This window comes from Aquimarina aquimarini, from assembly GCF_900299535.1.
In the GTDB taxonomy this organism is placed as follows: Bacteria; Bacteroidota; Bacteroidia; order Flavobacteriales; family Flavobacteriaceae; genus Aquimarina; species Aquimarina aquimarini.
Genome location: NZ_OMKE01000023.1, coordinates 1 through 57,671 on the forward strand (window position 1 = coordinate 1; position 57,671 = coordinate 57,671).

The following is a 57,671-nucleotide window of genomic DNA, read 5'->3' on the forward strand; positions in this document are numbered from 1 at the left end:
GAGAAGTTAAGCCTGATAGCGCCAATGGTACTACAATCGTGGGAGAGTAGGTCGCCGCCTTCCTTGAAACCCTTCATAGAAATATGAAGGGTTTTTTTTATGCCCTAATCTTATTATTAATCTATTTTGAAATGAGAAATCTTTACATTATTATATATAGATTTAATTAGAAGGCACCATAACAGCAACCATGAGAACAGAATACAGGAAATCCTGGTTCAAAAGGCCTACATTGATCAGATGTGTTACAACTTTGACCAGTATACCCTCCTCCAGGCCTACAGTTGTTAAAATATGTAGAACTGCTACCTTTAATTATAGATTGATCAGTTTTACTTAGTTGTCTGACACCTTTCAAAGCTAAAATTTTCTTATACATAATGATTAATTTAAGAGGTTACTATTTTTTTAAGATGATATGAAGTTATAAAATTTGAAGCATTTTTTGTGAGAAAGTAGAATTATTCAATTATAGGAGGTTTGATTTTTTTTCAATTTGTTGTGAAAACCTTCTTTTTTACCAGAACCTAAAAAGAAGATGTACTACATTCTAAGGAAGGAATGATTAAGTTATTATTTTTAACTTATGTGTACCTAGGGTCTTGTATATAGTCTTGTTTTTGTATTTTAATAACTTCTATACTTAAAAAATCAAACTCTTCTACAACTTTACCATAAATTCGATAGATACCTTTGGTTCTTAATCTGTACTTTTCTTGAACTTTGGGAAATAACACCGTATCAAAAATATTTCCAAATTGATCTAAAAATGTAGCAAAACTCATACGTTTACCTGTATGTGTTTTGGTATTTTTCATTGCAATAAGATATCCATAGATATCTATATGTTTGTTTTTATAGTTATTGAGTTGATTTGCACTAGTTGTATTTTTAGGGGGTGAACTTAATAATTGATAATACCCAAAAATAGGGAAACCAAAGGCTTCAATTTGTTCGAATATAGTTTCTAATTTGGCTATTTTTAGTTTGGGTAACTTGTGTTCAGTAGGTTTTGGATTGAATAGTAATGTTTGAATTTGAGTATTTGAAGTGGATTTATTTAATGTAAGATGTGTTTCCCATAATAATTCATGCTTATTTTTATTGGTAAATCTAAATGCATCAATCTTGATAAGAATACTAATTTGTTCTATACTGATTTGTACTCTGTTTATAAAATTATCTAATGATGTATAAGGGCCTTGATCGTATCGATTTGTTAAAATTATTTCTGATGTCTTACTGTCTAAATTTCTTAGCATCATTAGACCTATATAAATATGATTACCTCTCAATGTGTGTTCATACTTGCTGATGTTGATACAAGGAGGGTGTATGTTTGCTCCTAAGATGTGTGCTTCATGTAGATATACTTCGGGATGATAAAAACCTCCTCCATTATTTAAAGTAGCAACTAGGTATTCTAATGGGAAGTAGGCTTTGAGAAATAGGCTTTGATAGCTTTCTACAGCATAAGATGCGGAGTGCCCTTTTGGAAAGGCGTATCCAGCAAAACTAGCTATTTGATCCCATATTTCATAGATAAGAGGTTCTTGATAGCCTTCATTTCTACAATTACTGATAAATCTATTTTTTACTTCCTTAAATTCTTTTCGCGATCTGAATTTTCCGCTCATTCCACGACGTAATACGTCTGCTTCATCTAGAGTGAGTTTTGCAAAGAAATGAGCTACTTTGATCACATCTTCTTGATAGACCATGATACCATGAGTTTCATTCATTAAATTAAGCATAATTGGGTGCGAGTTTTTTCTTCGCTCTATATTGTGTTCTCGTAAAATATATTCACGCATCATTCCACTCTTGGCTACTCCTGGTCGAATAATTGAACTTGCTGCAACAAGCCCAAGGTAATTGTCTGTTTTTAGTTTGGCTAATAACATGCGCATTGCTGGGGATTCTACATAGAAACAGGCAAGACATTTAGCATCTCGTATTAAACCATTTATTTTTTTATCTTTTTTGAATTTTTTGATATCATGAATATCAAAAATGGGAGCATTTGGCTGATTGTATTCTATAATCTTGATAGCATCTTTTATTTTTGCTAATCCTCGTTGCCCTAGAATATCAAATTTATAGAGCCCTAAGTCTTCTGCAATAATCATATCATACTGTACAGTTGGAAACCCTTTTGGAGGGAGGTTTGTAGCAGAATAGTAATGCAAAGGATCCTCACTGATCAGTATTCCACTAGCATGAATGCTGAGATAATTTGGCATCCCTTTGATAAGGTTACTATATTGGATTACTAATTTTTGAATTTGATCAAGATTTGTATTGTTATATTTATCATCACTTAATTTATCAATTTCAAATTTTGGAAGGCCAAATACTTTTCCTAATTCTCTTACAGCTCCTTTATAGTGAAAAGTAATGTAGGTGCCTAGTAGTGCTACATTATCAAATTCTTGAAAAATAAATCGGGTTATATCTTGTCTGTCTTTCCATGAAAAATCAATATCAAAATCAGGAGGGCTGGTACGATGTGTGTTAATAAATCGTTCAAAATATAAATCTAATTCTATTGGGTCTACATCTGTAATACGAAGCAGGTAGGCTACAATACTATTTGCTCCACTACCACGCCCTACATAATAGTACCCTTTATTTTGGGCATAGGTTATAATCCTCCAATTGATTAAGAAATAGGAAACAAATTTCATTTTTTTGATCAATGCAAGTTCTTTTTTTAATCGATCTATGACCTTTTTTTCGGGATTAGGATATCGGTATGTAAGTCCTTGCTGACATAATTTTTCTAGGAGATCATTGTCTTTTTGTATGCTACTGGTGTATGTTTTTTGATTTAAAGGAGTATTGTTTTTTGAAAAATTAAAATCTATATGACATTTGTTTTGAACTGTAAGTGTATTTTTTATGATGATATCAAATTCAGAGAACAATGCTTTTATTTCTTGATTAGAAATCATTTGCTCAGAGAAGCAGGCTTGTTGACCATTGGGTAAACGACTTAATAATATATTATTGTCAATAGCTCTTAATAAGCGATGGGCATTAAAATCTTTTTTGTTTCTGAAAGTGACAGGTTGTAGTATTACGAGTTTGTGTATCTGTTTATATAGACCTGATAGATAAAGGTTGGTAATTTCTTTTTGAGATATGCCTATGAATTCATTGGCAGTAAAATGAGTTTTTTTTAATGCTATTATTTGTTTAGAAGGGTATATAATGTATGCATTTTTGAAGGATGGAGCTATTTCTGGAAAATCAATTTTTTGATGAGAATAGTGTGATAAAAAATCATTTAACTCTTTGTATCCTTCATTATTTTTGGCAAGCCCTACATATAAAGGTTGATGATTGTTTCTGAAATCGATACCTATAATTGGTTTGATATGATATTCTTTTGCTTTTCTAATAAAATTTAAACAGGCAGATGTGTTATTGATATCAGTTAGTGCAAGACAGTCGATATTATTTTTTTTTGCTAGTTCAAGAAGATCTATTTCAGAAAAAGTTCCATAGCGTAAACTATAGTATGAATGGCAGTTGAGATACATAATAGGGATTTTTATTTTTACTCCTGATTATTGTTTTCTGTGCGCTAACACAATTGGCGGTTTTCCATCGAATGGGTTTTGCATTCTGCCTATGGTGGATGCTCCTATAGCAGCAGCTCTGATAACACTACGATCACCGTATCGACCTCTTATGGTATCTAGTGCTTGGTATAGGTTAAGTTGCTTTTGATTATCATCAAATAGGTTAATTTGATAATTACCACTGACTAGGTGACTGTATCGTATACCTATTAATCTGATTAGTAATCGCTTTTGATATAGTTTTTCAAATAATTCTAGAATTTTAGGAATAAGAATATGATCTGCACTGGTATATGGTATTTTAATTTGTTTGGTATAGGTGTTAAAATCAGAGTATCGAATTTTTATGGCAATACATGCTGTTAGCTTATTTCCTCTACGCAATTGGTAGGAGAGATTTTCTGTCATTGCTATGAGTAGGTTTCTGAGCATATGTATGTTGGTCGTATCTTTATCAAATGTTCTTTCTGTAGATATTGATTTACGTTCAGAAAAAGCAATAACGGGAGTATTATCTATTCCGTTTGCTCTTTTCCATATGGTTACTCCATTTGCGCCTAGTACTTTTTTCATAAGATCAGGAGGCATATCTTGAACGGTTTTTATATAGCGAACCCCTAAGTTGCGCAAGGTTTGATAGGTTTTGTTGCCTACCATTGGTATTTTTTTAACTGATAAAGGAGCGAGAAATGGCTTCTCTGTGCCAAAATCTATTTTTAATTGATTATTAGGTTTGGCTTCATTGGTAGCTACTTTGGATACTACTTTGTTACTAGAGAGACCAAAGGAAATAGGAAGTCCAGTTTCGGTAATTATTTTTTGTCTCAATTCTAGTGAGTATTTATAAGTACCAAAGAATTTATCCATACCTGATAAGTCAGCATAGAATTCATCGATACTTGATTTTTCAAATACGGGGACATTCTCTTTGATTATTTCTGTAACTTGGTCAGAGTATTTACTGTATGTACTGGCATTTCCTTTTATAACAATAGCTTCAGGACAGAGTTCTTTGGCTATTTTCATAGACATACCAGAGTGGATACCATAGGATCGTGTCTCATAGCTACAGGCGGCTACAACACCTCTATCGCTGACTCCACCAACTAGCAGAGGTTTTTTTTGTAAGGTGCTATTAATCATGCGTTCTACGGATACGTAGAATGTATCTAGGTCAAGGTGTAGTATAGTTCTCAATATAAAATAATATGGAATTATTCCAAAATTAAGGAATAATTCCATTTAATTGTGTGTTGATGTGAATTTTTTATTCACAAAAGAGATAAAAAAAAACGACACCTTAGAAAAGGTGCCGTTTCCGAAAAAATTTTATTTTGGGGCTACAAAATAAAATTCAGTATTGATTAATTTTCTGCCATATTATAGGTGGCAAATTGTTGCATAGCGGTTTGGGTTAGTTCTTTTGCTCTATTTACATAGAAGTTTTTTGTATCATCGAGAGATTCGTTTTTCAACTCGTTTTCACTTCGTACGTAATCGGATTGTGCCTCGAATTTGGATTCTTCATTTAGTACAACACTTAATTCTTGTAGTGCGTTTTCTAATTTTTGAAGAGCTTGTTCTGCTTTTGATTTTATAAGGGATTGTTTTTCTAATTCAGCAGCTCGTTTTGCTTCAAATTCAGCTTTTATTTTATTTTGTTCAGCTATTCGTTGTTCTAGCTTTTGTTGTTCGATTTCTAATTGACGACGTTTTGCTTCTAATTCTTTTTGTTTATTTGCTACTTCTTGCGTTGCTTCAGCTAATGCATTATCCTCTTCGATAGATGCTTCTTCTGTATTAGAGTAGCTAGCGCCGTTAGCTTGGCAAGAGGTAAGTTGTTCTAGAAGTTTGGCTCCTAGTTCTTTAGCACGTTTGGCATAATATCTACTACGCTCATAAGTATCTTGTTCTAATGAGCTTTCCATGTCTACTCGAGCTTGGTATGCAGTTTCATTTGCTGGTTTGCAATCACATTTATCAGATAAATCTTCTACTTTAATGAAAGCGGTTATGGCTTTGTCTGCATATTCCTGAGTGTGGAAAACGTTATTCGCCCCATGTGCTTTCTTACTATGTGAGTATGCATAACTGGCAGCTGTTAAGGCATCTTCATATGCATCTTGTGCATTAGTTGTTGGGATAAGAAATAACAATACTATGGGGAGTGCAATTTTTTTCATTCTTTTGGGGCTTTTAAATCACACAACAATAATACAATATTTTATTAGTAAACTCCAAGAAAAAACGTCATTAATCGATAAAATGCGCATTTTATCTTAATTTTTACGGTAAAACCTTAATAAAGGTGATAAATGTCCTACTGTGTATGAGAAAATAGGGGTTTATATTCTGTGTGTGCTAATAGAAACGAAGGTATATATGTAATATTATGTTTTTCCGTAATTTTTAAAAAATAAATTAATGATTTGTAGTATTGCTTTGTAAGTTAATTACGTATCTTACGTCTAAATACCTTATGAAACAATTAGTTATATCTTCAATAAATCATAATCTTAATAATGCGATTGCTTTACTTAAGGCTATAGATACCAGTACATATCAAAACAATTCTGTAGGTCCGTATTATTCGAGTATAGGTTCTCATATACGTCATACGCTTGATTTCTTTGATTGTATTATTAGTGGATTAGACTCTAATAATATTGATCTTACTGCTCGTAAACGGGATGAATTATTAGCGACCAATAAGGAGGTTGCAATAGAATACATATACAAACTTCAAGAGACATTAGTTTCTTATATTGATGTAAACACGGGATACCTGATTCATGTCACAGATAATATGGGGAAAGGAAAGGTGACTGTTAATTATACTTTAGAGAGTATCCTTTTGCATGCAAATAGCCATGCGGTACATCATTATGCTACTATTGGTTATATTCTTGATCGTTTAGGGGTGCGTATAGAAATTCCAGAATTTGGATATAATCCTACAACTCCTATCAATAAAAGAGAGGGGATATAGTCAAGGTATAGTATAGGGTTACTTTTTTTTGCCAAACATTGATTCCATGATAGTTTTTAGACCTCTAAAAGCCATAAATATGGCAAAGGCAGCACCAATTATTCCTACTATTAATATTGGGATATATAATGGGTGGTCTTGGTTTTTGAAAGCAGAATGAATAATCACTGGACTGATAAACATGAAAATAAAAGCAATTGCCATACGTTGTACGCCTTTGCCTAATAATTCTTTGTCTGTTCTTTTAGGCTCCATAATTTTTTATTGCATTGCGTACACTTTTGTACTGTTTCAACAATTTTTCTGCTTGCTCATAGTTGATGGTCAATTCTTCCATGATCATTCGTACCCCTCTGTCAACTAATTTGTTATTGCTTAGTTGCATATCAACCATTTTATTGCCTTTTACATGACCTAATTGGATCATAGTGGCTGTAGAAATCATATTCAATACTAATTTCTGGGCTGTTCCTGCTTTCATACGAGAGCTTCCAGTTACAAACTCTGGGCCTACTGTAACTACAATAGGAAATTGTGCAGTGGTCGCCAAGGGACTTCCTTCATTGCATGTAATGCATCCAGTCGTTATATTATTTTTGTTACAATGTTGTAATGCATGAATAACGTATGGAGTGGTTCCTGATGCGGCAATACCAATTACAACATCATTTTTTGAAATATTATGCTCTTCAAGGTCTTTCCAGCCTTGTTCAATACTATCTTCTGCATATTCTACTGATTTTCTGATTGCGGGATCACCTCCAGCAATTAATCCTATAACAACATCATGAGGAACGCCAAAAGTAGGAGGGCATTCACTAGCATCTACAATACCTAATCGACCACTTGTTCCAGCACCTAAATAAAAAAGGCGACCTCCTTGCTTAAGTTTTTGTACTATTTGAGTAATCAAACTTTCGATTTGAGGTATTGATTTTTCTACAGCGTCAGGAACTGTTTTGTCTTCTTTGTTGATGTTGGTAAGCAATTCATTGATATTCATTTTTTCTAAATGATTATATGTTGAAGCTTGCTCAGTAGTTTTTATAAAAGTCATGTTTCAAAAATACTGATTTTTGATTTAGAGAAAGGCTTGCTTTTCTTTTTAATATTGAAATGCTAATTTTTTATTGTTATATCAAATTTATTAGCTTCAGAAAGGTTAAAATATCCTAATGCATAATTATCTGTATTGGTGGTATTAATGATATTACCTCTTAATTGTGCTGGGGGTGTTTGAAAAGGATTTCCTCCTTGTTGATCACTTTGCTCAATAAGTAAGCTTGTATATTTATAATACCGTTTATCGATTCCTAAAATCTTGATAGTTAGATCACGCCCGTTTACCATATCTTCATAAAAATAAGAGAAGTTAAATGGTTTTCCCTGATAGAAACGATCTTCACTTGCCAGGAATAAATTAAAGTCAAAGTCAAAAAGATAAAAATCATTTCGAGTTCCGTCGTCTGTAAAAAAGATTATAATTTCTGTTTCATTATCAAATAAGGTGTTTTCTCCTTGTTCTATGTTATCAATAGAAACTGTGGGAATAAGTTGTGTTGTTGCTTTATAAGTTTCGTTATTATACACTACTGTTAGTTCATAGGTAGTACCAAATTGAGGGATAGGGAATTCTTCTGCGGGAACATATAAACCACTGTCTGGTACTTGCTCAAAATTGATAATTGTATTGTTGTTTGTATTGGTAATATAAACTGTTGCACCCTGTACTTCTGGGATGTTTTGGTCAAAGAATGAAGCAGAAAGAGTAAGCCGTACTTTGGGATCAAATTCTATAGGAGTTTCATTGAGATATAGTTCAAAAGATGCATCGATGACTAGTTTTGGTTTTCCGTTTGGAACATCTACTTCTACAACGTCTTCACAGCTTACCAATACTAATATTCCAAGTATAAGAGTTATTAATTTTTTCATTTTTTTAGAATTTAAAATTATAGGTTACCGCAGGTATAATACCAAAAACTGAAGTCCTCACGGCTTCATTTGCATAAGTGTCTTTGTTTCTTGCAAAATTAATTGATGCTGCATTTTTGCGATTGTATAAGTTGTAAATACTGAACACCCATTCTCCTTTCCATTTTTTTGTTTTGTTTTTTCTAGGAGTAAGTGTAGCAGATATATCTACTCTGTGATAGGCGGGTAGTTGTTCGCTATTCCTTAGCCCATCAAATAGTGGGATTGATAGTCCCTGATATTCAAATTGACCTGTGGGGTAGTTGGTAGGTTGTCCTGTTTGAAACACAAAATTAGCTCCAAATTTCCATTTTTTATTGATCTCATAACTTCCATTAAAAGAGATGTCATGAGTTTTATCATAAGAGGTTCTATACCATTGTCCGTTATTAATTCCAGGCTCTTGATTTGTTCGACCTAGTGTTCTTTGCTCAGATCTTGATAGGGTATAAGCTAACCAACCTTTAAACTTGCCTTCGTTTTTTCTGACTAAAAATTCTAGACCATAAGCCCGTGCTTTTCCATTAAGAATATCTTGTTCGATGGCATTATTAGCGATCAAGTTTGCACTGTCAATGTAATCAATACGGTTTTTGATGTCTTTATAAAAAAATTCTGTTTCTATTGTGTACTTATCATCGTTTATGCTTTTGAAATATCCTACTGCGTATTGATTAAGCAATTGTGGTTTTATGTATTTACCGCTGGGGGTCCAGACATCTAGTGGAGTCGGGGAGTTGGTGTTGGAGAGTAAGTGAAGGTATTGTGACATTCTGTTATAACTTGCTTTTATAGAGGTGTTATTGTTAAAAGCGTAGGCAAGGGTAATTCTGGGTTCTAGATTGGTAAAAGTCTTGATGATATCACTTCTGCTATATTTTTTGATACCAATACGATCGTTTCCTTCATAGAATTGTAGTTCTTGATTATAAGAAAGAGGGTTGTCATTTTGATATATGTTTAATTCTTCTTGCCCAAATCTGATAAAATGACTTGCTCTAAGGCCGTATTGAAGTGTTAAATTGTTTGATATTTTATGCTGTGCATCTATATATACAGCGGATTCATTGGCGTATTTATCGATAAGTTTTTCTCTATTGATTCCAGATTTTTTGTTATTAGGTTTAATTTCACCAGGGTTAAACTTAAAATAAATGGAGTTGATTCCGTAATTGAGTTGAAAATTATCACTTATATAATGCTTGAAATCGTATTTGAGATTAAAGTTTCGTATACCAGAATCCCATTTGAATCCTACAAAATCTAATTCTAATCCGTAAAAATAATCAGAGTATATAAGGGATAGGTTAGAGAATAATTTATCAGAAAAAAGATGATTCCATCTAAGATTAAGTACAGTATTGCCATAGGTATTTGTGAAAATTTCATCTAGTGCAAATACATCTCTACCAAAATATCCAGATAGATAGAGGTTGTTGTTATCATTAATTTTATAATTGAGTTTGGTGTTTAGATCGTAGAAATATGCAATATTATCATTGTCAAAAAGAGGTAAAAATAAGTGCGCGTATGATGCTCTTCCTCCTACCAAAAATGCTCCTCGGTCTTTTGCAATAGGACCTTCTGCGAGTAGCCTACTAGCTACAGCTCCTAAACCTCCATTGATTTTAAATTTTTTACTGTTTCCTTCTTTTTGGTATATATCTAATACAGAAGATATGCGTCCACCGTATTTTGCAGGAATTCCTCCTTTGTAGAGTTTTATATCTTTTATAGCGTCGGGATTAAAAACAGAGAAAAAACCAAAAAGGTGTGATGAGTTAAAAATCATAGCTTCATCTAATAAAATTAGGTTTTGATCGGCTGCTCCCCCTCTTACATTAAATCCAGAGGCACCCTCACCACCACTAGTAACTCCTGGTAAAAGAATGATGGATTTGATAATATCAGCTTCTCCTAAAACAACAGGTATTTGTTTGATGGTACCTGCAGTAAGTTTATTAATACTCATTTGAGGGGTCTTGATATTTAGTTTTTCTGTTTTTTCTGTAAGAATTACTTCATCAAGCATTTCTGATGCTTCTGTAAGCTGAATGTTTAGTTTTTTGTCTGCATTCAAATCGATTTCTTGTATGTTGTCTTTGAAACCTAAATAGCTAATTTGTAATTTGTATTTTCCTTTGGGTAGGGTTATAGAGTAAAAACCATATTCATTGGTAACGACTCCTTTTGCTATTTCTGGAAATAAAACATTGACACCAATTAGTGTTTCATTACTGGATTTTTCTGAAATAATACCATTAAGTGTATATTTCTCTTGACTGTAGATAGAGAATGATGTTAATAAGAACAGTAATCCAAGGTAAGCGCATATATATTTTTTCAAAAGAAACTATTTTATTGATTAACCGAATCTGAGTTATGCATTAGAAAATCGATCACCGTTTGCTGCTATTTTTAATTCTGACAACAGTGCTCTAAAACATAATACAGATTGAATTGTATGTTTTGTAAAGGAAAAGATATGTTAGGAGTTCTACAATTATTATTTTGTTAATTCTGTGTGTGTTATTTTAAAGATATTTTTTAGAGTTTAATTTTCGAATATAGCAACTGCTCGAACAGGAGAACCTGTTCCTCCTTTAATTTTTAGAGGTAAGGCAATAAACCTGAACCTACCACGACCTATAAGTAAGTGTAGATTAATCATATTCTCGTAGTGTGTAAAACCGAGCTCTCCACAGATATGGTGCACCTTTTTATTTGATATTCCAGGAACTCCTGGAGACATGGTTTCAACTCCAAAAGCTGATATTTTCTTTTCCCCTAGCCACCTTGCTGACTCTGCTGTAATCCCTGGACCATTTGCCCAATCTTTTTTGCCAAATGTTTTTCTATAATGATTGGTGTATAAGAGTATGGTATCTCCTTTTTTGATGCTTACTTCTTCTTTTTTACAGGCATTTTCAATCTCATGAGGTTCGATTAGTTCTTTAAGCCCTTTGTGAGATAAATCTAGACAAATTCCTTCTGTATAGAACATTGATAAAGGCATGGTATCTATAGATTGTCCTTGATATTCACGTGCCATATGATTTATAGCATCTACATGGGTTCCTGTATGCTCTCCTAATTCTAGCTTATGAACTGCAGGAGTTTTTGTTTTAGGGTTCTTAATACCTTCCCATTCTTCATGTGAGTTGTGAATTGACATTTTTACTTGTGGGAGGTTTTTATAAACAGGCATTCCTTCATAAATCTCTTGGCTTAAGTCAATAATCTCGGTCATCGTGTTCATTTTTTAAATTAATGGTAATGTTCTGTATGAGATTTCTAAAAAAGTAAAAATACTTATTTTGTATTTGTAATATAGAGTTGAAGGCTGGTAATTTGTTTGGTATTTAATAATACAGAGAGAGGAAGAATCGTTTGTTATATGCTAGACATTTTGATGACATAGTGATGTCTGATAATTACATTTATGCTCTTTATACAAGAAGAAAGATAAGCAATGATCACCCAGATAATAGTAAGGTTTATGTGTTTGATTATGACCTAAACCCAATAAGAATATACAATTTAGATCGGTATATTCAATTTCTTGATGTGGATAAGGATACTATGATTTACGGATTGCATACAGAACAATTAGGGTGGGAAAGTGCTAAGCAAAAAGTGTTTATCTATAATTTAAAACATTGATAAATAACGCTGTTTTATGAGTCAATATTTATTTACTCACATTAATTATACTTAATGTTTTATAAATTCACCTGTACATTGTATTCATTAAGTATTTCCAGATGTTCTTCAATCTCGAATTCTGATTCTTTAAATCGATTACGTCTTGTAATACTTTCTTCTTTACGTATGATACTTCTTACAAAACGACGCACAGCAGTTTTATCTTCTATAATTAATCCAGGGATAGGGGTGCTTTTGCCTTTATTGTTTTTTGCTACCATTGTAAAATAGCTAGAATTGCAGTGTTTTACTTTTCCTGTTTGTATATTTTCTGATTCTACACGTACTCCTACTACCATAGATGTATTCCCTACATAATTTACAGATGCTTTGAGGGTTACTAATTCACCTACTTCTATTGGTTTTAAGAAGTCTACCTTGTCTACGCTTGCAGTAACACAATATGTTTCTGAATGTTTGGAAGCGCATGCGAATGCAATTTGATCCATAAGAGACAAAATATAACCACCATGTATTTTACCACTAAAATTAGAATGAGAAGGAAGCATCAATTCAGAAATGGTTACTCTGGCTTCTCTATTGGTTTTATATTTTTTCATAGCGCTTAATTTTACAAGGTTTACAAGGAGACTGCTTTTTAGTAGCGGTTATACGATTTACACATAAAAATTTCGTATATAGTTTGTTTCTTTTGCACTATATCTGTGTTATAAAATTCAACAATAGCTAAGGCTATTCTTTAATTTTACGCCTTAATCTAACACAAAATAATTCAAACTCTTTATACGAAATTCTTATCCATAACTCGTATTACTTATTCCTAAAATGGGGAGAAACTTCTTCGACAACATCGATTACAAAATATTTGGTATCTCCAAGCCATGAGATTTTGGCAAATCGTTCTTTGTATTTTAGTTTTACATATCTACCTTGAAACTTCTCTAATTTTTTTATAATATCCTCATTCTTATCTTCAACAGAAAAACTAAATATTTGTGCTCCAGAGATTCCTTGACTGATTTCACCTTCCCAGGTTTTTATAGCTACTCCTTTGTAGCTAAACTTTATTAATTCACCACTTCGAGTTCCTTCACTATACGAAGCGTAATATATAAATGCATACCATCCTGCAAAAAGCAGTGTAATGGATATTATGATTATAATAAGTATTTTTTTCATGATCAAAGAAATTATAGTATTGGCTCTTCTTTATTTGATAAATCAGTTTTGTTTTTTTACTGAAACAACTTTTCTAATTAATAAAATAAATCCAATTGTAAATATGATTCTGGCTATAATAGAAATAACATTAACACCCATTATAAGTTTAGCATAGGTTTCAACTCCCCATTGGCGACTTATATAAAAAGCTCCTATTAGAGATGCAATAGCGCATAATAACCCAAGTATAGAGCCAATAACTAATAAAACACCAGATGGCGATATTCCTTTTTTTGCAACATAGTATAAACAGCTAATTAGAATAAGAATTTGAGCAATAGGGCTTATTATACCAATAATTACCCCAGATAGTATTTCAACAAAATTCTGCTCCATTTTTTATGTCGTTGTATTATTTCCTTTTATTGCTTTTTTGATAAGTAAATAAAAACCTATTATAAAAAGTATAGATCCTATAAAAGCAATAAAGTTCACTCCTGAATTAATGATACTATATAGGTTGAATCCCCATGAGTCTACTAGCATAAAAAGGAATTGATGTATAATGGCTACAATAAATAATAATATATTACCTATAAGAATTAAGACTCCTTCTTTTGTAGAACCAACTTTACTTATATAATAGATGGCAAGAATTATAAATACAATAATTGGTATGATATAGAATATAATCCCTGTGATTCTAAGTAGGATTTCTGAAAAATCAGTATCGATCATGATTTATTTTTTTGATTAATTTTTATATGTTGTTTTATTCATTCTCTTCTGTAGCTCTTTTTATAACAGCTTCGGGAAGAGATTTTTTGGCTTTGGCCCCCATTTTTTTGAGTTTTTCTACGCTTGTAATAAGGTTTCCTCTACCATCTACTAACTTATTCATAGCTGCAGAATAGTCTTTTTTTGCATCATCAATTTTTTTACCAACTCCTGTAAGGTCTTTTACCAAACCTTCAAATTTATCATATAGTGCTCCTGCTTGTCTGGCTATCTCAATTGCATTACGTTGTTGTTTTTCATTATTCCACATAGTATCAATAGTGCGTAGTGTGGCAAGAAGGGTAGATGGTGTAACAATAACTATATTTTTCTCAAATGCTTGATTGTATAGTTTGTTATCTTGATTGATTGCAATAGCAAAAGCGGGTTCTATGGGTACAAACATAAGAATAAAATCAGGGGATTCTATGTCGTATAAATCCTGATAATTTTTTTCTGATAATTGGTCTACATGACGTTTTAAAGAAGTGATATGCTCTTTGAGATGCGTTTCTCTGCTGTCCTCGTTTTCTTCATTGGTATAGCGTTCGTATGCAGTAAGGGCTACTTTTGAGTCAATAATCATTTTTTTATTATCGGGTAGATAGATAACTACATCGGGCATCACTCGTTGCCCACTGTCTAATGTGAAACTTTGTTGTACAAAATATTCACGGTCTTTTTCTAATCCTGATTTTTCTAATACACGCTCAAGTACCAATTCACCCCAGTTTCCTTGCATTTTACTATCTCCTTTTAATGCTTTGGTAAGATTGGTAGCTTCTTTACTCATTTGCTCATTAAGGTCTTTAAGGCCAATTATTTGCTGGCGCAATGCCGCATGATAGTCGATGCTTTCTTTATGAGTTTGCTCTACTTTTTTCTCAAAGGTATTGATCTTTTCGTGTAGTGGATTTAAAATATTTTTAATATTTTCTTTATTCTGCTGAGTAAACTTATTAGATGTTGAATCTAATATTTTATGAGCTAGGTTCTCAAAATCTTTGGTGAATTTATCTTGAAGTTTTTCTACTTCTTCTTTTTGAGATGCATTTTTGAGCATTAGATTTTCATATTCTGCATTACGACGCGTAAGTTCTGTATTGAGAAAATCCTTTTCTCTACGAATCTCTTCACGCTCTTTTGATAATTCTGTATATCGATTTTCTGAAGCTTTTTTGAATTCATCAAATTGAGACTGAATCAGGTTTGATCGTTCATTGATAGCACTTTCGTCACTTTTTTTCTGTAATAGGGTTACATATTTACCAATAAAAAAACCAGCAATAATTGATATAATGATTCCTCCAACAGCAATGAAGATGGGTGTGTATTCTGACATGTAACCTATTGTTTATTTTGTTCAAATATAAAGAAGTGAATTCAACTTTTTTCCATTCGTTATAAAAATGCTCTTTTTCATTCAATTTTTGTTTTTTTCTAGCTTCGTAGCGTTGCTATAAAGTGTGAAAAGCACTTTAATAGCGCAAAAAAACTATTTTTTGTTAGAATCAAACAGTTAAACTGTTTCAAAGATACGCAATGAAACGGGACAAGAGGTTTTGCTATTAATTTAACCCCGTAATTCATCTAATTTTTTACCTAAGAGATAATTTATTTATATCAATACAAAAAAAAGAGGCTATCTTTTTATGGATAGCCTCTGAGTTTTTTTTAAAGAATTTATTCTTCTAAAAAATTATGGGTTTACTTCTGTTAATGTTGTTGTTTGTACTTTTACATCAAATGTAATTTCACCATTATTTCCATCACCTGGAACTAATGCTGTGATTTTTATCATTCCCTTATTACCATAGCTGTCTACAAAGTCAATTACATCACCAACTGCTAAGTTGTTTATTCTTTGGCTTGCAGGTTGTGTGATGAAATCTAAATCACTTTTTGTGGTTATTGCATCAAATTCAGCAATAGTTTTAGAAGATAAATCAAAATAAACTTTGTTTAATTCTTCAGTAGTTACACCTCCTATAGTTGGCACATCTATAATATTAGTTGGGTAGTTATTAGAAGAAGCTAAAGAAGCTTTTCCTGTTAGTCCATAGTAATACCCAAAATCCCACAAAGCACTATATTCTTCACCTTGATTGATTTTATATACCTTACCATCAAAAATAGACATAAAAGTAGAAGACGATCCATCTCCAAGAGGTGCTTCTAAAAGAGTCTGCGTATAAGACTTTACACCATTACCAACAGCACCATTTCCTGCTTTGATTGTAATCGTACCAAAGTCGTAATCTCCGATAGCATTTCTTTTTGATACATTTCTAAAATCACCTCTTCCTGTAGTTGCCCATAATACATAGGTTACAGTACCGTTTGCACTAGATGGAGTGTCAAAGTCAATATTGAATGTAAATTCTTTTTTATTATCACCTACTAAATCAATAGAACCATCCTTTTTTTCATCAACAGCTTGATTAGTGAATGCAAATGGCTCATTGGCAGTACCATCTACGTTTTTAGAAATGTAAAGTCTTTTCATTGACTTATCTGCAGTAAACGTCACATTTACTTTTACTGTAGAGTTCAGTTTATCTGTTGTAATCTGTATATCACGTTCTGCAGTATTATTAGCATTGGTGGTGTTTACTATAAGATCATAAGTGGTTTCTTCACTAGGACCTTCTATATCTGTATTGTCATCAGAGCTACAGCTAGTGATCAATGCTGATGAGGCTACTAAAAAGAAGATTGATTTGAGTTTTAACATTTTGTTCATAATAGATTTGATTTTTTGATTCTGCGCAAAAATATTGCTTTTTAAAATAAATTGTACGCATAAGTAACGCCAAAATTGTACAGTTATTCCGTAATATGCTTATTTATTCGATAAAAAGCATGGATAGGGAAGAAGGTAAGAAAGATAATGGGGTTAGGGATGCTTAATTTCTCACTTTGTAGGTACCAGATTTAGTGTCAAAATGGATTAGGTCTTCAGGGAAAAGGGAAGAAAATGCCCGACATTGTATTAGTTCTTTGGGTCTGCCAAATTCAAAACCATCGGGATTCATTACAATCATCTTATCACATAACTGTATGGCAAAATCAATCTCATGGGTTGAGAAAAGAATTGTTTTCTTGGTCTCAAAAGCTAAACGTTTTAATAGTTTCAAGATGTATGCTTTATGATATATATCTAAATGTGTTGTAGGTTCATCTAGGATGATAAATGGAGTGTCCTGCGCTATTGCTCTGGCAATAAGGACTTTTTGAAGTTGCCCGTCACTAAGTTCAAAACACCGTTTGGTAATAAGATCTGTAATATGAGTAACTTCTATTGCTTTTTGTGTTTTTTTAAGATCTTCTTCTGCCATTTTACCTACCCAGTTGGTGTAAGGTTGTCTACCCAGTGCTACTAATTCCTGAACAGTAAGATTTTTTGAGGCAATTTGTTCTGTAAGAACAATACTGAGTTGTGAGGCGAGTTCTGTAGACTTATAGGATTTTAATTCTCGGTCAGATAATAAAATTTTTCCGTGTAACTGTGGTTGTACTTTTGATAGTGTACGTAATAAGGTAGATTTTCCGATACCATTGGCTCCAACTAATCCAACTAATTCCCCTTCGCGTAACTTTAGATTGATATCAGTAGCAATGACATTAAGCTTTTTGTGTGTACGGTACCCTATAGAAAGGTTTTCTGTTTTGAGAACGATATTTATAGTTTCAGAATTAATAGATTCGTTTTTTATGTTTGGTTATAGTCGTATATCAAATAAGCTTAAATTACTTTAAAGATAAAAAATAGAATTTTAATCTGCTTTTTGATATTTTTTCTTTCTTATAAATAGGAATATCACTCCAAAAATCAATAGTATAAGTAATGGGATTAGAATATTGATAATTTGCCATAATGTTTTGTCGGTTACAACTTTTTCAACATTCAAAAATGGAATGTTTACTTCTTTACTTCTGATTTCTATAAGACCTGAATCATCTAGTAGGTAATTTACAGCATTTAATAAAAACTCTTTATTACCATATTTCAGATTCATAGTAGGGTCATATCCTAATTCTATTGGTCGTCCTTTTTGAGTCTGATTTTTGATAATATCTCCATCTGCAATAACAATCATTTTTGATGAGGTACTCTTATCTTTGTGAGATTCTATTTTATATGGTTTTATACGATCTTTATAGGTTGATTTAAAGTTTCCTTCTAGCAATACGGCTAGGTTTTGTGGTCCTTCTATATAACTTGCCATATTTGGCTTACGTCTAATGATATCTTCTAGTCGGATTTCTTTGGGTACTCCTTCTACTTTGGATTTGTCAGAACTGGTAAGCAGTATGGTTTTTTTTATGTCATTTTTGAGGGTATCTATTTGGTTTGAAAACTCAAATTTTACGGATTCAATATTTTTTACAATAGGATGATTTTCTGTACTTTTTGTTAGTGATCCGTAGTACCAAGGGTATGGGGTGAATTGAGTATCACTACCTTGGCCAGATGCTAATACTAATGGTGCAGAATATAAATCATTTACTAAAACAGGGTTGATTCTCACTCCGTATGAAAATAAAGCATCTCCAAGTCTTAAATCCTGCATAATTGCGACAGCAGAACCTTTAGGGTTCATTAGGCTATCAATCTCCATTGTTACAGATTCTAATAACCATAATGATTTTCCGCCATTCATAATATATTGATCGAGCACGTATTTTTCTTTTTCAGAAAAAGCTTGTGTAGGTTTGGCATTGATTACTAGGTCAAATTTTTGTAATTCTTGCAATGTTTTTTTAGGATTGCTCGCTACAGAATCTAGAGTAAATGCTCCTATAAAATAATAGTCTTGTAAGGTTTTGATGAAATCGGCAATATTGATATCTGGCATTTGCCCGTTACCTTTTAATACTGCTATTTTGTGTTTTTTAGGGTGTAAAAGCTTGGTTAACCCATCTGCAAAAGCATATTCTAATTGCTGTATTGAGCTGAGTACACGCTCTTCTGAGGTGGCTCCTATTGTATTTTTGATCAAAGGGATTTTGACACTCCTTTTTTGGTAACTTATGATTGCCCAGGGAACTACGGTTTCTATTTCTGTTTTTCCATTTTCTTGAACACTTACTTCCATTGGAGTAAGACCATATTTTTGTAACTCTGTAATAGTTTGTGGGCGTATTTCTTCTTCTTCTAATGGGTTTGTAAAAATGTACCGTATATTAGGGTTTATAGCATTGAATTCTTCTAGTAATTGTTTGGTTTCTGATTGTAAACGTCTGAATTCTGAAGGGAAATCTCCTTCTAGTAATACATCTACAAGCAAAGGAGCAGAGGCTTCAAACAGGAGGTTTTCTGTAGCTTCTGACAGTGTAAAACGGTGATCTTGGGTGAGGTCAAAACGTTTATAGAGAGAGTTTCCTAGAGATATTATTGCAATCGAGGTGATCAATGTGATACCAACAAATTTTAGTTTTTGTAGTAGTGTTCCTTTCTTTAAGGTGATAACTGTAAGGACGATAAAGAAAAAAATGATTCCTATAAAATAAAGAACATCTCTAGTATCAAGAATACCTTGACTCATTCGCTCATAATGCATTTGCATTCCTAATTGCTCAAAGGTATCATGAATACCTTGACTCATTCGTTCATAATGCATTTGCATTCCTAATTGCTCAAAGGTATTATTTAAGATTGCTAGTAACTCATAAGATGCTAATCCGCTAAAGCCAAAGAAAAAGCTAAAACATAAAAAAAGAGCTATTAAAAAAGCAACAATTTGGTTATTGGTTATTACAGAAGAAAATATTCCGATAGCAGTGTATGATGCACAAAGAAGTATGAGAGAGATATAAGAGCCTACAATGCTTCCTATGTCAAAATTTCCTACGGGGTTTCCTAATTGATAAATGGTATATATAGAAATAACACTGGGAATCAGAGAAATACAAATAAGAGATAGACTTCCTAGGTATTTACCTGTTGCCAAATGCCAGCTTTTGATAGGTTTGGTGAGTAATACTTCGAGTGTTCCTTGTTTTTTTTCTTCAGAAAAACTTCTCATGGTTATTGCAGGGATAAGAAATAATAATATCCATGGTGCTATTTTGAAAAAAGGAGAGAAATCAGCAAATCCACTATCTAGAATATTATATTGCCCTTTGAATACCCATAGAAAGAGTCCATTTAGAATTAAAAATATGGCAATCACCAAATATCCTACAGCAGAGGAGAAAAAGGTATTGATTTCTTTACGTATTAATGCAAACATAGGTTTCCTAATGTAATTTTGTTTAATATAATTTATAAACCACTTTATGACTATATGTCAAAATATTTTTGGTATTACTGACTTTATTTTATAGCTGAGGTATGGCAGTCGTTATTTTTTTTAAACTTGACTTAGACTCCATGCTTCTGGTTTCTGATTGAATTTATTTTTGGTATTTGCCCAAACACCTTTGAATAACGTAGAGTTTCTATAGTTATTGAGATGCTCTTCTGATTCCCAGTGGCTATAGGTAAAAAATTGAGTTGGTTGGTGTATATCTCTTACTAATTGTAGGTGACTACAACCATCAAAATTTCTAATTTTGTCTTTGTTTTGTTCAAAATTGTCTAAAAAAGCATCAATTTGATCGGGTAAAAAGCCCATTTTTACTATACGTATAATCATTTTTTTTGTTTACATGTTATTCAAAACTAACACTTACAGTATCTCTATAGTGTAACCCAAAGAGGCTTGAGGCTCCTCCTACAGTTTTGGGATTACTTTTATATATAGCTAATTCTAAATATCCCGAAGAATTAAAAACAGCTAACTTTTTACCATCTTCTTCTCGTTTACTTTTTTCGATATCAAAATTGATAGCATCACTATATCGTTGATATACATTTTCAAATACAGCGGTACGAGCGGTAATTTTAAATTTTCGTCCTTTTCCTATTTCTTCAAATAATTTACGAGTGATATTGGTAATCAAATTTCCATAATTATCTATATAGATAATACTACCTACAATTTGTTTATCTCCTAAATTCACAATTGGAGTGATCCCAGTAATAGTTTTGATGTCTGATATCGTTTTACCAATCACTTCAAGAGTTCCTCCTCTGGCAATGTGGCAAGCTACTGTTACAAAAACATCTAATACAGGAAAATTAGAAACAATTGCATCATGAATATTTATTTCTACTATTTTTTCTGGATTAAATTCTGATGTGATCAAACATATCAATCCATTGTTGGCACAAATAAAATAATGATCATCTAGTTTTACAGCAATATGTTTATTCTCAGGATTAAGTTCACTATCAATCCCTACGATATGAATACTTCCTTTTGGAAAACTTTTATAAGCGTTTTGTATAATATAGGCTGCTTCTGTAATATGAAAAGGTGATATTTCATGAGATATATCAACAATATTAGCTTCTGGTAACTCAGAATAAATAGCACCTTTGACCGCAGATACAAAATGATCTTTAGTTCCGAAATCCGTAGTTAAGGTGATAATTGACATGTACAAGAATTGTTAATATCTTTTGGTTGTAAGCGCTTAAAAATATGTAAATTTGTTATGAAGTTATTCAAAGTTTTTCTTGGGGTAACAAAACAAGGTAAAAATCATACGCTATTGTATTTTTTTAATGACTCTGTTGCAGAGTGATTTGATAAATATTTTGTTTGTTTTTAATACTTATTTTGTTTTCCCTATAAAAACATAAAAAAACTTTAGCAAACTTAGTCAATCCTAAAAAAAAATCATACTAAAATCCGTATAGCTTTTGAATGAACTTATTATTGAACTAACAGAAATCAATCCGAGAGAGTTTTTCGGACTTCAGAATAGCAATATTCAATTATTAAAAAAATACTTTCCTAAACTAAAAATTGTAGCCAGAGGTAGTAAATTAAAGGTGTATGGAGATGAAGATATGCTCGAAGAGTTTGATATGCGCCTCAATATGCTTTTAGAGCATTTTGGGAAGTATAACAAGTTGGACGAAAATGTGATAGAACGTATTCTTACCAGTGAGAGTAAAGCAGATTATGAAACTTCTGCTAATAGTGGAGAAACATTATTGCATGGAGTAGGTGGTAAGTTGATAAAAGCTCAAACGGCAAATCAACGCAAGCTGGTAGAGTCTTGTAATAAGAATGATATGGTTTTTGCTATTGGTCCTGCGGGAACAGGGAAAACATATACAGGAGTTGCATTGGCTGTAAAGGCGCTAAAAGAAAAACAGGTTAAACGGATTATTCTTACACGCCCTGCTGTAGAAGCAGGAGAAAACTTAGGTTTTTTACCTGGAGACCTCAAAGAAAAACTGGATCCTTATATGCAACCGCTCTATGATGCATTGCGGGATATGATTCCTAATGAAAAACTAGATAGTTTTATAGAAAAAGGGGTGATCCAGATTGCTCCAATGGCATTTATGAGAGGAAGAACCTTGGATAATGCCTTTGTGATATTAGATGAAGCACAAAATACTACGCATGCGCAGATGAAGATGTTTTTAACTCGTATGGGTAAGAATGCCAAGTTTATTATTACTGGTGATCCTGGACAGATAGATTTGCCAAGAAGAGTAACTTCGGGACTCAAAGAGGCTTTGTTGGTACTTAAAAATGTACAAGGAATTGGCATGATTTATCTTGATGATAAAGATGTAATTCGTCATAAATTGGTTAAAAAGGTAATTGCTGCCTATAAAGAAATAGAGCATAGAAACGAATAAAATGAGTTAAATAATAGTGTTTGATAGGTGGTAATAAACATACAAACATATATTTGACCATAGAATAACGCTTATAAATCACGTGACCCTAATATTCACAAATTAACAAATGAATACGATACTAAATACAAACTATAATTTTCCTAATCAAAAATCTGTTTACAAGGGAAAAGTAAGAGAGGTGTATAATATAAATGATGAACTATTGGTAATGATCGCTACAGATCGATTATCTGCATTTGATGTAGTGATGCCAAGAGGAATTCCTTTTAAAGGGCAAATTCTTAATCAGATTGCTACCAAAATGATGAAAGATACTGAGGATTTGGTGCCAAACTGGCTAATTGCTACTCCTGATCCCAATGTTGCTGTAGGTCATCTGTGTGAGCCTTTCAAAGTAGAGATGGTTATAAGAGGATATCTTTCTGGTCATGCTGCCAGAGAATATAAAGCTGGTAAACGAATCTTGTGTGGTGTGGTTATGCCAGACGGTATGAAAGAAAATGATAAGTTTCCTGAACCTATCATAACTCCTTCTACAAAAGCAGATAATGGAGCGCATGATGAGGATATCTCTAGAGAAGAAATATTGTCTGCCAATATTGTGTCTGAAGAAGATTATATCGTGCTAGAAGATTATACACGCAAATTGTTTCAAAGAGGAACAGAGATTGCAGAAAAAAGAGGGTTGATTCTAGTAGATACTAAATATGAGTTTGGAAAAACAAAAGAGGGTAAAATTGTGTTGATTGATGAAATACATACTCCTGATTCTTCTCGTTATTTTTATAAAGAAGGGTATGAAGAAAGGCAACAAAAAGGAGAATCACAAAAGCAATTGTCTAAGGAATTTGTAAGACAGTGGTTGATTAGTAATGGTTTTCAAGGAAAAGATGGACAACAAATCCCTGAGATGACAGATGAGTATATTCAATCTGTATCAGAACGCTATATCGAGTTGTATGAAAATATTGCGGGTACTGGCTTTGAGAAAGGAGCAATTACCAATATAGAAAGACGAATTGAGGATAATATCTTAGAATATTTGAAAGGATAATCTTGTCTATAGTTATATAGAATTAAAGCTGTTATTTGTAATGAATAACAGCTTTTTTTAATGTTTTTTGTCTCGTTATAATAATATCATTTCTCTATTAAAATGACTTTCTAAAATTGTTTCTTTTTTTGTCTAAATCAAAAATAATTTAACTCAGGATTGGTATAAGACAACTACATTCTATTTAAAATTAAGGTTAAGCGACTTTGTACTCTAATAATTGTATATTATCCTGTAAGCGCTCTTTTACAATATTCATCATACGTTTGTTTAAAGAAGATGAACTTTTGAGATAAGACATATACTCTTCTATGGTAAATTGCCCTATAATCATTCCTTTGAGACTGTTTCTGAATTTCATATCTTTCTGGATCGCATTTTCGATATAATCAAAACGTTTTTCTAGAGATAATTCATAAAATGTATTCTTTCTTTTTTGAATGTAATTTTTGAATACTTCAATTAATAATTCTCCTTGTAATTTTATAATAGGACGAATTGTTTTGTTCTGAAATTGTTCATCATCAGACATGTTTGCAGATACTCTTGCATTTAATAATTGTGGTCGTATTGCTAATAAATTTGTTTCCCTGTTTTCCATATTAACGAAAGTTTACTAAAAATAATTAATTTTTAGGTTTAAAAATAAATACTACTTCTATAGTTTTAAATGACTTATAAACAATAGAGAAGTTGCATATGAGGCTTAAGGAATAAGGTAAAGTAGTTTATAAAACTTATAAAAAATTGAAGGGTATAACCAAAACTTAGAATGTAAAAGTATTGGCTATACCTTTCGGGTTTTTAGGTACTATGATATTTTTGATCAATTACTTATTTATAAATTCTTCTTTGGTTATTATTTTGAGAGGAGTACCTGCTGTTTTTTCAAGATATTTATTGAGTTTAGTAATCTGTTTGTTTTCTATATTTTTATATGCTTCTTTAGCATTGTGTAACCTGGTTTCTAATACTTCTTTATTTTCTAATTGAGCAGATGAAGGCTTCTCGAATAAGTTTGTAACATCACTATAGACTTCTGATAGTTTTTCTCGTAACTGAGGTTCTGCCTCGGCAACATAGTTATCACCTGTTGTTACTACCAGTGTTTTTTTTAAGGCTACTAATTGATTAATTACTGATGAAGTAATTTTTTGAGAAGCAGGATCTTTTTTTGATACGTTTTTTGCACTTTGTATATTTTGGTCAATTTGATATACTAGATATGCTAACTCTTGCATGTCATCAAATAACTGTTGAGCGGCCTTTCTTTGAACAATTCTATCTTTTTCTGATACTAATGAAATTGGATCATTTTGTAAGGTGATAGTACTTTTATATTGATTTTTACCTTTTGTAAGAACAATATTGTAAGTGCCAGCAGCAACTCTTGGGGCTGTAAATCCACCAAAGGTAAGTGTTTTTCCAGCGGCTACTTTAGGTGCTTTTTTTCTGAAATTCCAGTTAACAATATTGATCCCTTTGGATTTGCCAGGAACAAGATCGACAACTTTATTACCGTTTTGATCTTGAATAGAAAGTGTCATTTTTCCAAAAGTATGTCTCTTCTTTAGGTAGTAAATGATTTTTGCATTGGTATTTGGGTTTTCTCCTTTGAATTGAAGTTCTGTGCTACCTCCACCAAAACCACTTTCTTCTTTGATGGTAAAAGGTGGGGTCTCAAAAAAGTGAATATCTTTGACAAGAACTTCTTGAGTTATTTTTCGCAAAGGAGAAATGTCATCGATAATTATGATACCTCTACCATGAGTCCCTAATACCAGATCATCGGTTTTCTTTTGTAAATCAATAAAGTGAACTGCGGTTGCAGGCATATTATTGGTAAAACGAGACCAGTGTTTACCACCATCAATGGTAATGAATAACCCAAACTCTGTACCTAGATATAGAATGTCTTGGTTTACATAGTCTTCTTGAATATTTCTAGCAAATCCAACAATGTCATTGGTAACAAGAGAGCTCCATGTTTTTCCGAAATCTGTGGTTTTGTATACGTATGGCTTCATATCTCCTGTGGTATGACCATCAAAAACAGCATAGGCAGTTTCTTTGTTATGTGTACTTGCTTCTATATGATATACCCAAGTGTTTTTTGGCAGTCCTTGTATATTGGCTACTGTATTGGTCCATGATTTTCCACCGTCTTGTGTTACTTGTACATTACCATCGTCTGTACCTACCCAAATTATATTTTGATCAATTGGCGATTCTGCAATAGTAAAAATGGTAGTATGTGTTTCTGCTCCTGATTTGTCTACAGAAAGCCCACCAGATTCCTTATCCTGTTTGGCAGGATCATTGGTGGTAAGGTCTGGTGATATTTTTTTCCAGTTATCCCCCATATCTTCGCTTATGTGCAGAAATTGACTTCCCATATAAAACCGATCAGGGTGATGATTGCTCACTGCCATAGGAGCGTTCCAGTTGAAGCGCAGTTCAGCTTCTCCTTTTATGGGTAATGGTTTTATATTTTTTGTGTAGTTTCTATCAATGTCATATCTCCATACATTTTGAGCACCCTGCATTTCTGAGTAGATAATCTTTTTGCTAGGATGTCTTAATACTCTAAAACCATCACCATATCCAACAGGTTTCCAATCTCTGGCCTCTATTCCACCTGGAGAAGATGAGGGACCCCACCAAGATCCATTGTCTTGTAGCCCTCCGTAGATGTTATATGGTTCTTCGTTATCTACACTGATATGATAAAACTGAGATATAGGTAGGTTATCTACCATATCCATAGTAGCTCCGCCATCCCAACTTCTATATACACCGCCGTCTGTACCAACATATATTCTATCAGAATTATTAATATCAAAAACGATATCATGAATATCAGCATGCATACTACCTAAATTCTTAAATGTCTTCCCACCATCTCGGGAGATAGATCCAAATAATCCACCTTTGATAAGGATATCTGGATTTTTGGGATCCACAACAATTCTAGAGAAATAAAAAGGTCTTACCACAAGCCCAAAATCTCCATTTAATAATTTCCAATTGGCTCCTGCATCATCAGAACGATATAACCCTTTATTTTCTTTACTTTCTATAACGGTGTATATTATTTGTGGATTTGAAGGGGAGATTGCCAATGCAAGTCTACCAAGATCCCCTTCTGGAAAACCATTGTGTATTTTGTTCCATGTTTTTCCTGCATCTGTTGATTTATATAATGCACTATTTGGTCCTCCAGAATTAAATCCCCATGGTGTTCTCCTAAACTCCCACATAGCAACATATACAATGTTTGGGTTTTTGGGATCTATAATCACTTCATTAGCCCCAGTTTTTTGATTAATGTAGAGTATTTTATTCCATGTTTTTCCTCCATCTATTGTTTTATATACTCCTCTGTCAGAACTATCACTCCATAGCGCACCTAGGACACCTATATAAATTTCATTAGAGTTTTTTGGATTGATTTGTATACTACTGATCCGTTCTGAATTCTCAAAACCCATTTTTTTCCAGTTAGCACCCCCATCAGTAGATTTGTATAATCCATCACCAATAGATACACTATTACGAGTCCATATCTCACCAGTTCCTACCCAAATTGTATTATCTGGATCGGTGGGATCTACTTTTACAACTCCTATCGATTGTGCGTGCTCATCAAATACCGAAGAAAAACTAGCACCTCCGTTTGAAGATTTCCAAACACCGCCTCCTGCGGTACCAGCGTATATTATTCTGTCATTGGTAGGGTGGTTTTCTAGATCTATGATACGTCCACTCATTAATGCGGGACCAATCTGTCGTGCTTTTAGGTTGCCAAATAATTCTTTTCCTTTTAGTACAATTTCTTGTGCTTGCAAGTTTATACAAAAGAGTATAGCCAAGCTTGCAATTATAAATTTATTGTTCATAATTACGGATTGTTTTAAATATTAAGAATAAAAAATCCCCAGTTTAATTTGGGGATGATGATTTGTGATTATTTTCCTTCAGGAAAAGCGAATAACGCTTGATCTACTTCTGGGTCGATATCAAACTCTTTAAAATCGATACTTTGTAGTTCACTGCTTTGAGAAAATGGAAAATATAGCCCTTCTACTTCTTGATAATCACTAATTGACATTTTTATTGTTTTACCTTTCATTGGTCCGTCTTGAACCGCTTCTTCTATAACAATCGGGACATAGTTTTCTGTATCAAAATAATAGTGAGAAATATTAGGCTCGGATTTACCATTGATCATTATTGGGTCTTTGGTAACCTTTATTTTGAAAGTATCTGCCCCATCTATAGTTTCATTACCTATAAGTTCTATTGAATATCCTTTTTCTTTATAATTAAGAAATGGAGAAGGCCAGTCTTTGATAAGGTTTTTCATTTTTTCGGTAGCTTCATTATCATTTTTTTCAGCTTCCATTGTCATTTGGTTTCTTGACCAAGAAGTCTCTCCATCATAAGCTGCCCAGATCATTTTATTCCCTTGTAATTCTATTGTGGTTGATTGGCGACCATCTGTCATCATTATTTGCTCAAAAGGAATTTCCATATTTTGCATTTTCATGACTCCAGTCATTTTTATGCCTTTTAGCTTTTCCCAATTTTCTTTTCCTCCAGTATTTTCAAAATAATTGTTAATAATTTCATCAGCAGTTTGTGCTTGAAAAGAAGTGGTAATAGCTAATATAATGGCTACAAGAATTGATTTTAAAGCATTCATTAGTTGTGAATTTTGTTGTTTATAAAATTAGTCAATAGATTTATTGTTTTGTTACACTTATCTTTGTTTTTTTTGTTAATTGATCATTAAAATAATAATATTAGTTTCATTTTTTTATTTAATTTTCGAGATGAAATCTTAAACATATAGATATATGCAGTTCGGAAAAGTAGCACATCCTCAGAATATTGATTTTACCTTGCCACAGGATCATAAGGATACTTTAGAGATTCTAAAAAAAAGAAATGCAGGTGAGTTGTCACTTTATGTAGGGTGTGCCAAATGGAACAGGCAAGATTTAAAAGGATTTTACCCTAGGGGAACAAAGGATGAGTTAGAGTATTATTCGAGACAGTTTAATGCCATTGAGATGAATGCTACTTTTTATAGAATTTTTCCAGAAGAACAATTCAAAAAATGGTATAGTAAAACTCCTAAGGGGTTTAAGTTCTTTCCTAAATTAGTACAGAATATTTCTCATCTAAAAAGATTAAATGATGATGTACAACCTTATGTTGATGAATATTTGTCTAGTGTAGTTCATTTAAAAGAGAAACTAGGTACTATCTTTTTACAGTTACATGGTAATTTTGGTCCTAAAAATTTTGATAGAGTTATCCAGTTTATAGAACGATGGCCAAAAGAGATACGTTTGGCGGTAGAGTTTAGGCATACTGATTGGTTTAATGATGTTGAGGTAGCGAATGAGTTATATGATCTTCTTGAAGAGAATAATATAGCTAATATTATAACTGATACTGCTGGTAGAAGAGATTTGTTGCATATGCGCTTGACTAATGATGAGGCTTTTATAAGGTATGTGGGGGCTAATCATGAGACAGATTATGCTAGACTAGATGATTGGGTGAAAAGGCTTTCTGTATGGAAAGATCAAGGAATTTCTAGAATACATTTTTTTGTTCATCAAAATATAGAAATAGAATCTCCTTTGTTATCTAATTATTTTATTAGAAAACTAAACGATCAGATAGGTAGCAAATTACATTTACCAAACCACTTGTCTAATGATTTGAAGTTGTTTTGAAGTTGATAAAGTAATAGTATTGCTTGTTTTTGTCAAGTCTTTTACGGTAATCCCCTCATTCTTAATTGTTAAAATGTAAAATAGATTTGCTTTTTAACGATGATATATGTACTTTGCCGATGAATTTAATATTATTTATGTAGGAAAATACGTCATTTTCTTTTGAAGTAGCTAATTTTGAATTCATAAATTGATTCTCTATAAATTATTAAAAAAAAATTATATGAATAGATTTCTACTATATCCTTTTTTATTGGTTTTTTTATTAGTTAGTACTATAGGAAACTCACAATCAGATCATTCAATCAATCATTCTCATGACGAACAGGATCATATATTATCATCATACGAAGGAACTTTTCTAGTTGATAGTCAGTCAATTGTTAAAGAGAAACCTCTTTTTTATGGTGCGATTTCCATTTTATCAGAAGATCATGTTTTGGAAAGTAATCATGTACATCAAATTACTTTGCTTGACATTATATCTTCTGAAGAAGAATCAGATTTTAATTGTTCGGGAGGTTTCTGTATGAATAATTTTCATTTTCATAAGAAAGGAGTGACCTTAACAAAACAGCTCTTTGATTACTTTATATGGGTTTCCTGTTAATGTTATGTCTTTTTAACTTTGAAAAAAGCACAAATAGATTCAATTTCTATCCGCACGATTTCAAAGTTAAAAAGACATAATTAATAATTAAACACGTTATTTTTTGATTAAGTTGAATTATGAATAGATATTCAGTTACTTTTGCAACTTAAATTAAATAAGGTATGACGTTTTTAGAGTTAGGAGTGTCTAAGGATCTTAATAAAGGCCTTAGTGAAATAGGAATAAAAACTCCAACTAAAATTCAGGAGCAAGCAATCCCAGTTTTGATGAGTCATCAAACCGATTTTATAGGAAAAGCTCAAACAGGAACTGGTAAGACTGCTGCTTTTGGGATTCCTATTTTATCTCAGATTGATACTTCTAAAAAACATGTTCAAGCCTTAATATTGGCTCCAACTCGCGAATTGGGGCAACAGATAGCAAAACAACTTTTTAAATTTACGAAGTATACAGACAAAGTATTTACAGAATCGGTGTATGGAGGAGAAAAGATAGAAATACAGCTTACCAGATTAAAAAGGCCAACCCATATCATCGTAGCAACTCCAGGAAGACTTATTGATTTGATAAACAGAAAAGCTGTTGATATATCAAAGATACGAACATTGGTTATGGATGAGGCTGATGAGATGTTGAGTATGGGATTTAAAAAAGATTTGACTACTATTTTATCTAAAACAAAAGGGAATAGAAATGTTTGGCTTTTTTCGGCAACAATGCCATCTTCATTAGATGATATAATAAATTCTTATGTGCGCAAAGATGCTGTTAAGATAAGTATAGATAAGAATGATGCCGTGAATAAAGGGATTTCTCATCAGTTTGTGGTAGGGGATGAATCAGCCAAATTAGATACACTTACTTATTTCCTAAAAACGCAAAAAGGAAGTAGAGGGATTATATTTACAAAAACCAAAATCGCTGCAAGAACACTTAGTAAGCAATTAAAATCAAAGGATTATGAGGTTGGTTTGCTAGAGGGAGAAATGACTCAGAAAGATAGAGATAAGGTGATGAGAGCTTTTAGGAAAAAAACATTACAGTTATTGGTGTCTACTGATGTCGCTGCAAGAGGAATTGATGTAGCTAACCTAGCTTTTGTAGTACATTATCAATTGCCAGATCAGATAGAGTATTATACGCATAGAAGTGGTAGAACAGCAAGAGCAGGAAAAACAGGTATATCACTAGCTTTAATTGTGAAACAAGAAGTTCAGGTAATAAGAGATTTAGAGAAGCAACTAGGGATACGGTTTGATCAGATCAGGTAATTAGATTAGTGGTAACTTGCTGATGAAGAAAAAGGTATTGTTATGTAGTTTGCTTTCTGTTAAAAGGAGCACCAATTTTGGATATTACTGATAATAATTTCTCAAAATTTACAGGTTTAGAAAAATATTTATCAAATCCTATATTTATAAAACGTTGTTCATCTCCAGGCATTGCATAGGCAGTTACTGCGTATACGGGAATATTTTTGAGAATTTCTAATTTTTTAAACCTTTGAAGTAATTCACAACCATCCATTTGGTTAAGTCCTAGATTGATGTCGACAAGAATTAGATCTAATTCTTCTTCTTTTACAACCTCAAGGGCTTCAGAGCCATTTTCTGCAATGATCACGTTAGAATCATTTCTGGATAACATCTTATCCATTACCATTGCATTTATTTTGTTATCTTCTACGTAAAGAACGTTCATAGGCATTGTGGAATTATTATATTAAACTGGGTACCTTCACCTATTTTACTTTTCACTTCTATTTTACCATCTAATATCTCGATATATCGTTTTGATAAGCTAAGTCCGATACCTGTACCTTCATATTTACGACTCAAACCAATACTTTCTTGCATAAAAGGGTCAAAAATTTTCTTGAGATTCATTTTATCTATTCCAATTCCAGTATCAGTAACGGAAATATAAACATTATTTTTGGAATTTTTAGAATTAACCTTAATAATTATACCTCCTTTGTTGGTATATTTTACGGCATTATGGATTATATTGTTTAATGCTGCTCTGAAAAGACCTTTGTCAATACATACCATGGGAGAGGTCTGGTCAAGTTCTAATTGATAAGAAAGTTCTTTTGCCTGAGCCATATGTTTGTATTCTCGAAACGAAGTTTCTATAGTGTAATTGATATCAAGTTTTTGTAGATTAATATTCTTTTTTATGGCTTCTATCTCACTAAAATTGGATAGATTATTGATGGTATCTAAAAGTCTGTTTTTACTTTCTTCTAGGTATTTAAGTAGTTTTTCTTTTTCCTGAGGGTTTTTTTCGTCCAATAATAACTTGCTTACCGTCATTATTCCATTAAGAGGAGTTCTTATTTCATGGCTAAAGTTTGATAATATGTTTGATTTTAGGCTATTGAGTTCTTGTTCTTTGATATGTGACTCTTTGATGGCTATTTCTGCTAATTTTTGCTCTGTTATATCGTGAAAACTAACAAGGATAGAATTTACTTTTTCTTCTTCTTGATCAAAAATAGGTGTGTATTTTGCTTCTAGCCATTGGGTATCGCCTTTATAGGTTATTCGCTCGATTTCTTTTTTTACAATATTCCCTTTTAGAGTTTCATTAAATTCATGTGCAAAAGAGTTTTTGAAATTAAGGGGTACAACATCAATTAGTTTACATACTTGTTGCGTTGGGTCTACATTAAATCCTTTTTTGATAATCTTTACAGATTTTTCGTCTGTCATTAGGATTTCTCCTTGGGTATTTAATAGTACAGTATAAGCAAAACCATTATTTACAATTGCTTGTAGTCTGTTTTTATTTTCTTCAATAGTTTTTTCGTTGAGCTTTTTTTGATGTACATCGATGAGGTTTCCAATAATTCTAGTGGTTTTCCCTTTTGCATTCTTTCTTTTAAAACCATAAACCTCATAGTTACGATAGCCACCGTTGAGATGTTTAATTCTATAATAATTGTAATAATGATTTCCTTTTTCGGTAAGGCTGTTGTCGTATCTTTCTAGTGCACTTTCTACATCATCAGGGTGGATCATTTGTATAAATTCTTTTCTAGATACAAAATCTTGATCCATTGGCAATCCTAGCATTCTCTTAAAATCGGTACTATAGAAAACTTCATCTTTATTAATATAGTGATCAAATAGCCCTGATTGTATGCCTTTTAAAGCTAAATGTTTGGTCTCTTCGCTGTGTTTTAGTTTTTCTATATAATTATATCTATCGGTAACATCTGCAATTGTTCCGTTTACATAGATAACTTCATTTTTGTAGATTACAGGCAGACCAATCACTTTGATCCATTTTTCGTTTCCTTTTTCTGTAATTATTTTTTCTGTGTATTCATATGGCTTTTTGTCTTTGAGCAAATTATCAAGATAGCTTTGTACTTTTTCTCTAGAATCCTTGAGAAAAAAATGAGAAGCTTTCTCTCTAGTTATAGGAATGTTATAATCTAATTCTTTGATAGCATAACATCCTTTTGACCAGTACATCTCATTACTTTTAGGATTAAAATACCAAGCTCCAATTTTGGTAAGTTTAGAGATGGTCAATAACGCTTTATGTTCTTTGTATTCTTCGGTAGTGTCAATTGCAGCTGCATAGATTAGGTCATCGTGCAATGTGAAATCAAATTTTAAAGAAAGAACCCCATTGTTTTCGGTAGGGAAACTTAATGAAGAATTTATAAAAGAACTTTTGTTAGAAAGATTGGTAACTAGATTATGAAATAGGGTTACATCTTGATCAATGATAAAATTAGTTATGTTTTTTCCTTTGATTTTACCTATATCAAAAGGAAATAATACTTGACACCTGTTATTAGAAGCAACTATTTTTCCATCTTTTTTTAAAATGAATAGAAATAGTAATGTTTTTTCAGATAATACTTCGAATTGTTCTAACGTAAAAGACATATATACTGGTTAATTCCACTTAAAGTTACAAAATGATTTGTAATTCTATGTGGGTTCCAAGTTGTAAAAGGGTAATTAAGAAAAAGAGGAAGTCTTATCTGACTCAAAATTAGTGCTTTTACTTACTAAGTGATATTTTAATACTCTGAAACTAGCTCAGAAACTAAAGATTGATTTCAAACGAATATTTCCTGGGCTTATCCTAAGATAGCTTATTGGATTTAGTAATAGTAATGATGCAATTGTAATGTTATTTTGAATGCAGCTCTATTATATTTTGTTTTTTGATATACCTTACGGTATATTTGTGGTATGGTACGATCAGAAAAAACAAGACAGTTTATCATAGAAAAGACGGCATCTATCTTTAACAAGAAGGGGTATATAGGTACTTATTTGTCTGATTTAACAAATGCAACTGGTCTTACTAAAGGAAGTATTTATGGAAATTTTAAAGATAAAAATGAAGTTGCATTAGAGGCTTTTAGGTTTAATTATAAATTACAAACGGAGAAGGTGTTATTTCTTATGAAAAAAGAGAAAAGTGCAGATAAAAAACTGCTAGCTTTTCTGGATCATTATAAAAATGAATATGTAGCTATTTTTAAAAACGGGGGGTGTGCAATATTGAATACAGCTGTAGATTCTGACGATGGAAATGAGTTATTGAAACAAGAAGTAATAGGTAAAATTGAGGATTGGGTTTATAGAGTTGTGACTATTCTAGAGGAAGGAATACAACAAAAGGAGCTTAAAAAAATAAACTCTTTAGAATATGCACATAGGATGATTGCTCAGATAGAAGGAAGTATATTATTGTCAAAAACATTGAACCAGTCAGATATCTTATTGAAGAACATCGAATTATTGAAGCAAGATATTGAATTATTAAAATTGAAATAAATTTTTTTTAAATACATATATACCTTACGGTATATGATAAAAACAAAATTATGAAAAGAGTTGTAATAACAGGCTTAGGGGCAATTACTCCTATTGGAAATGATGTAAAATTGTATTGGGAAAACTTATTGAGAGGTGTTTCTGGTGCAAATATGATCACTCGTTTTGATACAGATAAGTTTAAAACCAAATTTGCATGTGAACTAAAAGGGTATAGTGATGTTGATTATTTTGAAAGAAAAGAAGCACGTAAGTTAGATAGGTTTAATCAATATGGTCTTATAGCAGCTACCGAAGCGATAGGGGATGCGGCTTTGGATTTTTCAAAACTAAATACAGAGAGAATAGGGGTTATTTTTTCTAGCGGAATCGGCGGTTTTGAAACTTTTGAGAAAGAAGTGATTAATCATGTAGAAGGCGAGTTTGTTTCTAGGTTTAATCCTTTTTTTATAACCAAAATAATATCAAATGCTTTGTCGGGTATGATTTCTATCAGACATGGGCTGAGGGGAGTTAATTATTGCCCAGTTACAGCCTGTGCTTCATCCACGCAAAGTATTATACATGCTTTTAATTATATCAAATGGGGCAAGGCGGATATTATTATTACAGGAGGATCTGAAGCTCCTATAACAGCATCGTCTATAGGAGGGTTTAATGCAATGAGAGCGATGTCTGTAAATAATGAAAATTATAAAATGGCATCTAGACCTTTTGATACACATAGAGACGGATTTGTAGTGGGAGAAGGTGCTGGTTCGTTGATTGTAGAGAGTTTAGATTCTGCCTTGAAAAGAAACGTAAATATCTATGCAGAGATTGTTGGGACAGGAGAGAGTTCTGATGCTTATCATATAACAGGAACACATCCTGAAGGTGAAGGTGCTTTTCTGGCAATGAAAAATGCTATACATGAAGCTAATGTTTCTGTAGATAAAATTGATTATATAAATGCGCATGCTACTTCTACAGGGATAGGAGATCTGTCAGAAATTAATGCGATAAAGAAATTGTTTGCTTCAAATTTGAATAAAATCCAAGTGAGTGCAACAAAATCAATGACAGGACATTTGTTGGGGGGAACAGGTGCTATAGAGGCAATAGCTACTTGTTTGTCTATTATGAATGACCGTATACCTCCAACAATAAATACTAAAGAAGTTGATGCCAAGATACCAAAGGAATTGAATTTGTCACTAGGTGAAAAAACGGTCAAAACTATAAACTATGGAATTAGTAATAGTTTTGGATTTGGAGGCCATTGTGCGGCACTGTTATTAAAAAAATATATAGAGTAAAGATGTCTCTTATTGTATCTGAAATAGACATATCAGCCTTTAGAGGACTTACATATTTTTGGAATAGTGTAAATTGATTTTAAATTAAAATGCCTGCGGAAACATCAATACTACTAGGTAACTTCTAAGTATAGGTACTTTTTGTGTGCCTTTTTTATCTTAAAAAGAAAACCCCTTGAATATCAAGGGGTTTCAATAATAAGCGGAGAAAGAGGGATTCGAACCCCCGGAGGTGTGACCCTCGCTGGTTTTCAAGACCAGTGCATTCGACCACTCTGCCATTTCTCCAGTGTTTAGTCTCATCAGGTATTCCCTGAATGCGGGTGCAAATATAATATCTTTTTTAGATCTAAAAAGAATATTTTTATTTTTTTTTAAAGTTATTTTCTTTTGTGAAAATATTCGCACAATCATATACTAGGAATTAAGTATCTTGTGCCTTATTAATTAAATAATTACATGAAGAATAGTATAATTTTAGTCAGTTCATTTTTAGCATGTTGTTGCGGAACTTCGCATAATTCTAAAACTAATAATATAAAATCAGATGTTAATTCTGAGATCAAAACTGAATCTGCTACTACTTATGCAGAGAGTATTAGTCCAGAAGAGTTAAAAACGTACTTATATACTTTTGCTGGAGATGAGTTTGAAGGTAGAGATACGGGAGAGCCAGGTCAGAAAAAAGCGGCTGAATACCTAAAAGAGCAATACAAAAAAATGGGGATTCCTTCTCCATTAGGAGGGGATGATTATTATCAAGAAATACCAGAAAGTTATTTTAGAGGAGGAATCAAATCATCTGAAAATGTATTAGCGTTTATAGAGGGTACAGAAAAACCAGAGGAGATTGTAGTGCTTTCTGCACACTATGACCATGTAGGTATTGATCAAAAAGGAAATATATATAATGGGGCAGATGATGATGGATCAGGAACTGTAAGTTTATTAGAAATTGCTCAAGCTTTTATGAAAGCAAAGAAAGATGGAGTAGGGCCAAAAAGATCTATTCTGTTTTTACATGTCACTGGTGAAGAAAAAGGGTTATATGGCTCAAAATTCTATACAGAAAACCCTGTTTTTCCTTTAAAAAATACTGTGACAGACCTTAATATTGATATGATAGGTAGGATTGATGAGAAGCATGAAGGTGATGATGCTAGTAATTATGTATATCTTATCGGTAGTGATCGATTGAGTACAGAATTACACGAGATTAGCGAAAAAGTAAATAAGGAGTATACCAAGTTGAATTTGGATTATACATTTAATGCAAAGAATGATCCGAATCGTTTTTATTTTAGAAGTGATCACTATAATTTTGCAAAACATAATATTCCTATCATATTTTATTTTAATGGAGTTCATGAAGATTACCATAAACCAACAGATACACCTGATAAGATAGCATATGATCTTTTGGCTAAACGTGCCCAATTAGTGTTTTATACCGCATGGGAAGTAGCGAATAGAAAGGAGAGAATTGTTGTTGATAAAGCTGAATAATAATAAAATAGATTATTATTTAAAGATGAGATACAAAAAAAGCCCTTTTATTAAAAGGGCTTTTACAATGGGTGGAAGATCGGTTTCGAACCGACGACCTCCTGAACCACAATCAGGCGCTCTAACCAGCTGAGCTACAACCACCATTTGATTTCAGGGTGCAAAAATAAAGGATTTCTTCATATCTGCAAACTTTTTTTTGAATTAAATTAAATCAAAAATAGAATTCACTGCTACAGAGCGTTCTACAGTGAACCCTTCTGCATAAGAAACACCTATTATTCTGCCTAAATCGGCAGCTCTATATGTTATACTGTCCAAAAAATTTCTACTTGATATAGGAGTAGAAGGTTCCTCGCTGTCTATGTTATAAAACTGAGAAGTATATGCCATTACGCTTTCTACCTTTTTATCAATATGGTTACTTATGTCTACTACAAAGTCAGGTTCAATATTCATCCATTGAATATAATGATATACGTGTTCGGGTCTCCAAGGTTCTTGCGCAATTCCATTAAGACTAGTTTCAATTTTTTTTAACCCTGATAGAAAACAGGAATCACTAGTTAGTTTACTTCCTTTGCCATGATCAATATGACGATCTGTTATAGCATTACAAAGCACGATATCAGGCTTGTATTTTCTTAATATTTTTATTATTTCTAATTGATGGTGTTGATCGTTGGTAAAAAATCCGTCTTTAAACCCCAGATTTTCACGAACATCAACTCCTAAGATTTCAGCAGCTTTTTTTGCTTCTTGATCTCTAATTTCGGGAGTGCCTCTTGTTCCTAGTTCGCCTCTTGTAAGGTCAAGTATTCCTGCTTTTTTTCCAGCAGCAATCTCTTTAGATAGTGTGCCAGAACAACTTAATTCTACATCATCGGGATGTGCTCCTATTGCTAGAATGTCTAATTTCATCTAGTGTATATTTGTTGTTTTTTAATTGTATGATAAAGTATAGTTAATCATTTTTAGGTACGTGGGTAACCTAATGTATAATCTTAATGTTTAAACTCAAGTGTTTTTACTTTTTCTATAGCTTGCTGTATGTCATGTATAAGGTCTTCTTTTTCTTCGATACCTACACTTAGTCGTAATAATCCATCTTTTATTCCTTGTAAATTACGTTCTTTTTGAGAAAGTAGTGCATGAGAGGTAAGATGTGGTGATAAGATTGTACTTTCTACACCAGCAAGGCTCATAGAGCTTTTGATGAGTTGTAATTCTTTTTGAAATTGTTTGGCATCTAATCCTTCTTTGAGTTCAAAAGAAAGCATTCCGCCATATCCTTTCATTTGTTTTTTTGCAATCTCATGATCAGGATGAGATTTTAATCCAGGGTAGTATACAGCAGAAATATCAGGATGTTTTTTTAGCCATTTGGCAATTTTTAGAGCATTTTTATTCTGTTGTTTTACTCTGATACCTAAAGTTTTGATACTTCTTTCTAGCATCCATACGGTAAAATCGCTCAAACTACCTCCAAAATTTTTGGCGACTTGAAAAATCTGATCAATATTTTTTTCTGTAGCAATTACTGCTCCTGCCAGAATATCACTATGACCACCTAGGTACTTAGTAGCAGAATGTAGTATGATGTCTATTCCCAGTTCAATTGGGTTTTGATTTACAGGAGAAGCAAAAGTATTGTCGATGATAGTAGTGATACCATTTTCTTTGGCCAAACTTCCTATTTTTTTTATATCAGTGATAGTGAGTAAAGGGTTAGAAGGTGTTTCTAGATAGATAACTTTTGTATTTGGTTGTATTTTTTGTTTAAACCCTTCTAGATCTTGAGTATCAGTATAAGAATACTCTATTCCATGTTTTTTAAATTCTTCATTGACAAGGTTGGCAGTACCTCCGTATAGTGTGCGTTGTAGTATAATATGATCTCCTTGTTGTAGAAAAGCAAATAATGTAGTGCTTATTGCTGCCATGCCGCTTCCAAAAATTAAAGAAGATTCCCCTTTTTCAAGTTTTGCTATTTTTTTACATAATGCTTCTTGATTGGGGGTATTAAAATACCTTGGGTAACGTTTGGTTTCTACACCTTCAAAGGCATAAGAGGTAGACAGGTATATAGGAGATATTACTCCTTTGAATTGTTGATCCTGAATTTCACCCAGATGTGTGCAAATGGTATTAAAACCTATATTTTTTGTATTCATGATTTGATGCTAAATACTAATGTTATCGCATCTAAATTAAGGTATTCATAAGAAAATCAGATATGATTTAACAGATTATATGGTAGATAATATGTTTTTTATGAGCAATAAGTTCTGTAAAATTATAACATTTTGACTTTAGAGATGTTTCTCATTATAGTCTGAAAAAATTGTTGGGTATCATAAGGTTTGATAATAACATCATTCATGCCTACAGATAAGGCTTGACTTCTGATTTCTCCTTCTTCTACCGCAGTCAAAGCTATTATGGGGATAGTTGCATTAAAAGTACGTATAACTTTGGTGGCTTCTAGACCATTCATCTCTGGCATATTGATATCCATTAATACCAAGTCGAATTTTTCATCTTTTAACATTTCGATAGCGCTCATCCCATTACTGGCAATATTACAGGTGTATCCTTTTTTCTTTAGAATATTCTGAGTTACAATTTGGTTGATTCTATTATCATCAACAATAAGAACATAAAAATTACTTGTACCAATACTTAGGTTCTCTCCAGTGTTTAAAGAGTTTTCTTGTTCTCTAACAGCTTTTAAATAGAAAAGATCAAAATAGAACTCAGAACCTTTGTTTTCTGCACTATTAATGAAGATTTCACTATTATGTAAATGAATTAATTTTTTTACAATTGCTAATCCAAGTCCAGTTCCTTCATATTCTTGATTTTCATTTTTTACCTGTGCAAAATTATCAAAAATAGTTTGTTGCTTGTTTTCAGGTATTCCAATACCATCATCTTTTATAATAAAACGTAATAAATACCCTTGGTTTTCACAATCTATACATTTTACAGTAATCCAGATATTCCCATCTTTAGTAAACTTCAAAGCATTACCAATTAGATTTATAAGGATTTGAGATAATCTAACAGAATCACCGAGTAATGTAGTATCTATTCTTTTATCGATATCAATATGAACAGTATTGGCATTACTTTTTTGTTTTGCATGAAGTGAATTTACAATTCCTTCAATTAATGTTCTAATATCAAAAGATACTTTCTCTAGCTTAACTTCATTGGTTTCTATTTTGCTTAATTGTAATACATCGTTAATTAAAGCTAAAAGGTAATCTCCCGAGAATTTTAAAGATTCTAGGTACTCATTTGTTTTCTTTTTATCAGGATTTTCCATCAATAAAGAGGTAAGGCCTATCACACCATATAAAGGTGTTCTAAGTTCATGACTTACTGTAGAGATAAACTGAGATTTTAATGTAGATACTTGTTCAGCGGTTTCTTTAGCACCAATGAGTTCTTTGTTTTTATCAAGCAGGTCATTGTTAAGTCTTTTCTTTTGTATGTTATTTTTGTAAGAACTTATCAAAAAGGCAAGAGATATTAAGATTAGGATTATACCTAAGATAATACTGATTCTCCATTTTAAGACTTCTGATTCACTTTCTTTTTGTTCTGATTCAGCCTTTTTAGCTCTTTTTTCTAATAAATCAACCTCATATTTTATATTGGCACGTCTAAGTTCTTTTAACTTTTTGTGGTCATTAGCCATCAAAATGTTCTGAAACTGTTTCTTTTGATAAATATATGCGTTTTGAAAGTTGTCTTGCTTTCTATATAATTCTGATTTTGTTTCATAAGAAGAGGCTAATTCTTCGTAAAATTGAGAAATAAGCTCATCGTTATTTTCTTTATTCTTAGTTTCTCCGTTTGCATATGAAATAGCTTGATCTGTATATTCCTCTGCTTTTTGAAATCTTCTAACACTCAAAAAATATTTTCCTAAAAGACCATTGAGCTTTGTTTTGACAAGGTTAGATGAGTTTTTATGAATTAATTTTCTTGCAGGTGCCAAGTATTCATATGAACTATCAAAATCATGTCTAGAAATATAATACTCCCCAAGATTAAGTAGGGGTTGTATCATTCTTGAAGTATCTTTTAACTCTATTGCATATTCATAAGATTTCTTATAGTATTCTACCCCTTTTTTACGGGTGAGATTGTGTTTGGTAAATACGCGCGCTAAATTATTATATAGATCAGTTTCTAGGGTCTTGCTTTTAGAGCTTTTGGCATAAGTCAATGCTTTACGATAATTTTTTCGGGCTTTATTATCATCTTCACTGGTCTCATAATTCTTAGCTATAATATTATAGATATGACCTAAACTCTTGTCATCATTGTTGTACAGGGCATTTTGAAGAGCTGCGTTGGCAATTTCAATAGATTGCTCATATTTATATTCTTCCTGTAATTTTTCAGCTTTTTCTATATAGGATTGAATGCTATCTGAGACTTGAATAGACTGAGAATGCATGGATAGGGTGAAACTTATTATAAATAAGGTGGTTATATGTTGAATTTTGTTTTTCAACTCGCAATAATTCTTAATTTAATTACATTGACGAAAATACAAAAATAGATTTAACATAGTGTAATTCACCGTAAAAAAAGTGCTATTTATCCGTAATTCTTGTAGGTGAAACCTGTATTTTGTAGGAAAAACTAGAAATTTATAAGAATATAATCAATGATTGGAAAAAACTATTCAGATATAAAAAATTAAAATTATGTAGTAATTATTGTTGTATAAGTAGATGTATATTTGCGGTGTGAAAAATTAATCAATATATAAATTTTAAAAAAACAAAAAATATGGCATTTGTAGGTAAAAAATTTCCAAATCTTGATGTTGATGCAATGAATGATATGGGAGATACTTTTAAACTTAATGTTTTAGAAGAAGCTAAAAACAAAAAGAAAAAAGTATTACTTTTTTGGTACCCAAAGGATTTTACATTTGTTTGTCCAACAGAATTACATGCTTTTCAAGAAGCATTACAAGAATTTGAAAAAAGAGATACTATCGTAATTGGTGCTTCTTGTGATACTCCAGAAGTGCATTTTGCATGGTTAAATACTTCAAAGGATAATGGAGGTATAGAAGGAGTAACATACCCTATTTTGGCAGATTCTAATCGTAATTTATCTAGTACTTTAGGTATTTTGGATATCGCAAACGAAACATATAACGAAGAAACAGGAGTTGTAACTGTAGAAGGTGATAATGTAACATACCGTGCAACATACTTAATTGATGAAGAAGGTACTGTTTTTCATGAAGGTATAAACCATATGCCAGTAGGAAGAAATGTAGCTGAGTTTTTAAGACTGATAGATGCGTATGCACACGTACAAAAAAATGGAGAAGTTTGTCCAGCTAACTGGGAAGAAGGAAAAGATGCAATGAATGCTGATAGAAAAGGAGTAGCTTCTTATTTGGCAGCACATTAATTAATAACCTTATTGAAAACAATTCAACGTGTACTCGTTGAATTGTTTTCTCCATCATTTTAATCCAAAATAATATGTTACAAGAATTAGAAACAGACAGTTTGTCTCAATTAGTTCAGGATAATGATACAGTTATCGTACAATACTCAGCGACATGGTGTGGTAACTGTCGTATTATGAAACCAAAATTTAAGAAATTGGCTTCAGAAAATGACAATGTTACTTTTGTTATTGTTGATGCAGAAAAATATCCTGACTCTAGAAAATTAGCAACTGTAGATAATCTTCCTACGTTTGCAACTTTCAAAAAAGGAGCTTTTGTAAATCAAATTCAAACGAATAAATTTGATGTTCTTAAAGAATTAGTAGATGAAGTTACCAGTAATTAAGCACCTTACTAGTTTTATAGAAGAAAACGACGAAGATTTTGTGGTAGAAACTATAGAAACTCTAGAAGCACTCACAGAAGTACCTTCTTTAAAAGATGAAGAATTAGATGTCATTGGTGAATTGATCTCTAATATGTATGGAGCGTTAGAGGTTGATAAAATGATAAAAGAAGGAACTCCTAAAAAAGAAGCTCTTAATAGCTTTATGAAAAGAGTCCTTGGCTCAATTGACACTTGAAAAACATAAAAAAAACCTTCTAAGTTCTCTAGAAGGTTTTTTTAATTTTGCTACATCTTTAAGAATAAGGCAAGCATTTATTGCTTTTTTGATCAAAATAAAAAGCACAATACCTGTACTCAATCCAAACTTTATTAAGTTGATAGTAATGTATTATAAAGCATAAGCAGATTAAAAAAGGATAGCAGAGATCAATTTCTATTATGAATTGATAAAAAATAAAATCACTTCTTTAATTAAAATGCTCGATATTATGATATAATCTTATTAATTTTAGGGCACTAAAAAAACTCAAAATATTTATTATGGCTTCAATCACATTAAAAGGAAACGCAATTCATACGAGTGGGGATTTACCTAAAGTTGGGGAGAAAGCACCTGATTTTGAATTGGTAAACACGGATTTGTCAACTGCAAAATTATCTGATTATAAAGGAAACAGAGTAGTTCTAAATGTTTTTCCGTCTGTAGACACAGGGATTTGCGCTACCTCTGTTAGAGAATTTAACAAAGAAGCTAGTAATTTATCTAATACCAAGGTACTTTGTATTTCTCATGATTTGCCTTTTGCACAGGATCGTTTTTGTGGGGCAGAAGGATTAGAAAATGTAATTAACCATTCAGATTTTAGAACTGGAAAATTTGGTAAGGATTATGGATTAGACATTGTAGACGGACCATTACAAGGGCTTCATTCTAGAGCGGTGATTGTTCTTGATGAAAATGGTACAGTATTGTATACAGAACAAGTACCAGAGATTGTGCAAGAGCCAGATTATATAGCGGCATTAAAAACATTATCATAAGGTATCGATGAGTAAAGTTTCAAAATTTATTCTTGGCAGACTACGAGGATGTGGCTATGCTTTTAAAGGAGCTTTATTACTTATAAAAACAGAACCTAGTATACAAGTGCAATTAGGAATTGCTGTTGTTATGACTATACTGGGTTTCTATTTTAATATTACTTCAACAGAATGGATTTTACAAATATTTGCTATAGGGTTGGTAATGAGTATAGAAGGTGTTAATACTACAGTAGAAGCTATAGCAGATTTTATTCATCCTGATTTTCATAATAAAATTGGAATTATAAAAGATATTGCGGCTGGAGCTGTTTTTATAGCAGCAATTATAGCAGTAATAATAGGAGCAATAATTTATATACCATATTTCGTTTAGAAAATTTTTCAGGCATTTTTACGTTCCAATAGAGATATTCGTATTTTTGCGATAAGATACCCAAAAAATGGCCAAAAGAAAGGTAAGTACAAAACGGAAAACAACAAAAACAACAAAGACATCTAAAACCTCAGTAAAAGAAAAAGTTACACTATCTAGACAACAAAAAGTTGTTATTGGTAGTTTTCTGTTCTTTTTAGGGATAGGATTGTTTTTTGCTTTCGTTTCATTTTTTTTCAATTGGAAAATTGATCAAAGTGAGATTTCTCAATTTTATAACAGAACATCATCACCAAAAAACTGGTTAAGTAAATTTGGTGCTGCGGTAAGTCATTTCTTTATATTTAAAGGTTTTGGAATTTCTGCTTTAATAATTCCAGTGCTTACTTCTTTGACAGGAATATATTTATTCTTTGATCTCAATAAGAAAAAATTAGTAGGATTTTGGTTTTGGGGAACATTGGTAATGATTTGGATTGCTGTTGTTCTTGGTTTTGTAGAGAAAGGAGGAGGATTACTAGCAGGAGTTATTGGATATGAGATTAATGATTTCTTTAGAGACTATATTGGTTTTATAGGCACAGTTCTAGTATTAGCGTTTTTTGCAATAGTATATATTGTAGTACGTCTAAGATATACACCAGAGAAGATTTCTGATTCTTTGAAGAATACACAAAAATCTTTTATAAAAGATACTGATACAGTACGGCAAACCCAAAGTGTCGATACAAATACAAAGCCATCTACAGAAGATACTGATTCAAGTATCAAAGAAAGGATAGATGCTATTGTTGCAAAATCTAATGATGCACAAAAACGAGAAGAGGAGAAAAAGGCAATAAAGAGTACTACAAACGAGGTTCAATTAAAACCTACTGTTAATGAAGTGTATGGTGGTGCAAGTAATAAAGAGGGTGAAGTTACTGAGAAGTTAGTTATAAAATCTGAAGATAACCCTGAAGATATTGCTATGGAGGTTGAAACCACAGTAGAAGAAGAAGTGGTAGAAAATCTTAGTGCTAAATTGGTTGAAGATTTTGGAGAATTTGATCCTAAATTGGAGTTGGGTAATTATAAATTTCCTGCAATCAATCTTTTGAAAGATTATACTGTGCAAACAGGAGGAATAACGATAGATCAGGGTGAGCTTGAAGAAAACAAAAATCGTATTGTAGAGACACTCAAAAATTATAAAATAGAGATAGCCCAAATTAAGGCAACTGTAGGGCCAACAGTAACATTGTATGAGATTGTTCCCGAAGCTGGAATTAGAATATCTAAAATAAAAAACTTAGAAGACGATATCGCACTATCATTAGCGGCATTAGGGATTCGAATTATTGCTCCAATACCAGGTAAAGGAACAATTGGTATAGAAGTGCCTAATAAGAAATCCACAATTGTATCTATGCGATCTGCAATATCTTCTTCTAAGTTTCAGAATGCAGAAATGGAATTACCTTTATCTTTAGGTAAAACCATCTCAAACGAAACTTTTGTTGTTGATCTAGCCAAAATGCCTCACCTTCTTATGGCAGGGGCTACTGGGCAAGGTAAGTCTGTAGGACTTAATGCAATATTAACCTCTTTACTCTATAAAAAGCATCCAGCAGAAGTAAAATTTGTTTTGGTAGACCCTAAAAAGGTAGAACTTACACTCTTTAATAAAATAGAACGACATTATCTCGCAAAATTGCCAGATACAGATGAGGCAATTATAACAGATAATACCAAAGTAATCAATACACTGAACTCTCTTTGTATAGAGATGGATACTAGGTATGACCTGCTAAAGCAGGCTATGGTTAGAAATATCAAAGAGTATAATGTAAAGTTTAAAGCAAGAAAATTAAATCCAGAGAATGGACATAGATTTTTACCATATATAGTTCTGGTAGTAGATGAATTTGCAGACCTTATTATGACTGCAGGAAAAGAGGTAGAAACACCAATAGCTAGATTAGCACAATTGGCTCGTGCTATTGGAATACATCTTATTATAGCTACGCAAAGGCCTTCTGTAAATGTAATAACAGGTATGATTAAGGCTAATTTTCCTGCAAGAATAGCATTTAGAGTAACCTCTAAAATAGATTCTCGTACGATTTTAGATAGCGGAGGAGCAGATCAATTGATCGGTAGAGGAGATATGTTATTTACACAAGGAAATGATGTTGTAAGAATACAATGTGCTTTTGTAGATACTCCAGAAGTTGAGAGAATAACAGAATATATAGGTAGTCAAAAAGCATATCCCGATGCACATTTGTTACCTGAATATATAGGAGAAGAAAGTGGCACAAGTCTTGATATAGATAAAAAAGATAGAGATAAATTGTTTGCACAAGCAGCAGAAGTAATTGTAACGGCACAACAAGGATCGGCGTCTTTATTACAAAGAAAATTAAAATTAGGATATAATCGTGCAGGTAGGCTAATAGATCAATTAGAAGCCGCAGGCGTGGTAGGTCCATTTGAAGGGAGTAAAGCAAGGCAAGTTTTAGTGCCTGATCTTATAGCATTACAACAGTTGTTGGATAATGAATAACAGATTGTTGTAGGGATAAAATAATTAAAATTAGTAATTAAAGAAGAACTATATAAAATGACAAAAAAGATAATATTTCTATTATTTGTATTAGGTGTAACAACAATACAGGCACAGAATGCCAAAAGTCTTTTGGATGAAGTTTCAAGCAAAGTAAAAAACTATTCTAATATTGTAATTAGTTTTAAATATGCTATCAATAATCCAGCAGAGAATGTTTCTCAAGAAACTAGAGGAGATGTAACATTGCAAGGAAATAAGTATCTTCTTAATTTGATGGGAGCAAAGCAAATGTATGACGGAAAAAAATTACATGTAATTATCCCTGAAGATGAAGAAATTAATATTTCTTCTCAAAGTGAAGATGATGATGCCAGTGTGACACCTTCAAAAATGCTAACTTTTTATGAAGATGGATACACTTATAAAATGGATATTGTTCAAAATGTAAACGGAAGAAAAATCCAATATGTAAAATTGATACCTATCGATTCAAAAAGTGATTTAAAAGAAATATTACTTGGTATCGATAAACAAACCAAGCATATTTATAAAATGATTCAAAAACAAAATAATGGTACCAATGTGACTATAACAGTGAATAGTTTTAAAACCAATCAGCCGTTATCAAAAACATTATTTGTATTTGACGAATCAAAATATGGTAATTATTATATCAATAGGTTAGATTGATACTAACAGAAAAATATTAAAAAATAAAAGAACGGGTGTAAATGATTACACACGTTCTTTTATTTTTTAATAAATGTATACTTTTGGCTATTAGAAAAAAGAAAACGTGTGAAAATTCTTGATAGATACATTTTAACAACCTTTGTAAAGACTTTTTTTCCTCTCTTTATAATTATTATGTTTATCCTATTGTTACAAACAATATGGCTATTCATATCAGAATTAGCAGGGAAAGATTTAGATTTTTCGGTAATCTTAAAGTTTTTGACATTTGCTACACCAAGGTTGATTCCTATGGTATTGCCACTTACAATTTTACTAACTTCAATTATGATTTTTGGGAATTTTGCCGAAAATTATGAATTTGCAGCAATGAAATCCTCTGGGATATCTTTGCCAAGAGCCATGAGGACATTATCTGTTTTTATCTTTTTTGTGGGGATAGGAGCATTTATTTTCTCGAATACAGTTATTCCATCATCAGAAAAAAGGTTTATTAATCTTAGAAAAAATATCGTCAAGGTTAAACCAGCAATGGTTATTACGCCAAATCAATTTAATGATTTGGGAAATATAAACATTAAAGTTGCAGAAAAATATGGTGATAATGATGAATTGCTTAGAGATGTTATTATTCATAAAAAAGCAGCACGACCAGGTAATTTTACTGTAATAAAAGCAGTAGGAGGAGAGTTAAAAGGTAGTGTTAATTCTGATTTGGTAACCTTGATACTTAATGATGGAAATTATTATGATGAGATACATCAAAAATCTTCTCATAAGAAAAATAAACTTCCCTTTGCCAAAACACATTTTAAACAATATATACTTAATATAGATTTATCGTCTTTGGGTAATGTAGATATGGATGCTCAACAGTACAGTAAAGGATTTAATATGCTTAATGTAAGTGAGCTAAAAAATGAAATAGATTCAATATCAGGTAAAGTTAATAGAGATGTCAAAAATATAAATGCCGAAATCGATAGAAGAATTGGACATGACGGATTAAATAAAAATATAAAGATAGATACGTTGCAGACTGCTAGTTTAGATACACTTGATGTTAGAGACTATTTTGAAACACAAGACAAAATACGAATCTACCAGATAGCATCTTCAAATGTAGATGCAGTACTTAGAAAATTAGAAACTGCACAAAAGAATGTAACATTCAGACAACGAGCTCTTAATAAATATGAAATGTCATTACATAATAAATATGCTTTAGGAATTTCTTGTATTTTATTATTTTTTGTCGGAGCCCCTCTTGGAGCAATCATTCGTAAAGGAGGATTAGGACTACCTATGGTTATAGGAGTTGTATTATTTTTAACCTATCATTTTATCGGGATTTTTGCCAAAAATGGAGCAGAAGAAGGAGGAGTCCCTCCATTTGTTGGTTCTTGGCTTTCTACATGGATTATATTTCCATTAAGTATATTTTTGACATACAGAGCTGCAACAGACCAAGGGATCTTTAATATGGATATAATTATTCAGCCTATTAGAGATTTTTTCAATAAGAAAAAAGAACGAAAAGAGCAGAAGGAACTTCAGAGAATGATAGAATCAATAAGTAGGGTTAAATCTACCGATGCTACCTATCAATTGATGGCGGACTATGAGTATGAGAAACTCAAAGACGTTGTGATGAATTATAAATTAGAAGAGTATGATGAAGACTATAGAATAACTGCATTAAAAATCTTAGAAGAAAAAGGAATTACTATAGAAGAATTAAAAAAGAAAGGACATTTTCAAAATGAAGATTTTGATAGAGCTACTAGTTACTATAAAATGTTTAATGGATTCTCTATAGCCTCTTTTTTGTTTAGTATAACTAATACGGTTATTGTATCAAGTAATGTAGTTCCAGGTTTGATATGTATTTTGCTTTCTTTTGTAATGTTGTATGTAGCCATGAGTTATCATGGTCATTTTTATAGAGTACTTAAAAATAGAGCCAAGCCAACCAATGTTATTTTGGTTGTAATAGGAGTTCTCTTTTATGTAATTGGGTATTTCTATTTCAAAGGAACGATGCAACAAGACCTAAAAGCAACACGATAAAACCTTTTAGAAAGCCAAAAAAAAGAATTATATAAATTACCTTTGCCCAAAATAGCTTAATAAGACCCAAGAATTATGTCAAAAATTACCGAGACCAAAAATAAAATTCAGTTGAATACCATTCAAGAAGCCATTGAAGATATTCGGCAAGGAAAGGTGATTATTGTGGTAGATGATGAAGACCGCGAAAATGAAGGTGATTTTATTGCAGCCGCAGAAAAAGTGACTCCAGAAATGATCAATTTTATGGCAACTCATGGTCGAGGGCTTATTTGCGCACCACTTACCAAAGATCGTTGTGAAGAATTAAATCTTGATATGATGGTGCAGAATAATACGGTTCTTCATGAAACCCAATTTACAGTGTCTGTAGATTTGATCGGTCAAGGTTGTACGACAGGAATTTCTGTTCATGATCGTGCAAAAACTATAAATGCATTAACTCAAGAAGATACAAAGCCTCATGATTTAGGGAGACCAGGGCATATTTTCCCGCTTAAAGCAAAAAATGGAGGAGTATTAAGACGTACTGGGCATACAGAAGCAGCTGTTGATTTAGCTAGATTGGCTGGACTTAAACCTGCAGGGATTCTTGTAGAGATTTTGAATGAGGATGGTACAATGGCAAGATTGGCACAATTAGTAGAAGTGGCAAAAAAGTTTGATCTTAAGCTGATTTCTATTGAAGACCTAGTAGCATATCGTATGCAACATGACTCTTTGATAGAGAAAAAAGAAGATTTTGATATAGCAACACGTTTTGGTAATTACAGGTTAAGAGCCTATAAACAAACAACTAATAATCAAATTCATATCGCACTAACATTAGGTACCTGGAAAGAAAATGAACCAGTACTGACAAGAGTAAATACGACTTTGTTTAATAATGATATATTAGGAACATTAACCAATAATGCTGATAAACGCCTAGATGCTATGTTTAAGCGTATTAATACAGAAGGTAAAGGGGCTATCATTTTTATAAATCAAGAAAGTCAATCTCTTAATATATTAGGGCGATTAAGTGCCTTAAAAGAAATTCAGAACGGTAAAGAAGTACAAAAAGCACCCAAAATAGCTATGGATAGTAAAGATTTTGGTATTGGTGCACAAATCTTACATGATATTAATATTCATAAATTAAGACTCGTTTCTAACACAGTGCAACAAAAGCGCGTAGGTATGATCGGTTATGGTTTAGAGATAGTAGAATATGTAAAATACTAATACGTGGCTTAAAGGTTAAGATAAGTCTTTGATATCTTGTCTCTAGGTTGTTTTTTTATAGGCTTATAGAGGAATACAGTTACTATTGTAATTGTTTAGTAAGCAATGATAGAGAGAGTACGATTTAGCTATCAAATGTACTTATTTCATAATTTGGTTTATGATTCTTTTTTAAGATTGTATATTCCCCAAATTATTATAATTAATTCTAAGATTAAACCAATTGTATACTGGATAGAGATTCCGTCTAGAAAGGTGCTTATTATTCTTCCAAAGGATAGTCCTCCCATAAAAATAATATTGCTAATTGTAGCGTTTCTCCAATGTGTAGGTTTTATTATACCAATACTCCAGTATATTGAAAATCCAATATATAGCCCCATCATTGCTCTAAAAATATTTTTGAGTTCTAAATTGGTGACACTAAACTCAAAAAATAAAGGTAAAATTTTATTTGGATTAAGACCATAAACTAAAGCAACTATACATACAATAATTGTAGATAAGCCAAGGTGTAAATTCTTAATAACCGTATTCATTCCAGTTGTTTTTACCCAAAATCATTAGAGAAAATACTAATTTAATAAATGTTCTTGTCTTGATGAGGTAAAAGAAGCATTACTAGTACCTGTTTTTATTTTATGTTAGATAATAGTAATGCTTATGTTGTGTTGTAGAACAGTTTTTATATGTGGCAATCAGATCTTTTGATAATTATTTTTTAGAGGTTAACTCATTCCATATTTTTTTGATAGATCTTTCTATATCAAGATTAAGCTCTTCACTGGTGTTTGTCATAAAATAATACCCTCTATTTTTTATAGGATCAAAAGAACAAATTGTTATGATTCCATGGGCAGAACCTGTATGCCCTATTTCACCACCTTCGACACCCCAAAAAATCCCTGTCATAGATTCTTTTATTTGACTGTATTTTGATTGAAGAGTAAACATTTCTTTATAAGAGGCTACAGACAATAATTTCCCTTTACCATGATAACCTCTTAACATCTCTATTAGGTATTTACTGAAATCAGAAGTGTTGGTGATCAATCCACCGTCTGCTTTGGTGATCAATGAATATTTGGGAACCTCGATATCTTTTGTATAATATAATGTTGCATGATCTCTCATATTAGCATCATTGGCTCCCCAGCCAGTAGCATCCATATTCAATGGTTCAAAAATATATTTATGAGTATATTCTTCATAAGAAAAACCAGTAGCATTCTCTACAACAAAAGCGGCTAATGCAGCAGCAATATTACTGTATTTATATTTTTCTCCTGGAGCATTTTGTGTAAAATGATCTTGAGAATACCATTTGCCTGATGTCGATAGCACATTTTTTAAAAAAATAGATTCGTCCATTTTTACATTTGTACTTAATAACTCTACAATAGGTCTAAAATCTTCTGGAAAAAGAGAGAGATTTATTTGATTAGGAGTATCAAGGACATAGCTTTTGTAGTATATATCGCTATCAGTGATTCCTGATGTATGAGTAGCCAAATGGCGAACAGTAATTGGTTTGTCAGGGTGATGAGGGTGTATTATATCAAAAGGTAAATAAGTATTGATGTCTGTATCGAGATCAAGTTTACCTTGTTCTACCGCTTTCATTACCGATAGCGCGATAATAGTTTTTGATATAGATCCTATACTCTGAGTGGTGTATTTTGTATATTCTTTATCTTCCTTTACATCAGCATAACCAAAAGAATGCTGGTACAAATATTCTTTATCATCAACTATTGCAACAGAAAATCCAGCCAAATCTGAAGAGTCATATAATTCTTGTAACTCTATATGAGTCATCAAAAGATCATCATCTGTATCACAAGAGAATAATAAAAATGCTACTAATGAGAGTATGATTAAATTTTTCATTTGTTTTAATTTTGGTTTATAAAGATGTTACGATTGTTTTGAGTTCAAGCATAAGTGATTTTGTCAAATCACTATAAGTGTTTGATAATTATATAGGTATGAAGGTATAGGGTGTGAGTTGTATGTAGAGTACATCGCAAAGTATAAGTAATGTATCTAGCGTGCTAAATTTAGCTTGTATTTTGAGGTGTTATTTTTGATGAAAATCAAGTAATGATTTCCATTGAAAATTAATTGGAAACCATTCTTCACAAGTTATAGGGTCATTTGATTCTTTTTTAAGATATACTTTATTTCCTTTAGAAAATACATATACTACGTTGAGACTATTTTTTGGTTTATTCATCATTTGGTATGTTTTTTTTATAACGATTTCTTCCAAGGTTAAACACGCCCATTTTTATTCCTAGACCGATAGAGTACCCATTGATTCTGGTTGCTGTTGCTTGTGGATGCAAATTAAATTTGCTAGAGAATCTATATTTTACACCAGCTTCTAGTTGCACATATCTAGAGATATTAAACAAAACATTGATTCCTGGTTCTATGACAAAGATTTCATCCCAATCTCTTATGCTTAGTTCATCTTCATTGTCATCTATTTTCTTTAAGCCATCAATGTATCCAACAGCACCACCACCTATCAATACAGGAAAAGATAAATTTACTATAGAAGGAGTAAAAAAGATAGGTTCAAAATGGAGTCCTAAATAGCCACCAATGAGATCACCTTCTATTTTTTCATCAGTATTAAATTCAACACCTTCTAGTGAATTTTGATCAGAATAAAAATTTACACCAGCAATCCCAAATTCAAATTTTTGATTAGCAACATAAGCTAATTTTAAATTCAGTGCAATAGTACCTCTGTTATTAATTTCTCCAAAAGATCCATTAAAACCCAGATACACCCCGTGTAAAATGTTTTTTCGATCATTAAATTCTATATAATCTTTATTTTCTTGCGCGAGACTTATAGAAATAGAACCAATTAGAGTAAAAAGGAATATAATTTTCACGTGTTTCATTATACTATGTTTGTTGTTTTATAGACAAGTTGAATTTGTAATGGTTGCATTCAACTCTCTTTTTTTTCTGTTAAATTTATTGTAGTAGTAATTTTGAGAATCAAAGAATACATGGTATCATTCTTTTAAAACGATTACTCCTTTTTTTCCTGTAATCTGAAAATTCCCCATAGAAGAACTGCTACCATATTTTGCGCTGATTTCTCTAATTCTTCTTCTATCATCAATCACATTAGTTTTTATATTAGAAAATGATTTGGGGATACGTAATAACCCTTGCTCTAATGATGCTTCAAAATCCAATGTTGTTCCTGCTATATTTATACTAAGCTCAGATGAATTTTGATTGATTGTGATGTTGGCATTTGTTTTTTGAATTTTAGAAATCCATACATCAGCAACCTCCATCGTAAGGTTAATATTTTGATATACTGTACTTAGATTCATATTTGAAAACATAAGCTCTCCTTGAATATTTCCTGTTTTTTCAATAGCTATCTGATCTTTGCTAGAATGTATTTCTAATAACTCTACATGTTCAATTTTTATAACAGTTCCACTACTATTTATTTTAAGATCTTTGGATGTTTCAATATCAATTTCACCATTTTTGAATCTGATATTACCATAGGTTATTGATTTAGTTTTTAATTTCCCAAATTTCATTTCTATGTTAGCATTGTTAAGATCTTTGTTGACCCACATATCACCATGTTGTACATTAGCCTTTAGTTTTCCATTCCATTCACTTAAAATGACATCCCCAAATTTGTTTGTAATATTAATTTCTGCATTAAAGGGAAGACGAACAGAATAGTCGATTTGAATGTTACCTTTATCAAAATCAAATGGATTTGCTTTATCAAAAAATCTAGATAATAAGCTACTGTTTTTTTCCTCTATAACTGAAACAATTTTTATAAAATCTTCTGTTGTATTGATTACTGGTTTAATACGCTTGAGTAATTCTAAGGCTTCTTCTTTTTTCTTTTTTATGACCTGTATTTTGATGTCTATTTGAATATTTTTTTGATCCCATCCAGTGATCATAATATCCCCATATTTATTTTCAAGATGTAATTCTCCAGCATTGGTTAGAGGGTATGTTTTTTCTATTTTTTTTGATACTTTCTCCTGTGCTTGTAGACTATTTGTTACAAGTAGAGGTATTAGCGCCAATAAAAACAGATGTCTATAAAATGTAGCCTTCATTGTTATTCGATTTTTTAGAATCATTGATCTGTTTCAATAAATTTTCTATCAATTCAATTCTCTTTTTATAATTATTAACAATGGCTTCTAAAATGTACTCATTGTTTAAATTCTTTGTCATTTCCAGTTTTAAAATGTTATATTCTTCATCAAGCTCATCCATAAAGGATAAAAACTTTTCTTTATCTTGAGGTTGTAATTTGGGGTTATTCTTTACAAGTTGTACTTGAAATGATACTAGATCTTTATAATAAGTATCTATGTCTCTTAATTCTTGGTGAACAATATTATTTTGTGTGCCAGACCTAAATCCATTAATAATAAACGAATTAGTGAGTGAAAATACCCCTACAAGTATTAAGATACTTGCTGCTATTTTGAGTAGAGGAGATTTCCATAAACGGATGGTTTTAGGAGGTTCTAATTCAGACTCAATTGCTTGCCATATTTTTGACTTATCAGCCTTATGTTCATCAAATAGATGTTTGTTTTCTGTAATGTATTTTTCAAAATTATCCATCGTACTTATAACACATTTACAATTTCAATTAATTTTTTCTTTGCTCTATGGTATTGTGATTTAGATGTTGAAACCGTAATACCTAATATTTCAGCTATTTCTATATGGTCATACCCTTCAATCAGGTAAAGACTAATAATTTGTCGATACCCATCAGGCAATATTTTTATGGCATTTTTTACCTTATTAATATCATTAGATTTGACGGGCTCACTTACTTCCTCGCCAATATGATATTCATGTTGATCAAGAGGAGTGACGGGTATTTTTTTTAATTTTAAATAGTTTATACTTTTATTAATTACAATTCTTTTTAACCAAGAACCAAACGTACTTTCATACCTGAATGATGTTAAATTCTTGAACGCTTCTACAAAGCTATCTTGCACAATATCCTCTGCATCTTCTTTTATGCCAAGCATGCGCATACTTATATTGTACATGGCGTCTACATAGAGCTCATATAACCGGTATTGCGAATTCCTATCACCAGACTTGCTTTTTTCTACAAGGTCTTTGTGAGTATAAAGGATGTTGGTTTCCAATTAATACTTTATTGTAAGTTCCTTTAAATATACTTTTCTTTTAATTATAATCATTGACAGCTCAAAAATATAAAGGTTGCATGAGAAGGCGATAAAAATTGTATTTTTTTATTGGATAAAGAAATAATCGATTTGTAGAAGAGTTAGTTCTTTATAAACAGAGGGTTCTGCTTATGTTTTTATAATAATATCATTTACACTTTGAATTTACCGCAATAAAATTCTCTCAAGCTAATTTGATGATTGGAGTGCTGAGTGCCAGGAATTTTTAAATAAAATTTGATTTTTTCTAAAAAGAGTTGTGGTTTTATCCCAGGACCGATCATCGGTATCTTGAATTAGTTTTGTCTCTTTTGTAAGCTGAAAATCGTTGTGACTCTTTAGATATGCATACTCTAATTTAATGATACAACTTTCGTATGGATTTGTGTAGTATCCTGAATAATAAATAGCAAGTTCAAATCCTTTTTTGTTCAAGATAACATCGGTCAAGGGGTCGTTATCATTATGAATTATTAGACTTTTATTAAAAGAATGTAGGGTGTAGGAATCAGATGAGTTTCCTTGTAAAATTGCAAAAATAGAACGTTTTTTTAAAGAATAGTCTAGGTTACGAGCATACACAAAAGCATCAGGATATCCATCTGAGTTAAAGTCATGAACCTTGTAGTAGCCGAGTTGATATCCTTTGAATTCTTTGCTAACAAAAGATTGTATTTTTTGAGTAGTAGTGTTTTTTTTGATTAGCTTGCCATTGGAAAAGGTGTATGTTATTTCTA

The 57,671-nt window shown here is 31.8% G+C and carries 54 protein-coding genes and 2 tRNA genes (1 of these 56 running past the window's edge); 19 read left to right on the top strand and 37 right to left on the bottom strand.

The features are described 5' to 3' along the window. Positions 1 to 166: 166 nt before the first annotated feature. The 4 genes from DG508_RS21015 to DG508_RS11140 form a co-directional block, all read right to left on the bottom strand. The gene (locus tag DG508_RS21015) at positions 167 to 379 is read right to left on the bottom strand and encodes a hypothetical protein (protein WP_159090796.1); all 213 of its coding nucleotides are present in this window, start codon (positions 377 to 379) and stop codon (positions 167 to 169) included. 205 nt (positions 380 to 584) lie between these two features. After that, entirely contained in the window at positions 585 to 3,545 is a 2,961-nt protein-coding gene (locus tag DG508_RS11130) for a DNA polymerase III subunit alpha (RefSeq protein WP_108868212.1), read from the bottom strand. Positions 3,546 to 3,572: 27 nt separating this feature from the next. Next, the gene (dinB, locus tag DG508_RS11135; RefSeq protein ID WP_108868584.1) at positions 3,573 to 4,787 is read right to left on the bottom strand and encodes a DNA polymerase IV; all 1,215 of its coding nucleotides are present in this window, start codon (positions 4,785 to 4,787) and stop codon (positions 3,573 to 3,575) included. Between the two features lie 164 nt (positions 4,788 to 4,951). Continuing rightward, positions 4,952 to 5,770: a hypothetical protein gene (locus DG508_RS11140; protein WP_108868213.1), complete on the bottom strand. Its 819-nt coding sequence runs from the start codon at positions 5,768 to 5,770 to the stop codon at positions 4,952 to 4,954. A 296-nt stretch (positions 5,771 to 6,066) separates the two neighbouring features. Between DG508_RS11140 and DG508_RS11145 the strand changes: the two genes are divergently transcribed. Then, positions 6,067 to 6,576, top strand: a complete 510-nt coding sequence (locus DG508_RS11145; protein ID WP_108868214.1) for a DinB family protein — start codon at positions 6,067 to 6,069, stop codon at positions 6,574 to 6,576. Between the two features lie 18 nt (positions 6,577 to 6,594). On the opposite strand, the gene DG508_RS11150 is transcribed toward DG508_RS11145, so the two are convergent. The 5 genes from DG508_RS11150 to DG508_RS11170 form a co-directional block, all read right to left on the bottom strand. Beyond that, positions 6,595 to 6,831 carry a DUF6095 family protein gene (locus tag DG508_RS11150; protein WP_108868215.1) on the bottom strand — a complete coding sequence of 79 codons (237 nt, stop codon included), beginning with the start codon at positions 6,829 to 6,831 and terminating at the stop codon, positions 6,595 to 6,597. Further along, positions 6,821 to 7,633, bottom strand: a complete 813-nt coding sequence (murQ, locus tag DG508_RS11155) for an N-acetylmuramic acid 6-phosphate etherase (protein ID WP_108868216.1) — start codon at positions 7,631 to 7,633, stop codon at positions 6,821 to 6,823. Before murQ ends, DG508_RS11150 begins: the two co-directional genes overlap by 11 nt. 62 nt (positions 7,634 to 7,695) lie before the next feature. Then, positions 7,696 to 8,511 carry a DUF4249 domain-containing protein gene (locus DG508_RS11160; RefSeq protein WP_108868217.1) on the bottom strand — a complete coding sequence of 272 codons (816 nt, stop codon included), beginning with the start codon at positions 8,509 to 8,511 and terminating at the stop codon, positions 7,696 to 7,698. A 4-nt stretch (positions 8,512 to 8,515) separates the two neighbouring features. Beyond that, a complete protein-coding gene (locus tag DG508_RS11165) occupies positions 8,516 to 10,897 on the bottom strand; it encodes a TonB-dependent receptor (protein WP_108868218.1) in 2,382 nt (793 codons plus the stop codon). A 207-nt stretch (positions 10,898 to 11,104) separates the two neighbouring features. Further along, a complete protein-coding gene (locus DG508_RS11170) occupies positions 11,105 to 11,800 on the bottom strand; it encodes a cyclase family protein (RefSeq protein WP_108868219.1) in 696 nt (231 codons plus the stop codon). Between the two features lie 170 nt (positions 11,801 to 11,970). Here DG508_RS11170 and DG508_RS11175 point away from each other — a divergent pair, with 170 nt between their 5' ends. Then, a complete protein-coding gene (locus tag DG508_RS11175) occupies positions 11,971 to 12,213 on the top strand; it encodes a BF3164 family lipoprotein (protein WP_255412562.1) in 243 nt (80 codons plus the stop codon). Positions 12,214 to 12,272: 59 nt separating this feature from the next. Here DG508_RS11175 and DG508_RS11180 read toward each other — a convergent pair whose 3' ends face one another. From DG508_RS11180 to DG508_RS11225, 10 genes are all read right to left on the bottom strand, one after another. Further along, positions 12,273 to 12,815, bottom strand: coding sequence for an acyl-CoA thioesterase (locus tag DG508_RS11180; protein ID WP_108868221.1), 543 nt, complete (start codon positions 12,813 to 12,815; stop codon positions 12,273 to 12,275). A gap of 211 nt (positions 12,816 to 13,026) precedes the next feature. Further along, entirely contained in the window at positions 13,027 to 13,395 is a 369-nt protein-coding gene (locus DG508_RS11185) for a 6-phosphogluconate dehydrogenase (protein WP_108868222.1), read from the bottom strand. A gap of 42 nt (positions 13,396 to 13,437) precedes the next feature. Beyond that, positions 13,438 to 13,773 (bottom strand): hypothetical protein, encoded by a 336-nt coding sequence (locus DG508_RS11190; RefSeq protein ID WP_108868223.1) that lies wholly within the window; start codon positions 13,771 to 13,773, stop codon positions 13,438 to 13,440. A gap of 3 nt (positions 13,774 to 13,776) precedes the next feature. Beyond that, on the bottom strand, positions 13,777 to 14,115 hold the full coding sequence (locus DG508_RS11195) for a hypothetical protein (RefSeq protein WP_108868224.1): 339 nt from the start codon (positions 14,113 to 14,115) through the stop codon (positions 13,777 to 13,779). A gap of 34 nt (positions 14,116 to 14,149) precedes the next feature. Next, the gene (locus DG508_RS11200) at positions 14,150 to 15,496 is read right to left on the bottom strand and encodes a DNA recombination protein RmuC (RefSeq protein ID WP_108868225.1); all 1,347 of its coding nucleotides are present in this window, start codon (positions 15,494 to 15,496) and stop codon (positions 14,150 to 14,152) included. Positions 15,497 to 15,853: 357 nt separating this feature from the next. Continuing rightward, positions 15,854 to 16,897: a hypothetical protein gene (locus DG508_RS11205; protein ID WP_108868226.1), complete on the bottom strand. Its 1,044-nt coding sequence runs from the start codon at positions 16,895 to 16,897 to the stop codon at positions 15,854 to 15,856. A gap of 163 nt (positions 16,898 to 17,060) precedes the next feature. After that, the gene (locus tag DG508_RS11210) at positions 17,061 to 17,870 is read right to left on the bottom strand and encodes an ABC transporter ATP-binding protein (RefSeq protein WP_328515276.1); all 810 of its coding nucleotides are present in this window, start codon (positions 17,868 to 17,870) and stop codon (positions 17,061 to 17,063) included. 60 nt (positions 17,871 to 17,930) lie between these two features. Beyond that, positions 17,931 to 20,390, bottom strand: a complete 2,460-nt coding sequence (gldG, locus tag DG508_RS11215; RefSeq protein WP_108868227.1) for a gliding motility-associated ABC transporter substrate-binding protein GldG — start codon at positions 20,388 to 20,390, stop codon at positions 17,931 to 17,933. A 120-nt stretch (positions 20,391 to 20,510) separates the two neighbouring features. Further along, on the bottom strand, positions 20,511 to 20,795 hold the full coding sequence (locus DG508_RS11220; RefSeq protein ID WP_108868228.1) for a putative quinol monooxygenase: 285 nt from the start codon (positions 20,793 to 20,795) through the stop codon (positions 20,511 to 20,513). Between the two features lie 16 nt (positions 20,796 to 20,811). Continuing rightward, on the bottom strand, positions 20,812 to 21,642 hold the full coding sequence (locus DG508_RS11225; RefSeq protein WP_108868229.1) for an SAM hydrolase/SAM-dependent halogenase family protein: 831 nt from the start codon (positions 21,640 to 21,642) through the stop codon (positions 20,812 to 20,814). Positions 21,643 to 21,907: 265 nt separating this feature from the next. Between DG508_RS11225 and DG508_RS11230 the strand changes: the two genes are divergently transcribed. Both DG508_RS11230 and DG508_RS11235 read left to right on the top strand, forming a co-directional pair. Beyond that, positions 21,908 to 22,864 (top strand): PhoH family protein, encoded by a 957-nt coding sequence (locus tag DG508_RS11230; RefSeq protein ID WP_108868230.1) that lies wholly within the window; start codon positions 21,908 to 21,910, stop codon positions 22,862 to 22,864. Between the two features lie 109 nt (positions 22,865 to 22,973). Further along, positions 22,974 to 23,921: a phosphoribosylaminoimidazolesuccinocarboxamide synthase gene (locus tag DG508_RS11235; RefSeq protein ID WP_108868231.1), complete on the top strand. Its 948-nt coding sequence runs from the start codon at positions 22,974 to 22,976 to the stop codon at positions 23,919 to 23,921. Between the two features lie 196 nt (positions 23,922 to 24,117). On the opposite strand, the gene DG508_RS11240 is transcribed toward DG508_RS11235, so the two are convergent. The 3 genes from DG508_RS11240 to DG508_RS11250 form a co-directional block, all read right to left on the bottom strand. Continuing rightward, entirely contained in the window at positions 24,118 to 24,522 is a 405-nt protein-coding gene (locus DG508_RS11240) for a glyoxalase (RefSeq protein WP_103864870.1), read from the bottom strand. A gap of 229 nt (positions 24,523 to 24,751) precedes the next feature. Next, entirely contained in the window at positions 24,752 to 27,820 is a 3,069-nt protein-coding gene (locus DG508_RS11245; RefSeq protein ID WP_108868232.1) for a WD40/YVTN/BNR-like repeat-containing protein, read from the bottom strand. A gap of 68 nt (positions 27,821 to 27,888) precedes the next feature. Further along, complete coding sequence (locus DG508_RS11250) at positions 27,889 to 28,626, bottom strand: LolA-like protein (protein ID WP_108868233.1); 738 nt, start codon at positions 28,624 to 28,626, stop codon at positions 27,889 to 27,891. A gap of 154 nt (positions 28,627 to 28,780) precedes the next feature. Between DG508_RS11250 and DG508_RS11255 the strand changes: the two genes are divergently transcribed. The 3 genes from DG508_RS11255 to DG508_RS11265 all read left to right on the top strand — a co-directional run bounded on the left by DG508_RS11255 (position 28,781) and on the right by DG508_RS11265 (position 31,555). Beyond that, a complete protein-coding gene (locus DG508_RS11255) occupies positions 28,781 to 29,671 on the top strand; it encodes a DUF72 domain-containing protein (RefSeq protein ID WP_108868234.1) in 891 nt (296 codons plus the stop codon). A 223-nt stretch (positions 29,672 to 29,894) separates the two neighbouring features. Then, positions 29,895 to 30,281 carry a hypothetical protein gene (locus tag DG508_RS11260; RefSeq protein ID WP_108868235.1) on the top strand — a complete coding sequence of 129 codons (387 nt, stop codon included), beginning with the start codon at positions 29,895 to 29,897 and terminating at the stop codon, positions 30,279 to 30,281. Between the two features lie 164 nt (positions 30,282 to 30,445). Next, positions 30,446 to 31,555, top strand: coding sequence for a DEAD/DEAH box helicase (locus DG508_RS11265; RefSeq protein WP_108868236.1), 1,110 nt, complete (start codon positions 30,446 to 30,448; stop codon positions 31,553 to 31,555). Between the two features lie 40 nt (positions 31,556 to 31,595). Here the strand turns inward: DG508_RS11265 and DG508_RS11270 are convergent, their stop codons facing one another. Together DG508_RS11270 and DG508_RS11275 are read right to left on the bottom strand one after the other, a co-directional pair. After that, positions 31,596 to 31,985, bottom strand: coding sequence for a response regulator (locus DG508_RS11270; RefSeq protein ID WP_199912781.1), 390 nt, complete (start codon positions 31,983 to 31,985; stop codon positions 31,596 to 31,598). Further along, complete coding sequence (locus DG508_RS11275) at positions 31,982 to 34,189, bottom strand: PAS domain-containing protein (RefSeq protein WP_108868238.1); 2,208 nt, start codon at positions 34,187 to 34,189, stop codon at positions 31,982 to 31,984. Before DG508_RS11275 ends, DG508_RS11270 begins: the two co-directional genes overlap by 4 nt. A gap of 312 nt (positions 34,190 to 34,501) precedes the next feature. Here DG508_RS11275 and DG508_RS11280 point away from each other — a divergent pair, with 312 nt between their 5' ends. Both DG508_RS11280 and fabF read left to right on the top strand, forming a co-directional pair. Further along, positions 34,502 to 35,092 (top strand): TetR/AcrR family transcriptional regulator, encoded by a 591-nt coding sequence (locus DG508_RS11280; RefSeq protein WP_108868239.1) that lies wholly within the window; start codon positions 34,502 to 34,504, stop codon positions 35,090 to 35,092. Between the two features lie 50 nt (positions 35,093 to 35,142). Then, entirely contained in the window at positions 35,143 to 36,390 is a 1,248-nt protein-coding gene (gene fabF / locus DG508_RS11285) for a beta-ketoacyl-ACP synthase II (protein WP_199912782.1), read from the top strand. A 203-nt stretch (positions 36,391 to 36,593) separates the two neighbouring features. Here the strand turns inward: fabF and DG508_RS11290 are convergent. Beyond that, positions 36,594 to 36,678 (bottom strand) — tRNA-Ser (locus tag DG508_RS11290). Positions 36,679 to 36,849: 171 nt separating this feature from the next. Between DG508_RS11290 and DG508_RS11295 the strand changes: the two genes are divergently transcribed. Further along, the gene (locus DG508_RS11295) at positions 36,850 to 37,896 is read left to right on the top strand and encodes a M28 family metallopeptidase (RefSeq protein ID WP_108868241.1); all 1,047 of its coding nucleotides are present in this window, start codon (positions 36,850 to 36,852) and stop codon (positions 37,894 to 37,896) included. A gap of 69 nt (positions 37,897 to 37,965) precedes the next feature. On the opposite strand, the gene DG508_RS11300 is transcribed toward DG508_RS11295, so the two are convergent. The 4 genes from DG508_RS11300 to DG508_RS11315 all read right to left on the bottom strand — a co-directional run bounded on the left by DG508_RS11300 (position 37,966) and on the right by DG508_RS11315 (position 42,370). Continuing rightward, positions 37,966 to 38,041: transfer RNA gene (locus DG508_RS11300), tRNA-His, on the bottom strand. A gap of 59 nt (positions 38,042 to 38,100) precedes the next feature. Further along, positions 38,101 to 38,817: a bacillithiol biosynthesis deacetylase BshB1 gene (gene bshB1, locus DG508_RS11305; RefSeq protein WP_108868242.1), complete on the bottom strand. Its 717-nt coding sequence runs from the start codon at positions 38,815 to 38,817 to the stop codon at positions 38,101 to 38,103. Between the two features lie 83 nt (positions 38,818 to 38,900). Beyond that, complete coding sequence (locus DG508_RS11310; RefSeq protein ID WP_108868243.1) at positions 38,901 to 40,070, bottom strand: trans-sulfuration enzyme family protein; 1,170 nt, start codon at positions 40,068 to 40,070, stop codon at positions 38,901 to 38,903. 122 nt (positions 40,071 to 40,192) lie between these two features. Next, positions 40,193 to 42,370, bottom strand: a complete 2,178-nt coding sequence (locus tag DG508_RS11315; RefSeq protein ID WP_108868244.1) for a tetratricopeptide repeat-containing hybrid sensor histidine kinase/response regulator — start codon at positions 42,368 to 42,370, stop codon at positions 40,193 to 40,195. Positions 42,371 to 42,708: 338 nt separating this feature from the next. On the opposite strand from DG508_RS11315, the gene DG508_RS11320 reads away from it, so the two are divergent. The 9 genes from DG508_RS11320 to ribB all read left to right on the top strand — a co-directional run bounded on the left by DG508_RS11320 (position 42,709) and on the right by ribB (position 51,697). Further along, a complete protein-coding gene (locus DG508_RS11320; protein WP_108868245.1) occupies positions 42,709 to 43,347 on the top strand; it encodes a peroxiredoxin in 639 nt (212 codons plus the stop codon). A 74-nt stretch (positions 43,348 to 43,421) separates the two neighbouring features. Then, a complete protein-coding gene (locus DG508_RS11325) occupies positions 43,422 to 43,736 on the top strand; it encodes a thioredoxin family protein (RefSeq protein WP_103864885.1) in 315 nt (104 codons plus the stop codon). Next, entirely contained in the window at positions 43,717 to 43,974 is a 258-nt protein-coding gene (locus DG508_RS11330) for a DUF6952 family protein (RefSeq protein ID WP_108868246.1), read from the top strand. Before DG508_RS11325 ends, DG508_RS11330 begins: the two co-directional genes overlap by 20 nt. A 305-nt stretch (positions 43,975 to 44,279) precedes the next feature. Next, positions 44,280 to 44,780, top strand: a complete 501-nt coding sequence (gene tpx / locus DG508_RS11335) for a thiol peroxidase (protein ID WP_108868247.1) — start codon at positions 44,280 to 44,282, stop codon at positions 44,778 to 44,780. 7 nt (positions 44,781 to 44,787) lie between these two features. After that, entirely contained in the window at positions 44,788 to 45,156 is a 369-nt protein-coding gene (locus DG508_RS11340; RefSeq protein WP_103864888.1) for a diacylglycerol kinase family protein, read from the top strand. 67 nt (positions 45,157 to 45,223) lie between these two features. Next, on the top strand, positions 45,224 to 47,704 hold the full coding sequence (locus DG508_RS11345; RefSeq protein WP_108868248.1) for an FtsK/SpoIIIE family DNA translocase: 2,481 nt from the start codon (positions 45,224 to 45,226) through the stop codon (positions 47,702 to 47,704). A 57-nt stretch (positions 47,705 to 47,761) separates the two neighbouring features. After that, on the top strand, positions 47,762 to 48,397 hold the full coding sequence (gene lolA1, locus DG508_RS11350; RefSeq protein WP_108868249.1) for an outer membrane lipoprotein periplasmic chaperone LolA1: 636 nt from the start codon (positions 47,762 to 47,764) through the stop codon (positions 48,395 to 48,397). Positions 48,398 to 48,505: 108 nt separating this feature from the next. Continuing rightward, positions 48,506 to 50,470: an LptF/LptG family permease gene (locus DG508_RS11355; RefSeq protein WP_108868250.1), complete on the top strand. Its 1,965-nt coding sequence runs from the start codon at positions 48,506 to 48,508 to the stop codon at positions 50,468 to 50,470. Between the two features lie 75 nt (positions 50,471 to 50,545). Continuing rightward, on the top strand, positions 50,546 to 51,697 hold the full coding sequence (gene ribB / locus DG508_RS11360; protein WP_108868251.1) for a 3,4-dihydroxy-2-butanone-4-phosphate synthase: 1,152 nt from the start codon (positions 50,546 to 50,548) through the stop codon (positions 51,695 to 51,697). A gap of 158 nt (positions 51,698 to 51,855) precedes the next feature. On the opposite strand, the gene DG508_RS11365 is transcribed toward ribB, so the two are convergent. From DG508_RS11365 to DG508_RS11395, 8 genes are all read right to left on the bottom strand, one after another. Next, positions 51,856 to 52,236, bottom strand: a complete 381-nt coding sequence (locus DG508_RS11365; RefSeq protein ID WP_108868252.1) for a DUF4345 domain-containing protein — start codon at positions 52,234 to 52,236, stop codon at positions 51,856 to 51,858. 175 nt (positions 52,237 to 52,411) lie between these two features. Then, positions 52,412 to 53,587, bottom strand: coding sequence for a serine hydrolase domain-containing protein (locus tag DG508_RS11370; protein WP_108868253.1), 1,176 nt, complete (start codon positions 53,585 to 53,587; stop codon positions 52,412 to 52,414). Positions 53,588 to 53,777: 190 nt separating this feature from the next. After that, entirely contained in the window at positions 53,778 to 53,936 is a 159-nt protein-coding gene (locus tag DG508_RS21020; protein ID WP_159090797.1) for a hypothetical protein, read from the bottom strand. Then, the gene (locus tag DG508_RS11375; RefSeq protein ID WP_108868254.1) at positions 53,926 to 54,615 is read right to left on the bottom strand and encodes a hypothetical protein; all 690 of its coding nucleotides are present in this window, start codon (positions 54,613 to 54,615) and stop codon (positions 53,926 to 53,928) included. The genes DG508_RS21020 and DG508_RS11375 overlap by 11 nt, the downstream gene beginning before the upstream one ends. A 117-nt stretch (positions 54,616 to 54,732) precedes the next feature. Beyond that, positions 54,733 to 55,827: a hypothetical protein gene (locus tag DG508_RS11380; RefSeq protein WP_159090798.1), complete on the bottom strand. Its 1,095-nt coding sequence runs from the start codon at positions 55,825 to 55,827 to the stop codon at positions 54,733 to 54,735. Continuing rightward, positions 55,808 to 56,347, bottom strand: coding sequence for a hypothetical protein (locus tag DG508_RS11385; RefSeq protein WP_108868256.1), 540 nt, complete (start codon positions 56,345 to 56,347; stop codon positions 55,808 to 55,810). Before DG508_RS11385 ends, DG508_RS11380 begins: the two co-directional genes overlap by 20 nt. 5 nt (positions 56,348 to 56,352) lie before the next feature. After that, on the bottom strand, positions 56,353 to 56,892 hold the full coding sequence (locus DG508_RS11390; protein WP_108868257.1) for an RNA polymerase sigma factor: 540 nt from the start codon (positions 56,890 to 56,892) through the stop codon (positions 56,353 to 56,355). 231 nt (positions 56,893 to 57,123) lie between these two features. Continuing rightward, a protein-coding gene (locus DG508_RS11395; protein ID WP_108868258.1) for an SH3 domain-containing protein crosses the window boundary here: on the bottom strand, positions 57,124 to 57,671 show its final stretch. 1,222 nt of this gene lie beyond the right edge of the window; 548 of the gene's 1,770 nt are visible here — the last part of the coding sequence; the start codon falls outside the window, past its right edge — the gene reads right to left on this strand; its stop codon occupies positions 57,124 to 57,126.

What these genes read in the sequence shown, in the direction of transcription:
- DG508_RS11370 (WP_108868253.1), bottom strand. Translation starts at nt 53,587, where the DNA reads ATGAAAAATTTAATCATACTCTCATTAGTAGCATTTTTATTATTCTCT.
- DG508_RS11240 (WP_103864870.1), bottom strand. Translation starts at nt 24,522, where the DNA reads ATGGAAAACAGGGAAACAAATTTATTAGCAATACGACCACAATTATTA.
- DG508_RS11295 (WP_108868241.1), top strand. Translation starts at nt 36,850, where the DNA reads ATGAAGAATAGTATAATTTTAGTCAGTTCATTTTTAGCATGTTGTTGC.
- gldG (WP_108868227.1), bottom strand. Translation starts at nt 20,390, where the DNA reads ATGTTTGCATTAATACGTAAAGAAATCAATACCTTTTTCTCCTCTGCT.
- DG508_RS11315 (WP_108868244.1), bottom strand. Translation starts at nt 42,370, where the DNA reads ATGCATTCTCAGTCTATTCAAGTCTCAGATAGCATTCAATCCTATATA.
- DG508_RS21020 (WP_159090797.1), bottom strand. Translation starts at nt 53,936, where the DNA reads ATGATGAATAAACCAAAAAATAGTCTCAACGTAGTATATGTATTTTCT.
- DG508_RS11185 (WP_108868222.1), bottom strand. Translation starts at nt 13,395, where the DNA reads ATGAAAAAAATACTTATTATAATCATAATATCCATTACACTGCTTTTT.
- DG508_RS11270 (WP_199912781.1), bottom strand. Translation starts at nt 31,985, where the DNA reads ATGAACGTTCTTTACGTAGAAGATAACAAAATAAATGCAATGGTAATG.
- DG508_RS11195 (WP_108868224.1), bottom strand. Translation starts at nt 14,115, where the DNA reads ATGATCGATACTGATTTTTCAGAAATCCTACTTAGAATCACAGGGATT.
- DG508_RS21015 (WP_159090796.1), bottom strand. Translation starts at nt 379, where the DNA reads ATGTATAAGAAAATTTTAGCTTTGAAAGGTGTCAGACAACTAAGTAAA.
- DG508_RS11180 (WP_108868221.1), bottom strand. Translation starts at nt 12,815, where the DNA reads ATGAAAAAATATAAAACCAATAGAGAAGCCAGAGTAACCATTTCTGAA.
- DG508_RS11140 (WP_108868213.1), bottom strand. Translation starts at nt 5,770, where the DNA reads ATGAAAAAAATTGCACTCCCCATAGTATTGTTATTTCTTATCCCAACA.
- DG508_RS11245 (WP_108868232.1), bottom strand. Translation starts at nt 27,820, where the DNA reads ATGAACAATAAATTTATAATTGCAAGCTTGGCTATACTCTTTTGTATA.
- DG508_RS11255 (WP_108868234.1), top strand. Translation starts at nt 28,781, where the DNA reads ATGCAGTTCGGAAAAGTAGCACATCCTCAGAATATTGATTTTACCTTG.
- DG508_RS11380 (WP_159090798.1), bottom strand. Translation starts at nt 55,827, where the DNA reads ATGAAGGCTACATTTTATAGACATCTGTTTTTATTGGCGCTAATACCT.
- fabF (WP_199912782.1), top strand. Translation starts at nt 35,143, where the DNA reads ATGAAAAGAGTTGTAATAACAGGCTTAGGGGCAATTACTCCTATTGGA.
- DG508_RS11325 (WP_103864885.1), top strand. Translation starts at nt 43,422, where the DNA reads ATGTTACAAGAATTAGAAACAGACAGTTTGTCTCAATTAGTTCAGGAT.
- tpx (WP_108868247.1), top strand. Translation starts at nt 44,280, where the DNA reads ATGGCTTCAATCACATTAAAAGGAAACGCAATTCATACGAGTGGGGAT.
- DG508_RS11385 (WP_108868256.1), bottom strand. Translation starts at nt 56,347, where the DNA reads ATGGATAATTTTGAAAAATACATTACAGAAAACAAACATCTATTTGAT.
- DG508_RS11340 (WP_103864888.1), top strand. Translation starts at nt 44,788, where the DNA reads ATGAGTAAAGTTTCAAAATTTATTCTTGGCAGACTACGAGGATGTGGC.
- DG508_RS11145 (WP_108868214.1), top strand. Translation starts at nt 6,067, where the DNA reads ATGAAACAATTAGTTATATCTTCAATAAATCATAATCTTAATAATGCG.
- DG508_RS11330 (WP_108868246.1), top strand. Translation starts at nt 43,717, where the DNA reads ATGAAGTTACCAGTAATTAAGCACCTTACTAGTTTTATAGAAGAAAAC.
- DG508_RS11200 (WP_108868225.1), bottom strand. Translation starts at nt 15,496, where the DNA reads ATGTCAGAATACACACCCATCTTCATTGCTGTTGGAGGAATCATTATA.
- DG508_RS11205 (WP_108868226.1), bottom strand. Translation starts at nt 16,897, where the DNA reads ATGAACAAAATGTTAAAACTCAAATCAATCTTCTTTTTAGTAGCCTCA.
- DG508_RS11345 (WP_108868248.1), top strand. Translation starts at nt 45,224, where the DNA reads ATGGCCAAAAGAAAGGTAAGTACAAAACGGAAAACAACAAAAACAACA.
- DG508_RS11170 (WP_108868219.1), bottom strand. Translation starts at nt 11,800, where the DNA reads ATGACCGAGATTATTGACTTAAGCCAAGAGATTTATGAAGGAATGCCT.
- DG508_RS11220 (WP_108868228.1), bottom strand. Translation starts at nt 20,795, where the DNA reads ATGATTATACGTATAGTAAAAATGGGCTTTTTACCCGATCAAATTGAT.
- DG508_RS11375 (WP_108868254.1), bottom strand. Translation starts at nt 54,615, where the DNA reads ATGAAACACGTGAAAATTATATTCCTTTTTACTCTAATTGGTTCTATT.
- DG508_RS11235 (WP_108868231.1), top strand. Translation starts at nt 22,974, where the DNA reads ATGAATACGATACTAAATACAAACTATAATTTTCCTAATCAAAAATCT.
- murQ (WP_108868216.1), bottom strand. Translation starts at nt 7,633, where the DNA reads ATGACTTTTATAAAAACTACTGAGCAAGCTTCAACATATAATCATTTA.
- DG508_RS11130 (WP_108868212.1), bottom strand. Translation starts at nt 3,545, where the DNA reads ATGTATCTCAACTGCCATTCATACTATAGTTTACGCTATGGAACTTTT.
- bshB1 (WP_108868242.1), bottom strand. Translation starts at nt 38,817, where the DNA reads ATGAAATTAGACATTCTAGCAATAGGAGCACATCCCGATGATGTAGAA.
- DG508_RS11280 (WP_108868239.1), top strand. Translation starts at nt 34,502, where the DNA reads ATGGTACGATCAGAAAAAACAAGACAGTTTATCATAGAAAAGACGGCA.
- DG508_RS11250 (WP_108868233.1), bottom strand. Translation starts at nt 28,626, where the DNA reads ATGAATGCTTTAAAATCAATTCTTGTAGCCATTATATTAGCTATTACC.
- DG508_RS11320 (WP_108868245.1), top strand. Translation starts at nt 42,709, where the DNA reads ATGGCATTTGTAGGTAAAAAATTTCCAAATCTTGATGTTGATGCAATG.
- DG508_RS11225 (WP_108868229.1), bottom strand. Translation starts at nt 21,642, where the DNA reads ATGTCAATTATCACCTTAACTACGGATTTCGGAACTAAAGATCATTTT.
- ribB (WP_108868251.1), top strand. Translation starts at nt 50,546, where the DNA reads ATGTCAAAAATTACCGAGACCAAAAATAAAATTCAGTTGAATACCATT.
- DG508_RS11310 (WP_108868243.1), bottom strand. Translation starts at nt 40,070, where the DNA reads ATGAATACAAAAAATATAGGTTTTAATACCATTTGCACACATCTGGGT.
- DG508_RS11160 (WP_108868217.1), bottom strand. Translation starts at nt 8,511, where the DNA reads ATGAAAAAATTAATAACTCTTATACTTGGAATATTAGTATTGGTAAGC.
- DG508_RS11365 (WP_108868252.1), bottom strand. Translation starts at nt 52,236, where the DNA reads ATGAATACGGTTATTAAGAATTTACACCTTGGCTTATCTACAATTATT.
- DG508_RS11190 (WP_108868223.1), bottom strand. Translation starts at nt 13,773, where the DNA reads ATGGAGCAGAATTTTGTTGAAATACTATCTGGGGTAATTATTGGTATA.
- DG508_RS11265 (WP_108868236.1), top strand. Translation starts at nt 30,446, where the DNA reads ATGACGTTTTTAGAGTTAGGAGTGTCTAAGGATCTTAATAAAGGCCTT.
- DG508_RS11150 (WP_108868215.1), bottom strand. Translation starts at nt 6,831, where the DNA reads ATGGAGCCTAAAAGAACAGACAAAGAATTATTAGGCAAAGGCGTACAA.
- lolA1 (WP_108868249.1), top strand. Translation starts at nt 47,762, where the DNA reads ATGACAAAAAAGATAATATTTCTATTATTTGTATTAGGTGTAACAACA.
- DG508_RS11260 (WP_108868235.1), top strand. Translation starts at nt 29,895, where the DNA reads ATGAATAGATTTCTACTATATCCTTTTTTATTGGTTTTTTTATTAGTT.
- DG508_RS11275 (WP_108868238.1), bottom strand. Translation starts at nt 34,189, where the DNA reads ATGTCTTTTACGTTAGAACAATTCGAAGTATTATCTGAAAAAACATTA.